The organism is Bacillus sp. AFS023182 (genome assembly GCF_002560575.1).
Taxonomy (GTDB): Bacteria; Bacillota; Bacilli; order Bacillales; family Bacillaceae_G; genus Bacillus_A; species Bacillus_A arachidis.
Genome location: NZ_NTRO01000023.1, coordinates 57,672 through 110,906, shown reverse-complemented (window position 1 = coordinate 110,906; position 53,235 = coordinate 57,672). Strand labels below are relative to the sequence as shown.

Sequence of the window (53,235 nt, the reverse complement as noted above, 5' to 3'; positions counted from 1 at the left end):
CTAGGATTGTTACTTTTTCACCATTTTTCAAGTTTCCAAGGATTGCACTGCTTGTATTCGCTTGGCTTCTTACTCGCAGACTTGTTGCGTTAATTGTTCCACTTTCTTGGGTACCATTTGTAATGTTTCCTGGCTTCTCTTCTTGTTTCTCTGATTCTAGCTTTACAAATTCTAACGAGATGTATCCTTCTCTTCCTTTATAACTAATCTTCGCCCATCCATTTGCTTTTCCTAGGATTGTTACTTTTTCATTTTTTGTAACATATCCAACAATCGAACTTCCCAAAACAGGATTATTTCTTACATTTAACCGTGTTGCTGTAACAACACCTGTTTCTTTTTTTTCACTATTAATTGTTGGTTGTTGTTTTGTTTCAACATTTGGCTCTGATACTTTCATCTTTAAAAATTGTAATGAAACATAGCCTTCTTTCCCATCATGAGAAATTTTAGCCCAATCTTTTTCTTTTCCTAAAACCTGTACTGTTGTCCCTTTCTTTAATTTTCCCACAACTTTACTTTGCGTTGTCGGCTGTTCACGTATATTCAAATTCGTTGCATTCACTATCGCTGAATTTTCCTCTTGTGCAAAAGCATTTGTGGAAATAAGAGATGCTGCAGTCGCTAAAAATGTAGTTGTTATGATTTGTTTCGTTGTTTTCCTCATTTATTTATAAGAATATAAATACTTTTATATTCTTCAACCCTCCCTTGCCAAACTCAAATTACTATTTAATCTTAACACATCCACTACCGTTCCTTTTCGGTATTGCTCTATTTGTTCGTAGAAAACGAGTGAAATAATGAAAATAACATCATTTCATCCCACAAAATATATACTGTAAATTGAAACAAACATATAAATAGACCTTTATCTCAAATTTTTCAAATTCGAAATAAAGGTCTATTTGAAAACTTATATAATTAATACGCCTTGCCCCAATACACCATATGCTCTGCTTTTTTACCACAGCATATACATTCTTGTGCTAATTCTTCTTGCTCAAATGGTATACAACGCGATGATACGCCTGCTTCTTCTTTTAATTTTTCTTCACACGCAAGCTCACCACACCACATCGCTTTGATAAATCCTTGTTTTTCATCAGCCGCTTGCTTCATTTCTTCAAAGGTTGTAACACTATACGTGTTTTCATCGCGAAATGCCTTGGCTTTCTTCAATAAAGAATCATGAATCTCACTCAGTAATAATGTGATACGCTCTTCCAATTGATCCATTGATACGAACTCTTTTTCCTTCGTATCTCGTCTAACAAGTACTACTTGATTCTTCTCTATATCTTTCGGACCAACTTCTAATCGAATTGGAACCCCCTTCATCTCATACTCATTAAATTTCCAGCCTGGTGTTTTATTGCTAGCATCTATTTTTATGCGGGCAACTTTTTGAATACGCTCTTGTAACTGGATTGCCTTTTCTAATACCCCTTCTTTATGCTGAGCAATTGGTACAATGACAACTTGTATTGGCGCTACTTTTGGTGGCATCACTAGTCCATTATTATCGCTATGAACCATAATAAGTCCACCGATCATTCTAGTTGATACTCCCCAAGATGTTTGATGTACATATTGCCATTTTCCATTACGATCTAAAAATTTAATGTCAAACGCTTCAGAGAAATTCGTACCGAAATTATGAGACGTTCCTGTTTGAAGTGCTTTTCCATCATGCATTAAACTTTCAATCGTATATGTTGCTTTTGCCCCTGCAAATTTTTCTTTTTCCGTTTTCTGCCCTTTAATTACCGGAATTGCTAAGTAGTCCTCACAGAAAGAAGCATATAGTTTCAAAATGTTTAAAGTTTCTTCTTGAGATTCTTCTGCCGTTTCATGAATTGTATGACCTTCTTGCCATAAAAACTCGGTTGTGCGAAGAAATGGTCTCGTCGTTTTCTCCCAACGAACAACTGAACACCACTGATTGTATAATTTCGGTAAGTCATTATAAGACTGAACAATTTTTGAGAAATGCTCGCAAAATAATGTTTCAGATGTTGGACGCACACAGAGCCTTTCTGCTAACTTCTCATCTCCTCCATGTGTAACCCACGCTACTTCAGGAGCAAACCCTTCCACATGATCCTTCTCTTTTTGAAGTAAACTCTCTGGAATAAACATTGGCATATACACATTTTCATGACCAGATTCTTTTAATTTCTCATCCATCACTCGCTGCATATTTTCCCATAATGCGTATCCGTATGGCCGTAAAATCATACAGCCTTTTACACTTGAATAATCAACAAGCTCTGCTTTCTTCACAATATCGGTATACCACTGAGCAAAGTCTTCTTCCATTTTCGTAATGGCTTGTACTTGTTCTTTTGCCATATTCATTCTTCCTCCTTTAGAAAATAAAAAAAGCCCGTGTCCCCAAAATAGGGACCGAGCTTTTGCCGGCGTTACCACCCTGATTCATGTACAAATAAATTTGTACATGCTCTCTTTTTGATAACGGGAACTTCCCGCTGCACATGCAGAACGCAAAGGTAGGTTCCATATCGCCTTTTTAAGAATCTCGCAGCCAAATGGATTCTCTCTCTGCAAAAAAGGTGGGACATGTACTAATCCTTTTTCATCGTTATAACAAGATAAATTTGTTGAATATCATAATATAAATTCCATTTTAAAACAATAGCTAATTTTCTTATTTTTATATATTCTTTTCACTTTTTTCTGTTTTATACTAAGTCTACACATAGGTTTTTCGAAAGAGTTTCATAATTTGATGAGTAATCATACCGATAAGTGTTCCCACTAAAACAAAGAAACATGCAATACCGTAACCCATTCCATCCCATCCGCCAATAGCGAAGATTGTAACTGGAAAGAAAGCTAAACAAATAAGAATTAAAATAAGTGCAAATATAATATCAAACGATTTCTGTGGAAATTGCTTCTTTAATAAAAATGAAACAGTAAATACAATAAAGATTGTCACAGCTCCAATTATAAAAAACACTTCAAATCCATTCATGCCATTCCCTCCTTCCATTCATTCCCTTATAATTTATTATATATTTTAAAATTCTAAAAATAAACAATAAACTTTCTTTAAGAATAAGTTTTTGTGACCAGGTATTAATAGTAATATATGATAATAGATTATATATAATTAGGAGGGATATATAATGGAAAAGCCATTAACAAACCATGTAATTGTTTTATCTTTTGACTGCTTATCAGCTTTAGATCTGCCTATATTACAAGAGCTCCCTCACTTTCGTTCTTTAATCAAACGAGGTGCAATTGCAAAAAAAGTAGAAGCCATTTATCCTTCTGTAACATATCCCAGTCATGCCACGATCGTAACTGGTAACTATCCTAACAAACATGGTGTTGTAAATAATACATTACTTCAGCCCGGCAAGGAATCACCAGATTGGCATTGGTATCGTCGTTCTATTAAAGGAACAACATTATATGACGAGGCACGAAAAGCAAATTTAACAACTGCTGCCCTTTTATGGCCTGTTACCGGAAGAGCAAAGATTGACTACAATTTACCTGAAATCTTTCCAAATAGACCGTGGCAAAATCAAATTCTGGTTTCATTATTTAGTGGCAGCCCATTGTATCAACTAGATTTAAATCATCGTTTTGGCCATATTAGAAACGGATTGTCACAACCTGAACTTGATGATTTCGTTCTCGCTTCCGCTGTGTACACCATTCAAACAAAAAAACCTAATGTTATGTTTGTTCATTTTACAGATTTAGATACACAAAGGCATTATTACGGATTTTCTTCTAAGGAAACAAGGGCTGCTATCCATAGGCACGATGAAAGACTAGGAAAAATTATTCATGCATTGAAAGATAGTAACATATACGAGGAATGTACCATTATCGCCCTTGGTGATCATAGCGCTCTAAGTGAAAACAAAGCAATTCAACTAAACGTTCTTTTTCATCAAAAGGGACTCATCTCTGTTAATAAAAAAGGAAAATTACTAGATTGGAAAGCTTATTGTCAAAGCTGTGATGGCTCCGCTTACGTGTATGTAAAGGATAAAAATGATATCCACACTATACAAACTGTCCGACGTCTTCTTGACGAACTCCTTCAAGATAAACAAAATGGAATTGAATTTATACTCCATGATGAAGATGCAAAAGACCGCGGTGCAGATGCAAATTGCCTTTTTATGCTTGAAGCACGTGAAGGCTATTACTTCACCCAAAACTATACAGGAGACTTTATAAAGGAAATCACGGAAAAAGATGTAACCCCTAGTAAAAAATACACGTTTGGTGCACATGGCTATTCTCCAATAAAACCAAACTATGAAACCATCTTCATGGCTGCTGGAAAAGGCATTCGTCAAGGTACGATTATTCCCTATATGCGTCTCATTGACGAAGGACCTACCATCGCACGGTTACTCGGATTACACCTTGGTGAAACCGATGGAACTGTAATAGAGGATTTACTTCAATTGTAAAGAAATGTGTATATATGTAAAAATTACGTAAAACTTATCTCTGTTTCTCTTTTTACAACTTTTATTTTTGTACACTATTGTTAGAACAAACTTAAGGAGGAACACTATATGAAGAAAATGTCCAGGCAAGAAAAAAGCTGGATATTGTATGACTGGGCAAACTCGGTATATTCTCTCGTCATTACAACTGCACTATTTCCTATTTATTTCAAAGCTGCAGCAAAAGAAGCAGGTCTGTCCGGAGCGACCTCAACAGCTTTTTGGGGATATGCAAATTCTTTCGCTACGCTTCTAATTTCTATCCTTGCCCCTATTCTCGGTACAATTGCCGATTATAAAGGATTTAAAAAGCGCTTTTTCACATTCTTTTTTGGACTCGGTATTATATTTACAAGTATGCTAGCTGTTGTGCCAACTTCACAGTGGTATTTACTACTAGGTTGCTATATGCTCGCCTTAGTTGGATTTGCTGGAGCAAACATTTTCTATGATGCATTTTTAATAGATATCACAACAGAAGATCGAATGACTCGGATTTCGACTCGGGGTTTTGCATTAGGCTATATCGGAAGTACAATTCCTTTTATTGGATGCATGACTCTAATTATCCTTGCTCAAAAAGGAACAATCCCATTATCAGTTGGTATTGCCAGTCAAATTTCCTTTGCAATTACAGCTCTTTGGTGGGGATTATTTACGATTCCGATGCTCAAGAATGTGGAACAAACGCATTATATTGAACGTCACCCAAAACCCATCACAATGAGCTTTAAGCGCTTAGCTAATACCTTTAAAAATATCCGTCAATATCGCACTGTATTTTTGTTCTTGCTTGCTTATTTCTTCTACATTGATGGCGTCGATACAATTATTACAATGTCCACAGCTTATGGCACAGACCTTGGTATCAGTGCGACAAACTTACTTATTATTTTATTTGTAACACAAATTGTCGCTTGTCCATTCGCCTTGTTGTATGGGAAACTATCTGAAACGTTCAAAGACAAGAAAATGATATATGTCGGTATTATTATTTATATCATTATTTGCATATATGCTTATTTCTTAAAAACAACTCTCGACTTTTGGATTTTAGCAATGTTAGTTGCAACTTCTCAGGGCGGGATTCAGGCACTCAGTCGCTCCTATTTTGCAAAGTTGGTACCAAAAGAATCTGCAAACGAATTCTTCGGATTCTATAATATTTTCGGTAAGTTCGCAGCTATTATGGGACCCCTATTAGTCGGTGTAACAACTCAGCTAACTGGAAGAACAAATGCTGGTGTACTAAGTATTATCATTTTATTTATACTGGGCGGATTCATACTAACACGCGTACCGGAAAATGTGGCTTCTGTTACACCACCTACTCCAAAATCAGAAACACTATAAGAGAAAATGTCCCTTTCTGCATGCAGAAAGGGACATTTTCTCTTATTCCATCGATACCTTTTCACCACTAAAATTTTCACTACTTATACAAAAATAATTGATCAACCGTCGTCCCTAATACTTCTGCTAAACGAAATGCCAAGGCTAAACTTGGATCATATTTATTATTTTCAATTGCATTTATTGTCTGCCTTGATACTTTACATTTATCAGCTAATGCACCTTGTGAAATATTATTTTCAGTGCGTAATGCGCAAATTTGATTTTTCACATCATTTCTCCTAACCTGTAAAATCCTTTTTACAACATCAGTATATATTCGGTACATATAGTTGTCAAAAAATTCCCATACAAAAAAGAGCCTAAGGCGTCTTTTCCAGTAAAATTCCTACATCAAAGAATCCGTAATCCCCTTTTGATTCGTATCCTCTTTTTTATTTCTGGCTTCTTCATTTATTCTCATACGTAAAATTGGCAAAATCGCGAGTAGAATAAGTGACATCGCTATACAAAATACAATAATAAGTGAGGTCGCTTCTTTTAATCCCCCAGCTAGTGAATTTCCAAGTAACATAGTTCCCATAAAAAGCGGTAAAATCGTACCATTTACACGCCCTACCATATTCTCTGGTACAAGCTGAATCATAAGCGTTCCAACAACAACGTTAACACAAGCTAAGCAAATTCCCGTTCCCAATCGCATCAAACTAGTAACCCAAAATGATGTAGACAGTCCTTCTACTAGAAGTGACGTAGCCAATACAATCATACCAAACACAAACATTTTTTTCGGATGTACCTTTGAAGCAAAAACTGGTGCAACGACGCCTCCAATTAGCATACCTATCCCGTCAGCTCCTGCTAAATATTGAACGGCCTCCTTTTCCATACCTAATCGTTCAATAACAAGAAATATTTCTAATGGATTTGTTAGCCCTACTGCTAAACCCATAATTGCAAAAGTAATTGTAATCATACATAAATTTTGGGTTTGAAGGACATATCTCCAGCCCTCTTTTATATCATTCCATAATGAAATACTCTCCGTTCTCTCTTTTTCAACCCATCTGGGTAAACATGAAAGAGTAATAGCAGATAACACGAATAAGCCGATTAAACTATATAGTGATGCGAACAATCCAAGTTGTGTATATACAATCGAACCTACAACCGGACCAAAAATTAGAAATAACGACTGTAGCGTTTGGTTAATAGCAATTGCGTTTGCAACATGTTTTTCTTCTACGTAACGTTTAAATATACGTGACGATGAAGGCTGAGAAAATTGCCCAACAATTGCTGAAACAAGAGTTGCAAAAAATATAGCCTGCCAATAATCCATTTTTAACAGTGAAATAATCCCTATAATGGATAACATACTTAGCATATCTCCAGCTACCATCGTTCTCTTAGGATTCCAACGATCTGCTAGCGCACCACCAATGAATGAAAAAATAAAAATAGGTGCATATTCCATAACCGATAATAATGAAACTGAAACAGGATCATTATTTGTTCGCTCCATAATGAAATACAACAATGCCATATTTCGAATCCAAATCGCAAACTGCTGTAAAATATCAGACGCCATAACAAGCATAAATGCCCGATTTTTAAATAACTCTTTCATGTTATTCCTCCCTTTATAAACCGACCGTTCAGTCTAAATTAATATGAAAGAAAAGCTGCTGATTTATGATTCAGCTGCCAGTCCTTGTAATAATACATCAATTGCTTTTTTGTAAATTCGCTTCATTTCTACAGAATCTAACTCGTAGTAAAGTACACCAAGCCCAGATAGTAAACCATTCACAATATACATAAGATCCCGGATATCTCCTTGACGGAATTCTCCAGATTTTATGCCTTCTTCAATTAATTTCTCAAAAACACCATATGATTCTCTTGCTAGAACAAGCATTTCATCTAAAATCTCTTTGCTTACAACTTGACTCATGGAAAACTCTTCAACTGCACTAAAAATAGGATGCTGTGTATCCTCTACATGGTACTCTGCAAGTCCATATAATTTCTCGGTACTCGTATGATACTGTTTTTCTTTTTCATTCCACTTTTCAAGCCAATCATACGTATGTTGTCTTACCACGAATAAAAATAATTCTTCCTTACTTTTAAAATGATAATAAATGCTACCTTTACTACGTTCTGTAATTTCGCAAATGTCTTCCATAGATGTTGCAGCGTATCCTTTTTGTGAAAATAACTCTTCCGCTTGGTACGCTATTTCCTTTTTTATCTCTTCTGCACTCTTTCTCATGTTCACACCTCACAAAACCGACCGTTCAGTCTAATAATAACAAATATAAAACCTCTATTACAAGAGGCTATATTCCTTATTTAGGAAAATGTATTTTCAAACCAGATTCGAGGTGTATGAATAACTCCAATCTTAAAACCAAGTTTGACAATACATACTCCACCGGCAACTAATCAAACGTTTGTTTAGCTGATTCTATACGAGTTCAAGTCCACTAATCAAACGTTTGTTTAAAAAGAAATACGCCCATAAAGAGCGCTTCTCCTTAATCTCCACCGCCGCCACAGCTACCGCCGTCACCGCCTGAAAAACCGCTATCGCCTCCAAAAGAACTTCCGCAATCATGTGAACTATCATTATCTGATCCTGCAAAGAATACTGGTGTAGAAGCAGTACTATCACCATTACCTGTTTTATAAAGATTTACTTTTCGTTTATTTTTCTTGATCGATTTGGCAATCATTCCAATTAATACTAAAAATAATAATGTTGCTATCACAAAACCCACATAATCCCCCCTTACATATTTTTACTATTATTTTACATGAAAATTTTAAATGGTACCACAATATGGTATACAAATGATACTCAGAATTAATATACTAAATAACAGTAAATACTTTATACATACAAACGAAAAGAGGTTACATTGTATGCACGAAAATCATGCTATACAAACTCTACTATTATCCCAGATAGAAAAGCTAGCCCAATCCTTTCATTACGATTTTTTATATGAGGTTGCACAACAAAAAACGCTCTGCCAAATTCTTTTAAGAGATGATAATGGATCAATTGTAGCAACACCACTTAGTTTTCATATGTTAATAAACGAAGTTGCTGGGAAAGGTGAACTGATTTTTTATCACGAACATGGTGAATTTCATCGACAAAAATTTGACATTTATACGGAAGATAGCATTGTTAAATTGCTACTATTCATCCAAGAACGATTACAAGTAAACCAGTAAATAATACGAAAGCAGCCACGTAACACGTAGCTGCTTTCATAATTTCTCACTAAAATAATCTATCCCTCACCCATTACACTTCCAAATAAATTTCCCTCTTATCTTTTAGTAACATCCATTTCCTCCAGATTCCAAACTCGAGTCACCCAAGACTCATAAAAAGAAGGTTCATGAGAAACAAGTAAAATCGTTCCCGTGTATTGCTCTAATGCTTCCTTTAATGCCTCTTTCGCATATATATCTAAATGATTCGTTGGTTCATCTAAAATTAAAAAATTGCTTTTCATTAGCATCAGCTCACATAAACGTACTTTTGTCTGTTCTCCGCCACTTAAAGAACATAGAGATTGCCGAATATGATCTGCCTTTAACCCACATCGTGCTAAAGATTGCCGAATTTCTTTTTGCGTCATATCCGGACGCCTTGACCATACTTGCCCAAGTGGTGTAATTTCAGCTGCAAAATCTTCTTGCGCAAAATATGCAGGCTGTACTCTCTCTCCAATATGAACTGCTCCGCTTAATGGTTCTAGTTGCCCTAGTAACGTTTTTAACATTGTTGTTTTTCCAATTCCATTATGACCAACAATTGCAATCTTTTCGCCTCTTTTCACTTGTAAATTAAAAGATGAAAATAATGGTTCCGCATAACCAATTTGAATCTGTTTTGCTTGTAATATACGGCTCACAGGCTCAGTGTGAATGCTGAAATGAAAATACGGCTTTGTTACATCGTTAGGCTTTTCAACCTTTTTTATTTTCTCCAATACCTTTTCACGACTTTTTGCTTGTTTCGCTTTTCGAATTTTATTTTTTTGGATAAAACTCTCTAAATTTGCAATGTCTTTTTGCTGTCTTGTATAAGCTACTTGTAATTGTTGCTTCTGAAGTTGGTAGCTTTCTAAAAACCTTTCATAATTTCCTGCGTATCGCTTTATTGTTTGCCCTTCTAAATGATAAATAACATTTGTAATGTGATTTAAAAATGATTCATCGTGTGAAACGACAATGTAAGCATGCTCATACGCTTGTAAATATGCCCTTAACCAATCAATATGAACTGTGTCTAAATAATTCGTTGGCTCATCCAGCAATAAGACATGTGGTTTCTCTAAAAGAAGCTTTCCAAGTAATAACTTTGTACGCTGGCCGCCACTTAGTTTTGAAACATCTTTTTTTATACCTAAGTCTAATAAACCTAAGCCAGCTGCTACTTCTTCTATTTTTGTATGAACTTGATAAAAATTTGAGCCTTCCAATATATTTTGTAATTCTCCATATTTCACTAATAACTTTTCTAACTCCGTTTCCTTTCCCATCTTTTCAGCAAGTGTTACCATTTCACGTTCAATTTCATAAAGATGAGAAAAAGCGCTTTGTAAATATTCTTCAATCGTTGTTCCCTCTTGTAAATCAATATGTTGCTGTAAGAAACCGATCTTCACATGTGGAAACCATTCAATCGTTCCAGCATCAGGCAAAATTTCTCCTGTTAACAGCCGAAGCAATGTTGACTTTCCTGCACCATTATTTCCAACAAGTCCAACATGCTCCCCTTGTAATAATCGAAAACAAGCATTATATAAAATGGTTTTATCTCCATACGTATGCATAAGATTTTCTACTGTTAATACGCTCATTTTTGTTCTCTCCTTTTCTTTATAACTAACAAGCCAAATAGAGAGAACAGCAAAATAAAGATCTTATTTAATTGTGTATACATGAAAAAATGGGTAAGGTGAATACACCTTACCCATTACAATTTCACTTTATTATCGTAAAAAAGGATTAAGGTTCTTTACCTGCTGTCTTCAATTTGGCCTAAACTTTAAAAATGGGCAGACTCCTCCCATATCAAGCTAAAACCATTTGAAGAACAGTTGATAAAGTCATTTTATCCTTTCACTCCTTTGTAAATCATTATTGTTCTATAACAAGCATATACCATGCTCTTATATTTTATTCGTTATAAATCTGTTTGTTCCTCTTTTTCACTAAAAATTTCTTCATACATTTTCTCCATTACATATGGACTTGTAAAATCAAAAGTTAATGATTTCCACATATGGATTCTTCTCTGCAATTCTACTCCATACTCTTTACTTGCTATCTTCTTTACTTCTGGAACGTGCTCTTCTTCCTCAAATTGTTTTACCGACTTCTGTTCACCTGTTGTATAATCTGTTAAACAGCTGATAACTCCTCGGCCATGTTCTTGTGATTGTTCTTCTAAATCAAACAGAATTGTATGTATACATCCAGTTACAAGAAACATTTCTCGATGAAGATTTCCTCTTGCTTGCTTATTCATCATTCGATAAAAAGTATTTTTCAATTCATAAAACGTATCTTTCGTATCAAATTCATCATATTTCTTACGAAGCAGCATAATTTTGGCTAACTCCGCTCTTGCGTCCATACATTTTAATAAATCTGTTACGAAAGACATCGCATGCTCTACGTATCCTTTTTGAATCATAGAATCTGTAAATTCATCGAATATCTGCTCGAATTTCCCTACTAAAAAATTCCCCGTCAATTCTGGTGTTTCTTCTAAAAATTCGTTACGTAATTTCATAAAGTCAACTAGCTTTTCCACTTCTTCTGCTGTTACATCGGAATCTTCCACCAAACCAAGCTGCATCATGCTAATCTTGTTCTTCAATTGCGGCTTTATCTCTTCTACACTATTTACGTTTAATTCATCTATCATTTGTTGAATTGTTTTATCCATCATATCTCCTCCATACAAAAAGCCTCTTAACAATCATTATACCAAAAATTGTTAAGAGGCTTTTTTTACTTCCGCATATAAGGAGCTAATATCCCTAAAATCTCTGCTTTATCTTCTTTTAACTCAAGGGATGTTAACATATCCATCGTTCGAGGACGAGGTAAATTAACCTTCACCTCACCTACAATTGTTGCTGGTCTTTGTGACATAATGAATACACGATCAGATAACAGAATCGCTTCATCTAAGTCATGCGTTACCATTACAATCGTTTGCTTCTCTTGATGCCATGAATCTAAAAGCCAATGATGCACTTCCATTTTTGTAAATGCATCTAACTTACCAAACGGTTCATCAAGTAACATAATCGGCTTTTCACATAAATAAGTACGAAGAAAACTAATCCGCTGACGCATACCACCAGACAATGCATCTGGATGATGATTTGCATATTCAGCTAAACCAAACTGCTGCAAGGCTTCCATTCCTTCTGCAAGTCGCTCTTTCTTTGGCTTCCCATCAATTTCTAATGGAAGAACAATGTTTTGTAGTGCTGAGCGCCACGGAAGCAATAGATCTTGCTGCGGCATATAGCTTACAATATCCTGTTTTTGAACAAGAGTATCGTTGTAAATTACCTGACCACTAGTCGCCTCTTCAACGCTCGCAATCAGATTTAATAACGTACTTTTCCCGCAACCACTTGGGCCTACAAATGAGACAAACTCACCTTCTTGTATAGAAGCGCTAATCTTTTCTAGTACATTTTTTCCATCAAATGCTTTCACAACATCTTTTATTTGTAATCCGCTCATTTTTCACTTGGAAGGAATTCATTTGTAAATGCATCTTTTACATCAATTTTCTTTTTAATCACTTTATTATCGTGTAAGAAATTCATGTAATTCGTCCAAACTTCTTCCTTCTGTACTCCCCATGCTTTCGCATCATCTTGATACTTCGTGCTTAACCACTTTTGACTCTCTTGTACTAACTCTTTATTAATGTCCGGTACATTTTTTATTAAAATATCAGCTGCTTCTTTTGGCTCTTTAATTGCAAAGTTATATCCCTCTGCCGTTGCGTTCATGAATTTTTTCACAAAATCCTTATTTTGTTTTGTGTTCTTTTCACTTGTGATAATGACAGGGCTATAGAAATCTAATGCTGGATCTAGATCTTTTACCATGATTGTATTTAATTCTTTTCCTTGTCGTTTTGCTTCAATACCGTCCCAGCCATAATAAATCCATTCAAAATCTGCATCTCTACCAATTGATTTAAAGAAATCTGTTTGTCCAAGAACGATCTTTTCTACTTTATTAAAATCAGCTTGATGTTTATTCATAATTGTTTTCAGTGTTGCTTCTTCTGCTGGCGCTCCCCAACCCCCATAACGCTTTCCTTCAAAATCTTTCGGAGAAGTAATATTATCTTTTTTCAACGATGCAAATGCAGATGTGTTATGTTGAATAATTGCTCCAATCGAAACAACTGGTATTCCTTCAACACGAGCTGATGTTACATTTTCTTGATAACTCACACCGAAATCCGCTTTTCCTGATGCAATCATTTGCTCTACCGATACGTTATCACCAGGCTGAATAATTTCTACATCTAAACCTTGCTTTTTATAGTAGTCTTTCGTCTTTGCTACATATAAACCAGTATGGTTTGTATTTGGAAACCAGTCCAAAACAACTTTTACTTTCTTTTCCTTATCTGTACTCTCTTCTTTCTTCGCTGCATTACAACCGACAACACCAACTGCAAGTATTGCGGCTAGCATAACTTTCAAACCTTTTTTCATTTTCTGCCGTCCTTTCTGTATATCCATGGTGCTGTTAGTCTTGCCATAAATTCTACAATAAAATACAAGAACAATGTGACCATGACAATAATTGCTGCGATACCAAATACACGAGCTGTTAAAAAGGATTTTGTTGCACGCGTAAGCATGACACCTAATCCTTCACTCGCACCAAGCCACTCCCCAATAATTGCTCCCATCACACTATATGTAACAGCTATTTTTAGTCCTGAGAAAAAATACGGGAGCACAGCTGGGAATTTTACCTTCTGATAGATTTGCCATTTCGACGCTCGCATTGTTTGTAGTAACTTGAGCATATTTTTATCTACTGTTTGAAAACCTTCTAAAATACTAAGAGCAATTGGAAAGAAACAAACAAGAATAACGACCATCACCTTTGGAAGCATGCCATATCCAAACCAAATAATAAATAAAGGTGCTAGCACGACAATCGGAATGGTTTGTGAAATAACGAGTAACGGATTAATTAACAAACGAAACAATGGAATAACGTCCATAATAATTGCAATACTCGTTCCAAGTAAAATCGCAAAGAATAATCCGATGATAACTTCTTGCAATGTTTGTATTATATTTGGTAGTAATAAATCCTTCATTCCAATCAGTTCCTGTACAATAGCAGAAGGTTTAGGCAAAATCCACTGTTCAATTTGAAATAATGAAACAGATCCTTCCCATATGGCAATGAGAAGGATTAGCCAAAGCGCTGTAATTGTTATATTAGATCGTTTCTGGTTTTTCATATTCATCACGGTACTTCCAAACTTTCTCATCAATCGTTACACCAGTGCTTGGACGATAATGAATTTTAATAGACGTAATCACTTCTTCTGCCCCAGCATCAACACAAGCTTGTTGTGCACGTTTGATCACGTCGAGAAGCACATCTAATTCTCCTTCTAGCGTTGTTTCCATCGCACCTACTTCATAACGAACACCAGATTGTTGTACGACTTCAATTGCTTTATCAACAACGGCATACACATCTTTCGTTTTTGCTTGTGGTACGACTGAAAATGAAATGGTAACTTGTTGTGACATACTAAAATCCCCCTTGCAAAATATGTTTTGTAAAAAGAAAAGGCTTTCCCACGAAATACGTAGGAAAGCCTTGCATGCAAGTTATTATACAATAACATCTGCTTACATCACTTTAAGTAACTCCCTACGCTGGCATTATCCAGATCAGGTTGAGGGTCGATGCTCACTTACATCCTCTCAGCCAATTGGCTCCCCGGTTTTAATTCGTTTTCATTGTAGCATGATTTATTTTTTCAAACAAACAAATCACATTTTTTCATCACTTTACACTTAATTTTCTTGAAATAATGTCACAAAATGTAGTGAATGTTACTTTTTACGTGTTATATAATAAAAAAGGTTTATATAACAACTTTCTCTTTGTTTAATTTAATAATTATCAGTTGAATTTAAATTATTCAAAAATATCTTACCATATGAATTTCGGAGGTAGTTTATCATGTTTTGGCTACAATTTCTTACCTTGCTTCTCTGTATTTTTATCGGTGCACGCCTTGGTGGAGTTGGACTAGGAGTAATGGGCGGAGTTGGTATGGCAATACTCGTATTTGTCTTCCACTTACAACCAACAGCTCCTCCTATTGACGTTATGCTGATGATTTTAGCAGTCATTACAGCTGCGGGTGCCCTGCAAGCTGCGGGTGGAATGGATTATCTTGTCCATCTTGCAGAAAAAGCACTACGTAAAAATCCAAAGCGCATTACATTCTTTGCTCCTATTGTAACTTATTTATTTACGTTATGTGCTGGAACTGGTCACGTTGCCTATTCTGTACTTCCTGTTATCGCAGAAGTATCACGAGAGTCAGGAATTAGACCGGAACGCCCAATGTCCATTGCCGTAATCGCTTCACAACAGGCAATCACAGCAAGCCCAATCTCAGCTGCAACTGTGGCCCTATTAGCGATGCTAGCTGATTATAAAATTACATTGTTAGATATTTTAAAAGTAAGTATTCCTTCTACTTTTATCGCTTGCATGCTAGCTGCTTTCGTTGCAAGCAAAATGGGTAAAGAGTTAAATGAAGACCCAGAATACTTAAAACGATTGAAAGAAGGCATGATTCCGAAACTTGAAGAAAAGAAAGAATTTATCGGTGCAAAAGGTGCCAAGTTATCTGTTATTCTTTTCTTATTCGCTACACTTTTTGTTGTCCTTCTTGGTTCATTCGAAGCACTTCGTCCAGGATGGATGGTAGATGGAAAATTAGTTCGTCTTTCAATGCCAAATACAATTGAAATGGTTATGCTTACAATTGCTGCTCTTATTATTATCTTCTGTAAACCAAATGTAGAAAGCATTGTATCTGGTAATGTCTTTAAAGCAGGCGCTACAGCTGTTGTTGCAATCTTCGGTATCGCTTGGATGGGAGACACATTCTTCAACGGAAACTTAAATACGATTCAAGGATCGATTCAACACTTAGTAACAAGTGCACCATGGTTATTCGCTATTGCATTATTTATTCTATCTATTTTACTGTATAGTCAGGCAGCAACAGTACGTGCGTTAGTGCCACTTGGATTATCACTTGGTATTTCACCAGCACTTCTTATTGCGATGTTTCCTGCAGTAAACGGATATTTCTTCATTCCGAACTACGGAACAATTGTTGCTGCGATTAACTTTGATCGCACAGGAACAACACGTATTGGTAAATATGTATTAAATCATAGTTTTATGATTCCTGGTTTGGTTGCAACATTTACCTCCATCGGAATTGGAATGCTACTCATTTCAATTATGTTTTAACATATAAAAGCACAAATTTTTTTCGAATAAAGTTTGTGCTTTTTCATTTAATCAAACGTTTGTTTAAATTTTTCATTCAATAATTTCTACGTTATACCCTTTCTTTTCTATCCCACTTAATACTTCTTCAATATGATTTTTATCCTTCGTCTCTAGCGATAAATGAAGCTGCGCATAACCTGGGAATACCTTTGTTCCAATCCGCTCTAAATGAATATGCAACACGTTTGCTTCAAAACTTGTTACAATTTCCAGTAAGTGTTGCAAATGTCCTGGTTTATCTTTAATCATCGTTGCAATATGAACGAATCGCCCTGCTTCAACCATTCCATGTTCAATAATACGAGTAATGAAGTTTACGTCGACATTACCTCCGCTTAATATTGACACAACTTTCTTCTCTTTCACAGGTACTTTTTGATAAAGTAAAGCCGCTAATGAACTAGCACCCGATCCCTCTACTAATAGCTTATTGCGTTCAAGTAGCATTAGCATCGTTCGCGCTATTTCCATTTCATCCACACAAAAAATACCATCTACGTAACGCTCTACAAGCTGAAAAGTATGCTCTCCTGGCCTTTTCACCGCGATTCCATCTGCCATAGTTGGTGAAGATTCTACTGTAATTACTTTCTTTTCTTCGATAGATTGCTTCATACCTGGACAGGCAAGTGCTTGTACACCATATATTTTCACCGATGGCTTTTGCTCTTTAATCGCCATCGCAACACCTGCGATTAAGCCCCCGCCTCCAATAGGACAAATAACAGCTTCTACATCATCAAGCTGCTGCAAGATTTCTAAGCCTACGGTACCCTGACCCGCAATCACCGCTTCATCATCAAACGGATGAACAAATTTCGCTCCCGTTTGTTCTTTCAAGTCTAGCGCATAAGCTAAAGCATCATCAAATACATCCCCTTGTAATTCCACATGTGCACCATATCGCTTCGTCGCCAACACTTTACTAAGCGGTGCACCTTTTGGCATCACAATCGTGCAAGGAATGCCAAGCATATTACTAGAATAGGCGACTCCTTGAGCATGATTTCCAGCTGACGCAGCAATGACTCCATTCTCCATTTCACCTTTATCAAGAGAAACCATCTTATTATAAGAACCACGCACCTTAAAAGAACCCGTCTTTTGCAAATTTTCCAGTTTTAAATACACTTCATTCTTTGATAATTCACTAAATGTACTTGAATAATCTAGTGGTGTCATATGTACAATGCCTTTCATTTTCTCATGAGCAGCTATAATGTCTTGTAAAGAAATCATGTTGTCGCCTCCGAAACAATATATGTTCATACACGTTAGTTTGAGCGGCACCAATGTTTTTATGCTGAAAAGTAAAACTTTAATCCGTGGAATTGCTTCCCCTGACTATTTCTATCTCATGAATTAAAATTTTGTTGAACATCAATCTCTCACTTCACCGCCTTGTTTTCCAAAAAAAATGTAAGATAAGAATATTAATGCACCAAAATTCCTGCTAAAACCCTTACTTCTGTAAAAACTACATACATCAAATATGAAATGTATAGTACCTTTGTAATTGAAAAACCTTTACCGCAATATAACCACATAATAAAGCTGTATCTTCAATGACTCCTTGAATTGCCATTGAGATTTTCAATATAAATTCTTCATAGCTGCCTCTTTTAAAAGATATAGAACTAAGAGCGTCTTTAATTAGACCTCTTCTTTGGTCTAAGGCAACTTGTAAAACCGCTTGAACCCAAACAGCAAAAGCAGGTGCCTCTTGAATAATTGGTTGTGCAATATAATACCCCATACCTGGCTGAATATCTTCATCTACTGCCATTACAAGCTGTTTTTCTCTTTCTCTCACATACCCTGAATAACTACCTTCAAAAGTTCGAATAATATGTAATAATTCATCTATTTCTCCGTCTCTTGTCACCAAATCTGCTTCTAGCATGCAGAGCGTTCCCATAAAGTCAAATACTACTTGTTCTCCCCATGACTGTAATATATATATCGCATTTGTTGCCGCTTCTTCTAATGATTCAGCCTCTTGAACTTTTTCATTTAATTCTTCTACTAACGGTTCTGCTTGAATCCATTCCCCTGTGTATCGGTGTAAATACCAAAATAAACCCATCCATACATTTTCATATAGATAATTAACTTCTCGCACAACCTCTGGTCTTAAAGACTGATTCTCCACTGAATCCCCTTCGAATAATTGCTGTACAATTTCTTCTATATTATCTGGATTACTTTTTAATGCATCATCTATTTTTATAATGTCATGCTTAATCAAATTTCTCCCCCCCTAAATTAAAACCCATTAAATTTTGGATTGCCCTTTCCAAAAGCATCAAAATTCGGATGATCAATTTTATAATGTGTAGCTTGAAAAAACATTGAGAGTAATAAAAGTCCCACCGATAATATTCCTAATACAATTCCACCGCCTACATGTTCTCCATATCTTCCCTGCAGCTCTGTATTTAAAAAATGTCCCGCAAACCCTGCAGTTCCCCCCCCTAAAAAACCTAATCCATAAATAATTTTTCCAATTACTGTTTTAGGATTTATTGCTTCTTTTAAAATAATTCCCCGGAATTTATAACCTATTATTTTACATATCAGAAAACACCCTACCATTCCAACACCAATTTCCCACATACTTCCCCATCTATACCACGTTGCCATCAAAGTAAATATGCAAGATAAATCAAACTGAATAATACCAAAATAAATTCGCCAGCCTAAATACTTCTCCCACTTAAATACATAAGAAAGTACAGCTAACAAAAAGTTTAAAAGCAAGCCAGAAATAACATATAACATACTATCCGGCCATGTCACTAAACATGCACACCCAAAAACGAACGGAAAAAAAACACTATAATAAATCCCTTTATATAGCCTTATATCTTTTTTTGTGTTCAAATTTTCACTTCCCTATATACGTTATATAAATCTTTCAAGAGAAGATTGAGATTACGGATTTTCCAATTGAATTTCCAATTCCTTTTACTTTATCTGAAATCGAATTTCCAACATTTTTTATAACTGCTGATGAACCTTTTAGAAAATCATTTACTCCTTTTTTAACAGTATTATCTATAAAGTTTCCTACCCCTCCAGAAGATAGGATGTAACTGGCACCTAAACCAACCAAGAAACCAACTGCTGTTCCAACCCCTGGAATTACAGAGCCAATTGTTGCCCCCATCAAGGCCCCTGATGCTGCAGTTGCAGCTGCCCCAGCAGCTACAGATACGGCTGCCCTGCCTAAATCCACAGTAAGTGCAGATGCATATTCAGTACTTAGTAAGCCTTTTCCATTAGACAAATATTCTTTTGTTGTACCACCTACAGTTAATAAGGTCCCAAATAAACCTTTCCCTTTCATAATATTTTTTATCGCTTCTACACTTTTACCTTTTTTAAACAGACTCGTTACATCAAAGCTTTCTTTTAACGCACCTTTCACACCATTTCCCAAACTATAATATTTTCCTACTTTTGTATTATCATAGTTATATCTTGTCCCATTTAAACCAGATGTTTTCTTCCACCCTAAATACTGCCTATCTACTATTTTTAGAAAAAAACCTGCACTTTTCTTTAATTTTCCTCCATCTGAAAATCCAGTAAATGGTCTTTTTTGCCCATATAAGTATGTTTTTCCCTTCACAGCATCCGGCTTTATCTTTAAGCCTTTCGCAATTGAACCATATCCAGGTATAATCACTTTATAGTAGGCACCACTTAATGTTTTATATAATTTCCCTAAACCTAACGCATTATCTGCATTTAAATTAGAAATGCCCTTACTTTTCTGCTGTGAAAGTGCCCCTTCTCTATCTGCTTTCTCAAACTCTTCAGCCTTCTGTCTTAGTTTATCTCCGAGCTCATAATATTGCTTACTAATATTTTTAGCCACAGTAGAAGCTTGTTGCATTTCATGTTCAATCCGACTCCTTACCTTTACTTCCCATTGTATTTGGGCATACGAACTTCGAAGTTGTCCATCTGTTTGTTCGATAAAGTAAGCAAACTCCTGTATCTTCTTTGCTAACTGATATAATTTCTCTGGTGTTACTATAATTTTTGTCATCTTGGCAATCACCTTTTTTCAAAAAAGATAGAATAATCAGTTTTAATAAACCGATTATATCATACCATTTTTTGCATTTCCATAAAAAGGAATAATATAATGATATACAATTTCATATATGTATTAAAATGACACTCGCGCTCTCAAAATAGCTCATTATTATATAAGAAAAGCAGCTTATTTCTTTTTAAGCTGCTTTCTCTTTCTTATTTATTTACTTGTTCCATAAGTTTCTTCGTACTTTCATAAGGTGAATCTGCTAAACTTATCGCTGAAATAATGGACACTCCATCTGCCCCTGCCTCTATAACAGAAGCGGCGTTTTCAGTTGTAATTCCACCAATCCCAACAATTGGGATCGTAATTCCTGACTCTCTAAAATGACGCAACCCCTTCGTTCCTTGTACTGCTTTTGTATCCTTTTTCGTGCTTGTTGGAAAGATAGGCCCTACTCCTAAATAATCCGCTCCGTTTGCAATCGCAAAACGCGCTTCTTCTATCGTATGGGCAGATACCCCAACAATTTTATCTCCCATTTTTTCACGAACGGATGTAATTCCTTCATCATCTTGGCCGACATGAACACCATCTGCATCTAATTCAATTGCTAATTCCACATCATCATTCACGATAAAAGGTACATCATATTCTTTACAAAGCATTTGTAGCTGCTTAGCAAAATGCACTCGTTCTTCTCCAGCTAAAGCTCCTTCACCTTTTTCACGAAATTGAAAAAGGGTCACTCCACCATCTAGCGCTTCTTTCGTAACTTGCAGTGGATCCTTTTGGCAGTTATTACTTCCCATAATAAAATAGACTTGTAATAACTTAGATATTTGTTGTCTATCTATGCGTGGCATTTCTCTCATCCCCCCTTAGCGAACCCCTTCCACTTCTCCATATTGTTCAACGTCATTTGCAGTAACATTAGCTAGCTGATTCAAAAATTCAATTTGGAAACTCCCTGGGCCTTGCTCTACCGTTTTACTTGCAGCGATTTCTGCTGCTACACCATAAAATGTTAATGCAGCAACTGCCGCTTTCACATAATCTTTTTCAACTGCTGCGAATGCTCCCATTACAGAAGTTAATAAACAGCCTGTTCCTGTAACTTTCGTTAAAATCGGATGGCCGTTACGAATGATAACTGTTCGCTCACCATCTGTTACAACGTCTTCTTTTCCAGTAATCACCACCACTGTATCTAGTTCATCCGCTGCTTGTTTCGCAATTCCTACAACATCACCGTTTCCAGTTCCAGCATCGACGCCTTTAATTTCCCATTTCTCATTAATTACATTGGCAATTTCCGCTGCATTTCCGCGAAGCATTGCTAATTTCACTTCACTCGGAATATATCTTGCTACTTCTGTTCGATAAGAAGTAGCCCCTGCGCCAACTGGATCAAATAATACTGGTACATGATGTGTATTTGCAGATTTTCCAGCAATGAGCATCGCTTCCACTTCTTCAGGACGAAGCGTACCCATATTTAGAACGAGCGCTCCTGCAATGCTAGCCATTTCTGCCACTTCTTCTTTTGCATACGCCATCACAGGTGATGCTCCTAATGCAAGTAAGCCATTGGCTGTAAAGTTTGTCACAACGACATTTGTAATATTATGCACAAGAGGATTAGCCCCTCTTACTGTTTCCACTACTTTTGCGATTTCTTGTATATTCATTCTCTTCATCTCCTAACTTAATAGTGGGAGATACACAAAAAGACACTTTGCGTATGCAAAGTGCCTGAACATGTGCTGTTACACTCTCCCTACGCTGGCATTATCCAACAGGTTCTAATGGTCAACGACAGATTAGTCGTACTCTCAGTCTGCATCCGCAAACTCCCATGTGTTCTTATTCATCTAATTCAGAGTCTACTCTTATTCTAATAAAATAACAAGTTTGTATATTTTTTATCTTTATATTTAGAAAGATATTTTGGCACATCATCTTTTATCACTTCCACCACTTCGCCACAACACGCTTTGATACTTTTCCATAAAAACGAAAAACATCCCCCTACTATTCAAAGATGTAGAGTATTTAATGACTAACAAAAGGTTAGAATCTTCAACATAACTGAATCAAAAAAGGATGTATGCTATATTTAACTTATGGAAATTTGAAAGGATGTTTTAAATATGGCAAAAAGTGTTGTAATTGCTGAGAAACCTTCTGTCGCACGTGATATTGCACGTGTACTACAGTGTGATAAAAAAGGTAACGGTTATCTTGAAGGTAATAAATATATCGTTACTTGGGCTTTAGGGCATCTCGTTACATTAGCAGACCCAGAAAGCTATGATATAAAATACAAAAAGTGGAATCTAGAAGATTTACCAATGCTACCTGAACGTTTGAAATTAACAGTGATTAAGCAAACTGGCAAACAGTTTAATGCCGTTAAAAGCCAACTAATTAGAAAAGATGTAAATGAAATTATTGTAGCTACAGACGCAGGTCGCGAGGGGGAATTAGTCGCCCGGTGGATTATTGATAAAGTTAAAATTAATAAACCTATCAAACGTCTATGGATTTCATCTGTTACCGATAAAGCAATCAAAGACGGATTCGCAAACTTAAAACCAGGTAAAGCATATGACAATTTATACGCTTCAGCTGTCGCTCGTTCAGAAGCTGACTGGTACATCGGCCTAAATGCAACACGTGCATTAACTACAAGGTTTAATGCTCAACTAAACTGTGGTCGTGTACAAACACCTACTGTGGCTATCATTGCAGGTCGTGAAGATGAAATAAAAAACTTCAAAGCACAAACATACTATGGTATTGAAGCTCAAACAGCTAGCAAATTAAAGCTAACTTGGCAAGATGCGAAAGGCAATAGTCGTAGCTTTAATAAAGAGAAAGTCGATGCCGTTGTGAAAAAACTCGACAAGCACAATGCTACTGTCGTTGACATTGAGAAAAAGCAGAAAAAATCATTTGCTCCTGGTCTTTATGATTTAACAGAGCTACAACGTGATGCGAATAAAATTTTTGGTTACTCTGCAAAAGAAACGCTAAATATTATGCAAAAATTGTATGAGCAGCACAAAGTATTAACGTATCCTCGTACAGATTCACGTTATATCTCATCCGATATTGTCGGAACACTTCCAGAACGTCTAAAAGCGTGTGGAGTAGGAGAATATCGTCCTTTAGCTCATAAGGTTTTAAATAAATCTATAAAAGTTTCTAAGGCATTTGTTGATGATAGTAAGGTAAGCGATCATCACGCAATTATCCCAACGGAAAGCTATGTGAATTTCTCAGCTTTCACAGATAAGGAACGCAAAATTTACGATTTAGTGGTAAAGCGCTTCTTAGCAGTTTTATTCCCAGCCTTCGAATATGAACAACTAACATTACGCACAAAAATTGGTGATGAAACATTCGTCGCACGCGGTAAAACAATTCTACATTCTGGTTGGAAAGAAGTATATGAAAACAGATTTGAGGATGATGATGCAGGTGAAGATTTAAAAGAGCAAATTTTACCTCGTATTGAAAAAGGCGATACATTAAACGTCAAACTAATTGCACAAACATCGGGTCAAACAAAACCACCTGCACGCTTTAATGAAGCAACATTACTTTCAGCGATGGAAAACCCAACAAAATACATGGATACACAAAATAAACAACTTGCTGACACATTAAAGTCAACTGGTGGATTAGGTACTGTAGCCACACGAGCTGATATTATCGACAAGCTATTCAATTCATTCTTAATTGAAAAACGTGGTAAAGATATTCACATTACATCAAAAGGCCGTCAGCTACTTGATTTAGTACCGGAAGAACTAAAATCTCCTACACTAACTGGTGAATGGGAGCAAAAACTTGAAGCGATCGCAAAAGGTAAATTAAAAAAAGAAGTATTCATTGCTGAAATGAAAAGCTATACGAAAGAAATTGTTACTGAAATTAAAGCGAGCAATAAAAAGTATAAACATGACAACATTTCAACGAAGTCTTGTCCAGACTGCGGTAAACCAATGCTTGAAGTAAACGGTAAAAAAGGCAAAATGCTCGTATGCCAAGACCGCGAATGTGGACATCGTAAAAATGTATCTCGTACGACAAATGCCCGTTGCCCACAATGTAAGAAAAAATTAGAACTACGTGGTGAAGGTGCTGGCCAAATTTTCGCGTGTAAGTGCGGATATCGTGAAAAGTTATCCACTTTCCAAGAACGTCGTAAGAAAGAATCAGGTAATAAAGCAGATAAACGCGACGTTCAAAAATATATGAAACAGCAACAAAAAGAAGAAGAGCCATTAAATAATGCACTTGCAGAAGCGTTAAAGAAATTAAAATTTGATTAAACAAAAAGGTTCCTACCGTTTTCAGTAGGAACCTCTTATTTTTAATGAATGATTTTACTTCCTTTTGCATTCTCAACGAATTTTTCACTCGATTTATTAATCGGTGTTTTCAGTACGAGTGCAAGTACAAGCATAATTACCACAAAGGCACTCAATACGAGAAGATCTCTTATCACAATATCCCAAAGCATTCCGCCCACTGTTTCACGAATCGCACTAATTGCATATGTGAACGGTAAGAATGGATAAATTGTTTGGAAGAATTTTGGAAGCATTTGAATTGGGAATGTTCCACCCGATCCAGCCACCTGTAGTACGAGTAGAATGATTGCCATCGATTTCCCAACGTTTCCAAAAACAGAAACAAGTGAATACACGATACAAACAAAGACCCCACCAATAAATAAGCTGAATAAAACAAACCAAAACTTATCAACTACATACGTACCAAGTAAGAAAATATCTCCCATCGCTACAATAAATGCCTGTGCAAGACCTATCGTTAAGAACGTTAAGAAACGTCCAAAGTAAATCTCATGACTCTTATAATTTGCGCCTGGCTCATGTACTTCTACTGTTAATAATGAAACCATTAAAAGTGCCCCTACCCATAATGCAAGCACTGTATAGAATGGTGACATCCCCGAACCGTAGTTTGGCATCGCAAATAATTTATTTTCTTTTAAATTTACTGGTTTTGCAAAGTAATCACTTTGCTGTTCAACATCATTTTTCAATAAACGGATGATGTCTTTTACATCCTCTTCCGACTCAAATTGGCGAATCTTATCTGCTAATTCTTTAATTTTCTTCTCAGCAGCTGGCATTTCTGCCTTAATATCTTCCACTTTCTTTGTACCTTCTACTAAGCCTTTCGATGAATCTTCTAGCAGTTTTTTAACATCTGGAAGCTTTTTATCTGCGTCGTTTAAGATTTTAGATGTATTTTTTGACATCTCTTTCGTACGAGCGATTGCTGCGTTAAAGCTTGGAACGATTTCTGAATCGTAACGAGCTAAGAAGTCTCCTAATTGTGCTGAACCATTTTTCGATGCTTCATTAATGCTTTCGATTACATCTTTTGTAGGCTTTTGACCATTGTTAATAAGTGTAATTGCTTTATTCGTAGCATCGACGCCTTTTTGAAGAGCATCTTTTGTTGTGTTTAATTTCGCAATCGCATTATTAAGGTTTTTATCATTATTAACATCGGCTAAAACCTTATTGGTGCTCTCTAGAACTGGAATCATATCATTAATCATATTGATGCCTGCTTGGAATTGACCATTTAGGCTGTTTAGAGCTACTTTTGTAGAATCTAATCCATTGATCCCTTTATTTTGTAAATCTTCTTTTGCTTTATTATATTGAGCTTTTGCTTTCTCATAATCTTCATTTATCTTGCTTGCTGTTTGTTCTTTAAACTGAACTGCCTTTTTGTAATCTGCTACAAACGTTTCATTATAATCTTTTTCAGCTTGATTAATTAAATCATTGGTTGCATTTAATTTTTGATTAACCGCATCTCTTACATCTTGTTTTACTTCTTGACCTGTACCAATAATATTTACAAGGTCTTTAATACCATTGTTTGCATTCTCCATACCATTTTTTAAATTAGTTAAATGATCTATTCTCTTTTGGAAAAACGCTTCTGCCTTATTTGGTGCCGCTTCTTTAAGTTTAGTCAACACATCAATAAGATAAGAAACACCGTCAGTATGACCTTGCAGATTATCGGAAGCCTGATTGAGTTCTTGCTTCGCTCTCTCTGGATCAAACTTTCCATTTTGCAATCCATTCATAACACCTTGCGCATATGCAGTTCCTGTACGTGCTGAGTTCAATACATTATTCACAGTTTGATTAATGCTTTTCGCAATATTGTTATATCCCTCATCATTAAACTGTGGAAGTCCAGAGAGTGATGGGAATTCAGGAAGATTCAAATCAACACCTGGATGCATTAAGAACTCTGAAAAAGCTTCTGCCTTATCCATGCCATCCTTCAACACGGTTAAGTTATTCCGCATAACCCCAGGAGCATCTTTTAATGTTTGATCATTTCTTGCAAAGAATGTATCTAAGTTTTTCAGTGCGTCCTGCCCATCATTAATCACACTTTCCACGACCGGTAAATCCTCTTGCGCAACTTTCACAAGGTCTTGCGCTCTACCAGCATCATCTAAGGCCGTATTCACAAGTGTATACATTTCCGGGAATTGTGCTTCTAGCTTAAACACAAGATCTTTTACTTTTTCAATACTTGGTAAGTTTGTTTCTAAATCGATTCCAAGGTCATTGAAGATTTTAAAAATCTCACCATTTGCTGTTTTAACAAAGTTTTTACTGATTTCTTCTGCTATACCTGATGCACCTTTTGCCGTAATTTTTGGTGCAATGGCATTAACCTTTTCATTTACAAAATAGTTCAGCTCTGGTTTTTGTGGATTATCGCTAATGACTGTTGTAATTTTTTCAGAGAAGTCTTTTGGAATCGTAATGCTTGCATAATAGTCTCCACGCTCTACTCCATAAATCGCTTGCTTTTCATCAACAAATTTCCAACCAAAATTCTTGTCTTTCTTAAGTGAATCTATAATTTCTTTCCCGATGTTAATATCTTTTCCTCGTAGGTTCGATCCAACATCTTGGTTAGAAACTGCAATCGGGATCTCTTTCGTGTTCCCATATGGGTCCCATGAAGCTTTAATGTTAAACCATGCATATAAAGATGGTAAAATCATAAGCCCTATTACAATTACAATCGCAGCCCAATGTTTGGCTACATTCCGTAAGTCCGTCGTATAAATACGCCATATCTGTTTCATATAAGCTATCACCTAATTATATATTTTTCCTTCTTTAGAAAATGATGCATGCATTTTGCAATTATATCATTTTCCTCTTTGTCGCTTAAAAGAAAATGTACTATTTTCCAAAAATCTTTTACTTACTTCATTATATAACGAAACCGATAAAGTATTCATACAAAATGACCAAATCGGTTTTACATTCAGTAATAACAAATATATAGGAAATGTCATAAGAAATACAAGTATTTTATCTTGGAAATACTTGTATTTGCAGAAAAAAAATCCTCATAGCGCTTACATGGCCATGAGGATTCCTTCTATATTATATATCCAACTGAACTTCTACTCCAAAATGGTCTGAAATAACATTTCGATTTACACCATTGAAAATAACTTTTGAAGAAAGAACTGTTGTTGGTTTGTTGCTTAAAATAAGATCAATTCGTAAGTTCTGCTTATTTTCATCCCAACCAGCAATTTTCCCTTGTACAGTTGTTCCTTCATCTTTTTTCAAAGCTAACTCATATGTGTCATAAAACCCTTTTTGCATAAGATAATCATATCCTTCACCTTGCAAACGAGCATTATTATTAAAATCACCCATTAAGAATGAAGGTTCATTTCCATTCACATTCTTGATTAAACAATCTACTTGGTCCTGAAACGGCTCTTCTTCATCATTCCACCAGCCGAGGTGACAAGAATACAAGGTGATATTCTTCCCTTTATAAGAGATTGTTACACTAACAATTTTCCGTGCTTTCCAATAAGAGATATCCTTACTTTCTGATATAAAGAAAGAATTTTGCTTCACAATCGGATGTTTCGTGATGATAGCTAAACCTTCTTCATATATGTCATAACCAATATGCGAGAAATCCCAAACGATATTGTAATTTCTTAAGCCTAACTTCTCAAGCTCTGCAAGTAATACAAGGCCGTAGTTATCCTTTTTCTTATTACCGCATACATTTTGAGCTTTTATAGACTGGCTGACCTCTTGCAAGGCAATAACATCGTAATCTTCTTCTTGAATCGTTTTAGCGAGATGTCTTATTTTCTCTATTTGATTCTCTTCTTGCCAAGAATGACAGTTTAAAGTAAGTAATTTCATTTATTATGCACCTAACATATCTTGAATGTCTGATTTCAACACATCAGCTTTCGGACCGTATACTGCTTGAACACCTTTGTCTTTTACAATAAGTCCCAAAGCTCCGTTTTGCTTCCACTGTGCCTCTGGTGCAACTACATCTAGATTTTTTACTGTTACACGCAGACGTGTCATACAAGCATCTACATCAGCGATATTATCTTTCCCACCTAACAAATCAATAACCTTTGTTGCTAATGAGCCTTCTTTTACATTCGTTGTGCTTTCTTCTGATTCATCCTCGTTATCAATATAGTTACCTGCACGACCCGGTGTTGGTAAATTGAATTTCTTGATTAAGAAATTGAATAATGTAAAGTTTAAACCGAAGAATACTGCTGAGACAACTACAAAGTTAATTAAGTCTCTTGTTAATCCTGCGTTAACCATCATTGGTGTACGTGTAATCAATTCAATAAATCCAAACGCATGAACACGTAGGTTAATAAGATCTGCTAATGCAAATGCAAGTCCTGTTGTAATTGCATATACAATATATAATACCGGTGCAATAAACATGAACATAAATTCAATAGGTTCCGTTACACCCGTTAAAAATACTGCTAATGCAGCTGATAAAAACATTGGTTTATATTTTGCACGTTTATCTTTATCAACATTACGGAACATTGCAAACGCAATACCGATTAATGATGCAGTTGAACCAATCACTTGCCCAACTTTGAAGCGAGCTGGAACAACATTATTTAGTAAATCGTTATACGCTTTTGTGTCACCATTTGCTAATAAATTATTCAAATCAGTAATCCATGCAAGCCATAACGGATCTTGTCCTGCTACAACCTGACCAACTTTTGCTCCAGTTAACATCGTATACGTTCCGCCAAGCTCTGTATAGTTCATCGGAATCGTTAACATATGATGTAATCCAAATGGTAATAACAAACGCTCTAATGTACCATATACGAACGGTGCAACAACTGGTGCACTGTCTTTTGATGCCGCAATCCAACGACCAAATTCGTTTAATCCACTTTGGATGAATGGCCATAAAAGTGATAAAACAATAGCAGTAATTGTAGACCAAACAATTACAACGAATGGTACAAATCGTTTTCCATTAAAGAATGCTAACGCTTGTGGTAATTTATTATAGTTATAATATTTATTGTATAAGGTAGCCCCTAAGAACCCTGTAATAATCCCTACGAATACTCCCATATTTAATGCTGGTGCACCAAGTACAGAAGTGAAATAATCTTTTACAATTAAATCCCCTGCTAATAATGAAGAAACTTTCGCTTTTGAATCCGCTAACATTTCAGCGTTCACACCGAATATAGCTCCTGTAATTCGGTTTGTTAAGACGAATGCTAATAGCGCTGCAAATGCACCACCTGCCCGATCTTTCGCCCAGGATCCCCCAATTGCTACTGCGAATAAAATATGCAAGTTTGTAATAATTGCCCAACCGATGTCTTCCATTACTCTAGCAATTGTATGTACTGCATTTACATCCCCAGCAGACATGCCAATTAGCTTACCGATGGAAATCATTAGACCAGCAGCTGGCATAACAGCTACAACAACTAGCAATGCTTTCCCGAACTTTTGCCAAAAATCAAAAGACGTAATTTTCATCTGTTTCTTCCTCCCTCTTATTTATAAAATCCCTAATGATATAGATAATAATTTCTTTTTTTATGAAAACGATACCTCTTTTTTAACGCAAACGTTTTCATAAACCTATTTTAATAAAAGCGTTTTCACATTGCAATATAAATTTATTATTTTTCATAAAAAAAGATGCTACGAGAGCATCTTTTTTTATCAAGAAATACGATAAACCCTTGTTTCATAAGGTTTTAAAGTAATTGTAGTACATTTGTTATGTTCTGTTACTTCATAGTTATTTAAGAGCAAACGTTTGCGTTCTAGTGCGAATGAATCCTCATTATACACCGCGTTCTCTTTAGATATATTACTAATTACAATAACTTTCTCATCATTTAACGTACGCGTATACGCATAAATTTGCGAATCGTCCTCTAAGATTAAATCATATGTTCCATAATTAAATACATCATGCTCTTTTTTAAGTGCAATCATCTTTTTATAGAAATTAAAAATAGAATTAGCCTCTACTTGCTGTTTTTGAACATTAATTTCTTTATAATTTGGATTCATTCCAAACCACGGTGTACCAGTTGTAAAACCAGCGTTTTCTTCATTATTCCATTGCATTGGTGTACGTGAATTATCACGACAAGACGCCCAAATGATTTCCATCATCTCTTGATGAGGTACACCTTCAGCAATTTTCTCGCGGTATAAATTCTTAATTGCTACATCATCATAATCTTCAATATTCGGGAACTGAACGTTTGTCATACCAATTTCTTGACCTTGATAAATGAATGGTGTTCCATGCATAAAGAAGTACATTGCTCCTAAAGCCGTTGCACTTTCACGCCAATACTGTTTATCATTTCCCCATGTGGAGACTATACGCGGCTTATCATGGTTCTCAATATAAAGTGCATTCCACCCTTTATTCTCTAATCCTTTTTGCCACTTTGTTAACACCTTTTTCAGTTCCACAACATCAAGTTCTTTTTTCTTTTCTGCATCCCATAAACTTAAATGCTCAAACTGAAATACCATATTGAATTTACCATTCTCTTCTCCAACCCAAAGGTCTGCATCTTCGATTTTGACACCATTGGCTTCCCCAACAGTCATAATATCGTATTTTGAAAATGTATTTTCCTTAAGTTCTTCTAAAAGTGGCTGAATTCCATTTACATTCATATGTTTATCAAAAGAAGGAACATACTTTAAGCCTTTTGGATTTGGCATGTCTTTTAGACCTTCTTCTTTTTTGATATGACTGATTGCATCTACACGGAAACCATCAATTCCTTTATCTAACCACCAGTTTACAGTATCATATAAGGTTTCACGGACTTCTGCATTCTCCCAGTTTAAATCTGGTTGTTTACGTGAGAATATGTGTAAGAAATATTGATCCGTTACTTCATCATATTCCCAAGCAGAACCACTAAAAATACTTTCCCAGTTATTCGGCTCTTCTCCATCCTTACCATCACGCCAGATATACCAATCACGTTTTGGATTATCTTTAGAAGAACGTGATTCAACAAACCACGGATGTTCATCACTCGTATGGTTAATCACTAAATCAATAATAAGCTTCATATCACGCTTATGCACTTCATCTAGTAATTCATCAAAATCAGCCATTGTACCAAACTCATCCATAATGTCTTGATAATCGCTAATATCATAACCATTGTCATCATTCGGTGATTTATACATTGGACAAATCCAAATTACATCTATTCCTAAATCCTTTAAATAATCAAGCTTTGCAATAATGCCTTGTAAATCTCCAATACCGTCACCGTTAGAATCCATAAAGCTACGTGGATAAATTTGATAAGCAACAGCTTCTTTCCACCATGTTTTATTCATAATAGTTCTCTCCTTTTGCATCCCTTCGGAAATTTATGCAAACGTTTTCGTAACACTATCATAACAAAATATGAGGAGTTTGCAACGAGAATTTTTATCTTATTATTAAATATCTACTTTTCATTAAGAAACAATACTCTCTTCTGATTGACCTTACACATTTTTTATACTGCTCCAAATTTTTAACTCTCCTTTCTCATGAATATAAGCACAAATAAAAAATCATCCCATTTATGTCCGATTTCCCGTAACATTTTGGATGATTAAAGTTTTCTTATCTCTTTCATTTTTAATTATTTCTCCCAAAAATTCCCTTGTTATACTACGCTAATTATATATCTTATGATTTTCATTCAATAACTGCAATTCGATATTTGGTACTTTATTTTCTAATACAGTCTCCCCATTGCCAACTGGAATTTGAAATTCAACTTTCTTTGTTTCATGGCGCTGTAAATAAACAGGTGTTGGTACTTGATAACTTTTCACTTTCTTGTTTTCATCTTGATATAGAACTAGCTGTAACGATTGTGAATGATTACGATAATTTTTTAAAGTGACGACGCAATTTTGCTTAAAATGCTCTCCCTTTTTTTCCATCTTACATTGACTATCTTCTTTTTTATATTCAATTGCCTCTAGTCCTTTTTTTCCTGTATAGTGCCATGTTTTATCAAGGGTTTGAAGTACTTTATTTAAAGTAAATGGCATCATTATAATCAAACTACTTATGCACACTACTTTTATTTTATTAAGCTTCTTTAACCAATTCGAATCATTCTTTTCTAACCATTTTATAAGAAATAGAAAAGAAATTACTTGTAGTACTAAAGAACAAATCCAGACATTCGAAATCTTATACCCCATATAAATATATGTATCTACTGGAATTCCATATGTATGAAATAGTTTTTCCCCGATTAATTCATTGTCGTTTGGTATTTTTATTAATAGTAATACTCCAATACTATAAAAAATAGCTACTAATCGATCATATTCAATCCGAATCATTCTTTCTCCCTTCCCCTTGTTTTTTATTATCGATTTTAGCTAAAATTATCGGAATATACAATCTTTTTATAGGGAATAACATAAAAAAGTTCCTTATAAATATATAAAGAACTTTATTAATATATAATACGAATAAGAGAATTAATATGTAATTTTACTATTTTAATAATACTTCTCTTATCTACTATTTATTATGCAGTTTTCACATCGAAATTTCCTCAAAATAAGTTGGATCATGTATTGTAATTTTTTTACCTAAAACCGTAACAATACTATCATTCTTTAACTGTTTTAATACACTACTCACAGTCTCTCGAGAAGTTCCAGATATTTTGGAAATTTCAATTGTCGTGAGCGGGCATGAAATTACAATCTCTTGACCATTCTGCTCACCTAAATCGTTCATTAAATAATTTAATGTCTGAATGACGCGATCTTGTGCATTGGGGATTGTAATATTTTGCACACGATTTTCGTTAATTGTTAATATAGAAGATAACTGCTGAACAACATACATGAGCTGTGTTCTGCTTGACTTCATCATATCTTCAAAAATCACTGTAGGAATATAATATACTTCTACATCTGTCATTGCTTCAGCTGTATAATTATATCTCTCATCAGTAAACATACCACCATAAGGAAAAATAGAAAGTCGTTTTACATAGTCTTCATATAATAAATTTCCGCTTTGATTCACTCGCTCTAACTTTACAAAACCATCTAGCATGAAATAAATTCTTTCTCTTGAATCACCTTCTAAAAATAAAAATTGACCTTTCTTATAAGTTCGCCAATAAACAAACTCTGTTAGGCCTTTCAATTTTTTTTCTGTTACATGCGAAAATAATTCAAACTGCTTTAGATCTTTAACTACATTCCGTCTATTCATAGAACTCCCTCTCTCTTGCTATATGTTGGAGTGAAACGTCAGGAAAGCGCATTCAAGTTTATTTTATCATAGTTAACCTATATATCTTGATTTTATCATGAATACTTTATGAACATTAGTTATCAAAAAATTACTCATAAGTAAAAAAGAATGAAGTTATTAACTCCATTCTTTTTTACTTACTAGTAATGAAAGAGCTATATTTATACACACACACATGCATCCTGATTAGAAATAATAGTACCTGCCTTTTCTTCTAATGCTTCATATACCTTTTCTAAAGAAGTAATAATTGTTTTTCGTTTTGGATCTGTATTAGCAAAGTTTATAGCAGCTTCAATTTTTGGGAGCATACTACCTGCTGCAAATTGATGATCCTGTATATATCCTTCTAATTCATCAACTGTAACAGCCTCTAATCTCTTTTGATCAGGTTGATTAAAATTCACATAAACATAATCAACTGCAGTTAAAATGACTAGCGTATCAGCATCTACTAATTCTGCTAACTTTTGAGCTGCAAAGTCTTTATCAATAACAGCCTCAGTACCTGTTAAACCTTCCTCAGAGTCAATAACTGGGATTCCGCCACCTCCAACAGCAATGACTATATTTCTATCTTCTACTAATGAATTGATTATTTTATGCTCATGAATACTCACAGGCTTTGGTGATGGAACAACTCGTCTCCAGCCCCTTCCTGCATCCTCTTTAAATACCGCTTTTGTTTCTTCCATTAACTTTCTCGCTTCTTCTTCTGTATAGAAAGGCCCAATTGGCTTTGTAGGATTTTGAAAAGCTTCATCCTTTTCATCCACGACAACACGTGTTATAACCGTTGCTACCTCTTTCTTTATTTTACGCTTTTTCAAAGCCTTCTCAATTGCATTTTCCATCCAATATCCAATCATTCCTTGGCTCATAGCACCACAAGTATCTAACGGCATTGCCGGTGTTTTTTCTGTATCGGCAGCTTTTTGTTGCAATAAAATGTTACCTACTTGCGGACCATTGCCATGTGCAATAACAACATCCACATCGTTTTCCATAATTTTAACGAGTTGCTCTGCCGTTCTTTCTAACGCTTCTTGCTGCGCCTCAGCAGTAGCCTTTCCAGATTGTATAGCATTTCCCCCTAGTGCAACTACGATTTTTCTTCGTGTCATATTTCAACCCTCCAATTGATTTCATTTTTACAAAAGTTTATAAAGTAATACTTCCTGTAATCAATCCGTAAATCGCAAAAAATGCTAAGGCACCAATAGCTACAGAAGATGCCAGTTCCACACGAGTAAATATTTGTTTTGGATTCGTTTGCTTTTGAACATTGTAAAAGATGAAAATACCTGGCGCATATAATGTCATTGTTAGTAATAAATAATCTAAACCCGCTGCATACACTAACCAAACTCCATAAATACTTGCCACCAAACCAATGATTATATTTTTTGTTCGATCTTTTTCTTCAGATTGTAAACTATACTTAAATTGATAGAATGCTGACAAAGCATAAGGAATTAAAATAGCAGAGGAAGCAAGAGAAAATGCAAAGTTATATGCTTGATCTGAAACAACAAATGTTAATAAGAAAATTTGAATTAAGCCATTTGTTATCCATAATGAATTTACAGGAGCTTTGTTTTTATTTTCTTTCGCAAACCACTTTGGAAACACTCCGTCTTTAGCAGCTAAATACGGAATTTCAGATGCAAGTAAAGTCCATCCTAGCCAAGCACCTAATACAGAAATAACTAAACCTAAGTTAATAAAGATAGCGCCCCATTTTCCGACAACACTTTCAAATAAATACGCCATAGCTGGGTTTTTTAGATTCGCAACATCTGCTTGTTGCATAAGTCCAAGAGATAATAATGTAAGTAAAATATAAATGATAAGTGTGCCAATTAATCCGATAACAGTTGCTTTCCCAACATCACTTCGGCTTTTAGCACGACTGGATAAGACAACAGCCCCTTCTACACCGATAAATACCCAAAGAGTTACAAGCATTGTACTCTTAACTTGGCTTCCTACCGCTCCCCAAGAAAAAGAACCTGCTTGGCCCCAAAATCCATCCAAGAAAATATCAAAGTGAAAAGCGAAAATACCCACCACAATAAATACAAATACAGGCACTAATTTTGCAATTGTTGTGACTAAATTTACTAGTGCTGCTGATTGTACGCCGCGTAAAATTAGCATGTGAACACACCATAGCAATACGCTCGCTCCGATAATCGATGCTACATTTTGTCCACCTTCAAAAACCGGAAAAAAGTATCCAAGTGAAGAAAATAGCAATGTACCGTAAGCTACATTACCAAGCCAAGCAGACAGCCAATACCCCCACGCACTATTGAATCCCATAAAATTACCAAATCCTGCTTTTGCATAACTAAAGATACCGCCATCTAAATCTGGTCTTTTTACCGTTAAATTTTGAAATGATAATCCAAGAGCAATCATCCCGATTCCCGTTATCACCCAACCGATAATAATAGCCCCGGAGCCAGCACCTTTTGCCATATCGCTTGCTAAGTTAAATGCCCCACCACCTATCATGGAACCAACAACAAGAGCTGTTAAAGTAAATAATCCTAATTTCTTTTCTTCACCCATTACACTCACCTCTCTTTAATTGCAATAAGAATAAACTCAATAGTGAATGATAGTGTCTAAAGGAGTAAAGAAGGAAGGAAGATCTCCTTCCTTCTTTACTCCATATTTCCTAGAGTAGCAGCCATAACCGCTTTAATTGTATGCATTCTATTTTCTGCTTGATCAAATACTTTTGAATGCTTACTGCGGAATACTTCGTCACTTACCTCCATTTCTTTTAATCCATATTTTTCATATATATCTTCCCCATACGCTGTTTCTACATCATGGAATGCGGGTAAACAATGTAAGAACATCACATTATCATTTCCAGTCTTTCTAATCATCTCCATATTTACTTGATAAGGTGCCAATAGTTCAATACGTTCAGCAAATTTGTCTTCTTCTCCCATTGATACCCATACATCTGTATAAATTACGTCTGCACCGGCAACGGCTTCATCTACATTACTTGTTACCATAACTTGATCATTATATTTTTTAGCTGTATCGATTATTTCTTGTGCTGGGAATAATGATTCTGGCGTACAAATACATACGTTCATCCCTACAATCGCTCCGCCGACTAACAAGCTATTTGCTACGTTGTTCCGTCCGTCTCCAACGTATACAAGCTTAACATCTTTTAAACGTCCGACATGCTCTTTAATTGTTAACAAATCTGCAAGTGTTTGGGTTGGATGCCACATATCTGTTAAACCGTTCCATACAGGTACACCGGAGTTTTCAGCTAAAGATTCCACTGTTGCATGAGCGAAACCACGGAACTCAATTCCGTCAAACATACGTCCTAAAACTTTTGCTGTATCTTCAACTGATTCTTTCTTCCCAAGCTGAATATCATTTTTACCTAGGTATTCAGGATTTGCCCCTAAATCCGTACATGCCACCGTAAATGCACACCGTGTACGAGTGGAAGTTTTTTCAAATAAAAGGGCTATATTTTTACCTTCTAAATAACGATGCGGAATACCATTTTTCTTTTTCTCTTTTAATTCTGCTGCTAAATCTAGAAAATATAACATTTCTTCCTCTGTAAAATCTTTTTCCGCAAGAAAACTTCTTCCTTTTAAGTTTGGTTTAGTCATCAACATGATTCATCCCTACTTTCCTCGTTATTTATACTAAATGTCTTTTCGAACAATCGGCATACTCATGCAACGTGGACCCCCACGACCGCGTGATAATTCCGAACTTAATACTTCAATAACTTCTATACCATGTTCACGTAATAAAGCATTTGATACATAGTTGCGATCATATGTAACAACTACTCCCGGCGCAATCGCCAATGTATTAGATCCATCGTTCCATTGTTCACGAGCAGAAGCAATCACATCTCCTCCTCCGCAAGGGATAAGTACTAATTCACTTAAACCTAACACTTCTTTTAACGCTTCAGTTAAAGATGTACGATGTGTAATTTTAAGAGTTTCTTCATCCTGTCCTTTTTCTAAAATATAAATGTTCATATTTCCTTTTGGTCCTTGGATAGCTGGGTGAATTGTAAATTTATCATAATCGACCATTGTAAATACTGTATCTAAATGCATAAATGCACGACATTTTGGGATTTCTATTGCTAGCACTTTCTTAATTTTATTTTGACGGCTAAATAAATTCTTAGCTAAACGCTCAATCGCTTTAGCTGAAGTACGAGCAGATACTCCAATTGCAATTGTTTCCTCATTTAAGATGAGCTCGTCGCCGCCTTCAATTGGGAACTTATGATCACGATCTAACCAAACTGGCACATCATGACTTGCAAATCGTGGATGATGTTTAATGATATATTCCATAAATAATGATTCACGTCTCCGTGCTGGTTCTCTCATTTTGTTAATTGTTAAACCATCACCTATACTAGCTGCTGGGTCACGAGTAAAATATAAATTTGGCATTGGATCTAAATAAAATGGATAATGATCTTCCATTAATTCATACAGGTGCGTTTTTTTACTAGTTTCAATTTCGTTTTTACGTACGCCCCCCATAATTTTCTGAATCAATTCTTCATTTGAAAAGGAAAGTAAATATTCTTTTAAAGTTTGATGTGCAACATTTACGTCAGCCTGTCCTTCTTTTAAAATACGATCAACAAATTCTTCACGAAGTTTTTTATCAACTAACGCCTCAGCTGCTAGTTTTTCTAAATAAAGAACTTCAACACCCCGATTGCGTAATGTTTGTGCAAAATAATCATGTTCTTTTTGAATAATTGGTAAATATGGGATATCGTCAAATAATAATTGTTGCAAATAATCTGGCGTTAAGTTTTCCACTTCTTTACCTGGACGTTTTAATAAAACCGTTTGTAATTCCCCAATTTCTGAAGTAACATGTATCGGATGTTTCATTTGTTGTACCTCCTTTTAAATTTGTTTGATGTCTACAAGTACATAATAAACGGTACGTGCTTCCCCCTTTGTGAAAACGCTAACACTATCAAGTTAAATATTTCACAAGTTATTTTTTAAAATAATATATATTTGTATTTTTATAAGGTTTTTCGCTCCCTATTTTGTAAAACAGCTATATATTACGCATATATAGTGAATATCGATTTCCCTAATTTATATTAAAATCCTAAAAAAAGTCCTGTTTCTAGTAACAATTAGAAACAGGACTTTCACCTACATAATTAATTTCAACCTTTCTTCTAAAACTTTCCTATCCGATTCTGATTGAGAAACTACAAGGCATGTATCATTTCCACATATACATCCTACTTTTTCTTTCCAATCTAAAGCATCTAATAAGACACCGATAACGTGAGCATTACCAGGTAACGTTTTAATAACCGTTAATTGATCTACATAATCAATCTTTACGACAACTTCTCTTAACTTTTTCTTTAACTTCGTATCAGTTTGTAAATTATCCTCTGAGAGAACCTTATATATAGTTAAACCGTTTGAAGAGGTTGCCTTTATTAAATTTAATTCACGAATATCTCGCGAAATAGTGGCCTGTGTAACTAACACACCATGCTCTTCTAATAATTCTACTAATCTCTCTTGTGTATCTATTTCATACTCTCTTACCAATTGTTTTATTAGCCGTTGTCTTTTTTCCTTTTTCATAAAAGACACCCTTTCGAATATTATAACTTCATTATATCTTGCTATAATTTCCATTCGAAAGAGACAGGGATAAATGTTGCGGAAACGTTCATAGTTTTTAATCTTTATCCAAAGTATTATTTTCTAGAATATAAAGATACAAAACCCAGTATGTACACCTTTTCGTTGTGCTTCCTCTACAATAGCAAATATATCTGCATACGAATGACCAGCACCAATGATTGTATTGCCTTCATAATATTTATTTTCTATCTATAGTGTAAACACTCCTAAACAAGCTTTCTCATACAATAGTAAAAACCAATCTTATATGGAAAGGAACAATATAATGACAAAAACAAAATTAACAGGGCGCATTGTAACTCCAGAAGATCCTGAGTATGATGTAGCCCGCATAAACTTAAATTTAAGTATTCCAAAACTCCCCTGCATAATTGTCTTCTGTCAAAATACTCAAGATGTATGCAATGCCTTGAAATGGGCCCGTGAACGTCATATACCATTTCGTATACGAAGTGGTCGCCATAGCTATGAAAATTTTTCTCTTTTGAATCGTGGACTTATTATTGATGTAAGTGAAATGAATCGAATTATAGTCCAGCAAGACAGCTTGACAGCAACCATTGGAGCTGGAGCGAATCTTGGTGCTGTTTATAAAGAGCTGTGGAAATATGGCGTCACATTACCAGTCGGCACCAGTGCTAGCGTTGGAATTGTTGGATTAACACTTGGCGGTGGCATTGGTATGTTATCACGTTTATTTGGATTAACTTGTGATCAACTACTAGAAATAGAAATGGTGCAAGCAGTCGGTAAATCTGGAGCGAAATCTATTCGTGCCAGCGAAAGAGAAAACGCTGATTTATTTTGGGCATGCCGCGGTGGTGGCGGTGGGAACTTCGGAATTGTTACATCTTTAACATTTCGTGTTCATCCTATTCAAAACGTCTCTATTTTTTCACTCACCTGGGAATGGAAAGACTTTATTACCGCATTTCAAGCTTGGCAAAACTGGGCACCTTATATAGACGAGCGTCTTACTTCATCTATTGAATTATTTTCTAAACAGAGAAATAAAATTAAAGTGCAAGGGGAATATGTTGGTCATCCTTCTGAACTCCTCGATTTATTGGCACCTTTATTACAAGCTGGAACCCCTTCTCTGTTCATAGAAGAAGTCCCTTATATACAAGCAGTTGAATTCTTTAATAGTGGTAACATCCCAGAAAAATTCAAACGTTCTGGTTCTTATGTATATAAGACGATTCCACTTAAAGGTATTCAAGTTCTAAAACATTTTCTTAGTCATGCCCCAAACCCTTCAGCCAGCGTTTGGCATCAATCACTGATAGGAACTGTAGAAGACATTGCTCCTAGTGAAACAGCTTATTTCCATCGAAAGGCAATTATTGCTCAAGAATACCTTACTTCTTGGAAATGCGACAATGAGGAACAACAAAATATACGTTGGATTAAAAATTTACGAAATGCTATGGCACCTTATACATTAGGTGATTATGTCAATTGGCCTGATATTGATATTATAGATTGGCAAAACTCTTACTATGGCACCAACTTTACAAGATTACGTAAAGTAAAAACAGTATATGACCCTTGTAATGTTTTTCGATTCCCACAAAGTATCCCTCCCTTCCACAAATAAAACACACATTTTTATTTTCTTCTAAACCTCTTTTTATCACCTTACTAGGAGAATTCTCTTCCTAATTCCACGTCCCTCAGACAATGTTTTTCGCAAAAAATAAAGGGTTTTGGCACTTTATGACTAATAAAAAAAATAAGAGACAACATTTGTAAAATACAAATTTGACTGGGGGGTTGGTATGATTCAAGTTCAAAATCTAGTAAAATCATTTGGCTCATTAGACGTTTTAAAAGGAATTGATTTAGAAGTAAAAGAAAAAGAAGTTGTTGTTTTAATCGGCGCAAGCGGTTCAGGAAAAAGTACTTTACTTCGTTGCCTCAACTTTTTAGAAATGTACGATGAAGGATCGATTCATTTACAAGGTGAACGAATCGATCCCAAAAGTACAAATTTAAACAAAGTCCGCGAAAATGTTGGAATGGTATTTCAACATTTTAACCTCTTTCCACATATGACCTCATTAGAAAACATCATAGAAGCACCTATTCATGTGAAAAAAATGGACAAAACAAAAGCAAAAGAGATTGGTAATGACCTTTTAAAAAAGGTTGGATTACAAGACAAAGCAAACGTAACACCTCACCTTCTATCTGGTGGACAAAAGCAACGTATTGCAATCGCACGCGCACTTGCAATGAATCCAAAAATCATGCTATTTGATGAGCCTACATCAGCTCTTGATCCTGAACTTGTTGGAGAAGTACTCCAAGTTATGAAAGAGCTGGCTGGTGAAGGAATGACAATGGTAATCGTCACCCATGAAATGAACTTTGCACGAGATGTAGCAGATCGCGTCATTTTCATGGATGATGGACAAATTGTAGAGGATGCACTACCAGAACAATTTTTTTCAGCACCGTCAAACGAGAGAGCAAAACAGTTTTTACGAAACATTTTATAGAGATGGACTTCGCTCCCAACGAATACTTAAAGCATTAAAACTCATACGGGTAGCCTAAATTACCCCACCCTTAGAAACTTTCTATATAAAATACGAATACGACGATACAACCCGTATGTGCAGGATAAATATATAGGAGGGGTTTTGATGAAAAAGAAAATACTTACTGTTTTTGCAACAATTACACTATGTGTCTCTTTCATACTTGGAGCCTGTAGTAAGGAAACTTCAACAAATGAAGGGAACGAATTTCGTTATGCAATGAGCGGTTTATATAAACCTTTTAATTTCAAAGAAAATGACGGAAAACTAGTTGGCTTTGATGTCGAAATTGGTGAGGCACTCGCAAAGAAGATGGGAATGAAGCCTGTTCCAGTGACAAATCCTTGGGAAACATTAATTCAAGGTCTAAAAGCAAAAAAATATGACGTCATATTAGGAAGTATGGCAATTACAGAAGACCGCCTAAAAGCCGTTAATTTTACGAATCCATACTATCGCTCTGGTGCACAAATTTTCGTAGCTAAAAAGAACAATTCCATTTCTTCAGTAGAAGACTTAAAAGGAAAAAAAATCGGTGTTGTAAAAGCTAGTACATTTAAAACACTTGTGGAAAAACATACAGATCAAATCACTGAATACGACAGTGACATTACAGCTCTTATGGATTTAGAACCAGGCCGAGTAGATGCTGTTATTACGGATCAAATGGTTGGTCTTCGTATGATAAAAGAGGGAAAATCAAATATAAAAGAAGCTGGCAAACCATTAAATCTTGAGGAAATGGGAATTGCAATTCGTAAAGACGATAAAGAAATGGTGAAGAAAGTAAACAAAGCGTTGGAGGAAATTATTAAAGATGGCACATATGAAAAAATCAGTAAAAAATGGTTTGGAAAAAATATTCTTGGAGAAGAGGAAAAAACAAAATAAAAGGATGTACCCTTCTAAAAAACAAATCATTTTTCATTCATAAGCGATGCCCCACCTCAGCCGTGGGGCATTCACATCTATTTCTTAAAATAAATTCTATATTGAGGTGACTCTAATGTTTGAAATTTTCATATCTACGTATCCAACACTTTTAAAGGCTGTTGGTATAACATTACAATTAACGTTAACTTCCTTACTACTCGGTTCATTAATCGGACTACTATTTGCCTTCTTTCGTATCTCTAATAATAAAATATTAAATAGTATTGCACATGTTTATATTGCTATTATCCGTGGTACACCTTTAATCGTACAAATTGCTATTCTTTACTTCGGGATTACATCTATCATTGTCTTCACCCCTTTTTGGGCGGGGGCAATCGCTTTAGCTATTCATAATGGAGCATATATTACAGAAATTTTTCGTGGATCTATTCAATCCGTCGATCGTGGACAATTAGAAGCTGCCCGTTCCCTTGGAATGTCTTATCCACTTGCTATGCGGCGCATTATCTTACCACAAGCATTCCGGCTCTCTATTCCGCCCCTAGGAAACCAATTTATTATTGGGTTAAAGGATTCTTCACTTGTTGCCTATGTAGGTATGTCAGAATTATGGGGCTCTGGTCTCTCTATAGCGGCTGGTAATTTTCAACAATTAGAAACATATATTGTTGTTGGTATCTATTATCTTGCACTCGTACTTTTATTTACCTATCTCGTAAACCGCTTAGAGAAAAGGCTTCAACGTAAACAAAGTAATTCTTTGCACGTAAATAAAAAGAAAGAAAAAGCACTCTCTTTATAGGAAAAACCGCAAAAAATATTTCATCTATTAGATTGAAAAAAATGCATGAAAAGTTACTATTACATACAAAAAAACATGTCAAAATACAAAATAAAAAGCAAACTACTTTTTAGGTAGTTTGCTTTTTTATAGTTAAAGGGTTCTAAATAATCTACTTCACACAATCATGGATTCACTTTTTTAATAGTTTCCTGCTCGTCTATATGCTCCTCACGATATGAAATATTATCAGGATCTAACCCATTCCCTAAAGAACCATAGAAATGTTCTTTATGAGGGTCAACTAATTCACTGCCTTGATAATATACACGAGGTGTGTTCCAAAGCGCTGCTAATGCTTTCGTCATCGGCATTTCATGATAACGCTCCGGCCACATTTCTTTAATTTTTTCTTTTACTAATGGGTAATACTTTGAACTCATAGCAGGGAACAAATGATGTTCCGTATGATATGAGAAATTAAAATGCAAAACATCAACCCAGCGCGGCACTGTTACAGATAAACAGTTAGCTAATGGATCATTTACAGGAACAATTGGATTTAAGCGGTGATTTGTTGCAATATATGCCATTACAATAAAGTTTGCAATTAATAATGGAATCACGTATGCAAATAACCACTTCGCAGGCCCCATAATAAATAATAAGCTAATCCAAACCGTCCACGGCAAGACAAGTTGAAGCCATACAGACTTCTGATTCGATGACTTAAACTCTTTTATAAAATGAAAGAACATACGAGTTGAATGTATTGTAAATTGAATTGTTAGTGACAGAAAACTGAAGAAAGAACGTACATGAAGTGGCATACGATACACCCATCTTAAAAATTTACTCTTCTTCATCTTTTCAAGTGTTGGCCACGCATCCGGGTCATGTTCCTCATGTTGTGTATGCACATGGTGCGTCGCATTATGCCACTTTCTCCATAGTTTCGGCCCTGTAGACAATGGCATAAATGCAATTGCCCCTAAAAAATCACGAAGCCATGCTTTTCTTACAACCGTTCCGTGCAAAATTTCATGTCCTAAAAATCCAAGTGAGGCAAAACATAATCCGAGAACAATTGCAATCCCAAGATTTGCCCACACATTCAAGTCAAATAAACCAATCGTTATTAACCCAGCTACCGCCACAAGTAAATAAGCCAGTCCACCAAATAAACGAGTTGGAACTGGTTTAAATGCTTTTTTTGGCAAATGCGGCGATACACGCGCTGCATACCATCCAAACGTATGAAGCTCCTTCATCCTTTTGCCCCTTTCTTATGCCGCGCTTACGCAACTTGCATAAATCAATTCTTGTTTCCAGATTGATAACACTAGGTAATTACAAAAAGCATTTATAATAAGCAAATCATACTCACTCATTTTCGCTTTTATTATCAATGAAAAACATTTCTCTTTTTACTCTTTATCAACCTTTCCACATGATGAATCATATCAATAGACTTTCTGTATTGTCAATAACTTTTATGACCTAGTAATAAAATGTGGTTGTATTTTCATAATAATATTTTATTTTACCAAAGGAAAAACATAGATTTCATAAGCTTTTATCCATTATATATATAAATACTTTCACATATACGAAAATCAGCTTCATACAAGAGTAGCTTATATGTGAGCATAAATAATCCTTTATAAAATTGGCTATCATTTAAAATATCTTTATGACAAAACACACATTTTAAATTATACCAAAATAATATTTTTGTTTTACAAATATTTAAAACTTATTCTTAACTGTACAGTATCCCTTCTTCTGAAGTAAAAGTAATCTACATGAATTTGATAAAGGTTGGAAAAATTAAGTAGTACATTATTTTAAAACAGGAGGATCATACGATGGCAAACCATTCATTTCCCAAATTTCCAGAACCATATTGGCGTGACTCTACTTCACTCCCTATTTTCCCCAAGTTATCCGAAAATATAAAAACAGAAGTCGCGATTATCGGCGCTGGAATTACAGGTATCACAACTGCTTATTTACTTGCAAAAGAGGGCTTGAAAGTTGTTTTAATCGATTCTGGAAATATTTTAAATGGAACGACAGGCCATACGACCGCAAAGATTACAGCACAACACGATCTCATTTATGATGAGCTAATTCATCATTTGGGGGCTGATCAAGCTCGCCTATACTATGAGGCAAATGAAAAAGCATTACAATTTATAAAAGAAACAGTTAAAACAAATAACATTGACTGTGATTTTACTGAAGAAAATGCCTACTTATATACAAACTGCAATGACGGATTACGGAAATTAACAAAAGAATACGAAGCTTATAAAAAGCTAAATATTCCTTGTGACTATGTAGAGTCCATTCCACTTCCGATCTCAGTTCAGGCGGCACTTGTTATGAAAAACCAAGCACAATTCCATCCTCTTCATTATTTAAAAAATCTAGTAGAACAGTTTATTGAAGCAGGTGGAACAATCTATGAACAAACCACTGCAATTGATATCGAAAAAGGTTTCTATCCACAAGTCATTACAAAAGATGGTCATCGCATTACATGTGGATATGTCGTTTCCTGTTCCCATTTTCCTTTCTATGATGCGAACAGCTTTTTCTTCGCAAGAATGTATGCAGAGCGTTCCTATGTTCTAGCAATCAAAGCGAAAAAAGATTATCCCGGAGGCATGTATTTAAGCATAGACAACCCTACACGCTCCTTACGCTACACAACAATGAATGGAGAAAAACTTATTCTTGTTGGTGGTGAAAGCCATAAAACAGGACAAGGAATCAATACAATGCTTCATTATGAAGCACTGTACTCTTTCGCAGAAGAAACATTTGGAATAGATGAAATTCCTTATAGATGGTCCACACAAGACTTAATTACTCTAGATAAACTTCCTTACATTGGGCATATCAATGAAAGGAATCCAAACATATTTGTTGCAACAGGCTATCGGAAATGGGGGATGACAACGGGAACTGCTGCAGCGCAGCTATTAAAAGCCTCGATTACAAAAACAGATAGTCCCTACAAAGAACTCTTTGCTCCATCACGATTCCATGCAGATTCAGATATAAAAACATTTGTTTCTCAAAATCTTGATGTGGCAAAACATTTAATTGAAGGAAAGCTAGAGTTTGCTTTGCGTAAACCAGAAGATCTTGAAAATGGCGAGGGTGCCGTTGTAAGAGTAAACGGAAAACGTGCAGGTGCTTATAAAGATGATGAAGGAAAACTACATATTGTTGATACGACATGTACACACCTTGGCTGTGAAGTAGAATGGAACGGCGGTGATTGTACGTGGGATTGTCCTTGTCACGGATCACGTTTTTCAATTGAAGGAGATGTGATTGAAGGGCCTGCGGATAAGCCATTAAAACGGGTTGATGGAGAATAAATTCCTGTAAGCTAAAATTGACTCATACAGAAAAACGTTTCTTTTTGTATGAGTCAATTTATTATGTAAGTACACTTATTTAGGCGAAACGTACATCAGTGGGGATTTACAGAGAGTTTATCTCCTACCTAATTCTCTAGCTCTCACTTTGTTTTGACGTATCATCTAAAAAAGCAGCACACCAAATTATCGGTGCTCTGTTCCTCTCTTAAATAATATATCCCTAAATAAATCATTCAACTTCTCAACTTCAATGCCCTTTCCCTTTTCAATTTCTTTTACATATTCTTGATAATAAGAAATCTGCTCCTCCAAGAATTCATTTAATAATGTAATTTTCGGGCCAGCATCCAGCTCGACACCACTTTTTTTCTTTATTAGTAAATCATTAATCTCAGCTAGAAGATTTTGTTTTAACGCCAGTTCATTCATTAACTCCTCAAACTCTACAGGCGGCAATGTCCCTTTCTCTTCTAACCATTTGCAAGCTAAAATAGGACGTAATACATAGAAGTATTTTTTTAACTTCACACTCTCTTCTTGTAGAAATTCACGATAGTTTTTTGAAGCCATATGTAAGTAATGATACATTGTTGCCTTTGGATCAAAATCATCTTCGCTTATTTTTTGTAAACGTTCTGGAAGATCCGAGTTCTTAGAGTAAAAGATTGGCGAACGGATCCACTCTAATAATGCAGGATTTGATTTTGCAAATAGCTGCAAGGCTTTTCGAATATCCCAGCCACTTATATCCAATGCATCACTAATTGGATATTCAATGACATCACGCTTCTCATTAATAGATAAATACCAATCTACTTGATGAATATATACAAATCTAACATCATAGTCACTATCTTTCGACGGAAATCCCCATGCCCGGCTTCCAGATTCTACTGCAAATAAAATGTTCACATCGTTCTCTTTCTCGATTTTCTCTAATTCCAATTGAATTTTATCTCTCATATGTATCACCCTCATATTCTGATCATTTCCCTGGAAATTCGACAACTATAATACTAATTCTACTACATTTCAAAACAGCTGTCAGGAATTACCTGACAGCCCGAAACTTTCCTACTTTTGTTTCTGAGTATCAACCTCTGCAAGTCGCTCAAATTCTCTTTGTATTTCTTTTTTATATTCCTCTACCTTTGAAAAGTCCATAGCAGCAATATAAATCCGCTCTAACTTATCTCGTACTGCTTTTGCTTTTGCCAAGAAGGACATCGCCTCATTCATTTTTGTTTTATATTGAATCGAAACATTGCGAATTTCTGTAGCATATTTTTCATCTGTTCCGGGATTAACAATGAGATCATACATATCAATAACCTTGTCACCTTCTCGCTCTGGAAAATACTCATGTGGTGCTGTGCTGTCAAAGATTGCAAATCCCAACTCTCTTACAATAATCATATCTAGACTATTTGGATCAAATCCACAATGATATACTTCAACTTCAAAACCTTTTTCTTCTGCTGCCGCTGCTATTTTTTTTAACATCGTAGATTTCCCTGACCCAGGGCGCCCTTTTATAAAGTAACGATGAGGAATCCCTTCAGTTAAATTCGGAACAAAATCAACCGCACCTTTTGGTGTCGCTGCTCCTAAGAAACGGTGCTTTACAACCGCCTGCATTCCTTTGTTAGTTGCAAATAACTTTTGTATAAGCTGATTTGTTACTTCATTTGCTTTTTCAAAATCAATATTATCAATATAAATTTTCTCCCAATCATCGTGTATAGCTAATGCCTCTTTGAAACAAGCATACGCTGATTGAAAGGCACCGCTGGCTTCCGATATATAACGTGTAATCGCATCTTTATGCTTTCGTAACTTTTCTGAATCCCAAGCAACGCCTAAGTTTACATATTCTTCTACAACTCCAGGTGTTTTTGGCTCAATGACATGTGGTGCTGTTCCATCTACAATTCCTACTTTTAATTTGGGGATAATAACACCATCGATGGATTTGTTATCAGAAGAACAATGCAAAAATTCAATATCATATCCTCTTCCAGTCCACTCATGCCCAATCGCTTTCATCAGTGAGGATTTCCCTGTCCCTGGACCACCTTTCAAAATGAACAGCCTTTCCAATCCACTTAAGTTTTCCTCGTATAGACTATAAAAACCTCTAGCTGTATTACCACCAGCATAATAATTTAAAATCTTCCCTGTCACTGCACTCACTCCTTTGCAGCAGTTTACTTACATAAACCACCATATGCTGGAATCCTTAGTTGGGTGAATACCTATTTTTATTCTTGTAACAAAACGCTTTTTCTTTTCAGCAGCACCATTAAAAATTAAAAATAGTGACGGCGCTTTTGCTAGAGCATTCGCGGTTATTTTCTAATTCAACAAAAAAGCAGAGATCATCATTGATCTCTGCTTCGATATTTTCGATTCAAATTAAGAAAAAACTGTTCAACCCGAGGACGAATCCAGGCAAAATAGTCTTTATCTTTCTTTTTCGTACAAATAATTTCTTCTCCATCAACCATTCCGACAAGCTCTAGTTCTAACAATTGCCTCGCAAATTCCAAAATATTTACTTCTTCTTTTGGATACTCTTCCTTTAGCTTTTCTTCAATTTCTCCCAATAAAAAGCCGTCACGCATCATTGCAAGTGCATCAATGCAAAGTGGCGGCATTTCATATTTTTCTCCTGTAATTGTATCTTTTACAATATAATTCTTTTGATCTTTTTGAAATTGAATCGTGTGTAAACATACGGTCGAATTTAATGTTAGTTCCATCGTACCACCTCTGTCATAATATCAACATAGAAAAAAGGATGCATGTGCACCCCTCTTTTTTAATTCACATAAACCCAACTTGTTATAACCATTCGTACAAGTAAAAACTACAAACCGGTACATGAGTAATAAAACTTCATGTCGATATTTTCCTCCATTATAAACTAAGTATTTTATAAAAAAAAGCATTCTTGTAACTTTTCATAAAATGTTTATATTTACACAACAAGAGCACTTTTCTGAAAAGTACTCTTGTTTTTAAATTCTATATATTTGGCAAGGTTCCTTGGCTTTTTCCCTGTACCAATATAATAAAGGGAGTGCCCCTTCTTTAACAAATAGTTAATTAGATCCACTTCACTCGCTCATGAAGCAATCCATCTGTAAATGAATTATCACCTATCACAAAATCGTTCATATAAACACGTAAATATTCACCATATTTGCTTTTTGTATTAAGTAATAATTCCTCAACATAATATGCACCTGGTGAAAATATATCTAACAGCAGGCTGGACAATCCAGCATAAATGCCACAACCAACCTGAAAATAAGTTGCATTCGTCTTATATTTCTGAAAAACCTCACTACTATTCATTACATTATACATATATTTTTCATTGTCTTCATAAACAAGTAACACACCAACTAAATCCTCTCCAGCTATTTCGTCCTCTGCCGGATTAAAAACCTTTCGATTCCAATTCCATAATTTATCCACATCATCTAGATTTTTTCGAATTAAATCTGTTGTATATTCATTAATACGGTAAAGGAAACCTACTTCCATATCAAATGTTTTTCCAAGAATAAGAACTTCTTCATGTGGCATTAGACAACCATGAAACTCTTTCTCTCCTAATCTCACCTTATACTCCGAAGCATATACATCCTCATAAAAATAGATTGGTCGATGATGACTTACATACATTGGATAACTTAATATCGCTTCATCAAGAAAACGTTCTACAGCCCATGAAGCATAAAGAGTATTTGGTTTTATAAGATTTTGGTCTGCAAAGAAAGAATAATCATGCTCTATAATATAACATGCTCGTGGCTTTTTCTCTGGTTGTTCTTTCATAAGCTGTACAACCATCCATTGAACAACACCAGGATTCATTCCTGATCCTATAATAGCTCTTGTGTTTGTAAATTTATTTTTTTCCTTTTCAAATCTCGTATAGCGTTCCGTAAGCTGAAAACCCATTAAACTATCATCTTGATCAACCTGTTCATTCTCTAAAGCTGAATTTATATAAGCAATTCCTAATTCATTACAACAACTCAGTATACTAATCGTATCTGCTCCAGAAACGTCGATAACTACACCAGTATCCGTTTGCTGTAAATGCTGTTTAAACAGTACCGAATTTTGAAGATTTATTTCATGAAGAAAGAATTTGTCCTTCAAGTTTGGAAATAATTCATCATAATAATTTTTTTCCTTTTGCTTTATATCAACAAGATGAAACTTTAAATCTTTTATCACGGAATAAATAGGATCATTGATATTTACCACAGATTGGTTTAACACTGCCAATACTGCTTTAGCTGCTCCACCGCCACTACCAAGTAATGTAATTGAAAATGAATGTTTAAGCTGACTCACTTTGAAAACTCCTTTAATATTTAATTAGATAATACATAATTTATTCAATTTTGAAAGGGTAGCTTGGACATAATAAACATGCTCGTACACATTTTTTATTATGAAAATATGCCTTATTAACTCATAACTCTATAAATACAAATTGAAAAAACGACATGTAACCTTTCTTTTTAGGTTGAAGTACTACTCCCCATCCGAATGGGAAGACAAAAATAGGCTTGCTTTTTCTTTTACATGCATAAAAGAAAAAGCAAGCCATCATAACAAACTTACGGAAAATGAACCGATTTTACATGTTGAATATTTAAATATACTTTTTCATCACGCGCCTTAATCAATTCAATATGACCGTCTTCAATTTTTGTCATCTTCCCTATTTTATTTGAGAGCTCTCCTAAATCGAACACTATAATTTTCCCTGCTACTTTGATTAGCTGTTCTTCAAATGTTCTAGCTAGTGTAATATTTAATGGATTAACTGGAAGTTCATTTTTATTGAGGGCATACGGAATTTGATTTTCTTGATAGGGGATTAACCATTTTAAATGTTTTAAAGAAACATATACTGTTTTGTACACGGGGCTATAGAATACTAAATAGTCATTCATAATACTTGTAACATAACCATGAATAGCGTAATCACCAGCTACATAAATCTCCGTAAAGATCCCTTTCGATGTACTCAAGACTTTCCTTAGCGAAATTGATGGTGACTCTCTTTTAATAACAGAATCTGTTTCTGGCTTTTGTATTTCGGCCATAGGACTCTCCAAAAATTTATAATATTGAATATGATATGAAGAAATATAGATATAATCTTTCCCATCATAAATAACGACAATATCATTGCCTACATCAATTAATAATCCTTTAAACCTTTTCTCACCGATTAATTTAACATAGATATATTCTCCAATATTTTTGCTTAGGTCATTCATCTGTGTCCTCCTTTCTACAAATACTAATTTTGACAATATCGCTAAAAATAAGATTGATTATGACCTATTTACAGCACACATTGCTTTTTCATATTTCTAATGACGGAATACAAACATGATCCATTTCTCACAAAAAATGTGCGGGACATGTAACCAATATTATAAGAAAAAACAAGACCTATTGAGCAGTCTCCATTCTCGACCCTTGTTTCCATATGCCCCTTCTTATTTTTAATAATTAATTTTCTTCTTCATTTTTCTTATTTTTAGTAATTTGATTTACATTTTTAATGTGAAATG

At 35.2% G+C, this 53,235-nt stretch carries 47 protein-coding genes, 2 pseudogenes, 2 riboswitches and 1 other annotated feature (1 of these 52 cut by a window edge); of the genes and pseudogenes, 11 read left to right on the top strand and 38 right to left on the bottom strand.

What is annotated here, in order from left to right:
• The 3 genes from CN288_RS13120 to CN288_RS13110 all read right to left on the bottom strand — a co-directional run.
• Window positions 1–667, bottom strand: a 667-nt coding sequence (locus CN288_RS13120; RefSeq protein WP_176527670.1) for an SH3 domain-containing protein, incomplete at its 3' end; no start/stop codon positions are given.
• A 257-nt stretch (window positions 668–924) separates the two neighbouring features.
• Window positions 925–2,355, bottom strand: a complete 1,431-nt coding sequence (gene proS / locus CN288_RS13115; RefSeq protein ID WP_098302395.1) for a proline--tRNA ligase — start codon at window positions 2,353–2,355, stop codon at window positions 925–927.
• A gap of 46 nt (window positions 2,356–2,401) precedes the next feature.
• Window positions 2,402–2,612: a binding site (T-box leader), on the bottom strand.
• Between the two features lie 104 nt (window positions 2,613–2,716).
• Window positions 2,717–3,001: a YesK-like family protein gene (locus CN288_RS13110; RefSeq protein ID WP_098302394.1), complete on the bottom strand. Its 285-nt coding sequence runs from the start codon at window positions 2,999–3,001 to the stop codon at window positions 2,717–2,719.
• 154 nt (window positions 3,002–3,155) lie between these two features.
• Here CN288_RS13110 and CN288_RS13105 point away from each other — a divergent pair, with 154 nt between their 5' ends.
• Both CN288_RS13105 and CN288_RS13100 read left to right on the top strand, forming a co-directional pair.
• The gene (locus CN288_RS13105) at window positions 3,156–4,469 is read left to right on the top strand and encodes an alkaline phosphatase family protein (RefSeq protein WP_026592544.1); all 1,314 of its coding nucleotides are present in this window, start codon (window positions 3,156–3,158) and stop codon (window positions 4,467–4,469) included.
• Window positions 4,470–4,577: 108 nt separating this feature from the next.
• Window positions 4,578–5,861: an MFS transporter gene (locus CN288_RS13100; RefSeq protein WP_026592545.1), complete on the top strand. Its 1,284-nt coding sequence runs from the start codon at window positions 4,578–4,580 to the stop codon at window positions 5,859–5,861.
• 79 nt (window positions 5,862–5,940) lie between these two features.
• Here the strand turns inward: CN288_RS13100 and CN288_RS13095 are convergent, their stop codons facing one another.
• From CN288_RS13095 to CN288_RS13075, 5 genes and pseudogenes are all read right to left on the bottom strand, one after another.
• On the bottom strand, window positions 5,941–6,189 hold the full coding sequence (locus tag CN288_RS13095; protein WP_081811054.1) for a helix-turn-helix transcriptional regulator: 249 nt from the start codon (window positions 6,187–6,189) through the stop codon (window positions 5,941–5,943).
• A 60-nt stretch (window positions 6,190–6,249) separates the two neighbouring features.
• Window positions 6,250–7,491 carry an MFS transporter gene (locus tag CN288_RS13090; protein ID WP_098302393.1) on the bottom strand — a complete coding sequence of 414 codons (1,242 nt, stop codon included), beginning with the start codon at window positions 7,489–7,491 and terminating at the stop codon, window positions 6,250–6,252.
• A 63-nt stretch (window positions 7,492–7,554) separates the two neighbouring features.
• Window positions 7,555–8,139 carry a TetR/AcrR family transcriptional regulator gene (locus tag CN288_RS13085; protein ID WP_026592548.1) on the bottom strand — a complete coding sequence of 195 codons (585 nt, stop codon included), beginning with the start codon at window positions 8,137–8,139 and terminating at the stop codon, window positions 7,555–7,557.
• Window positions 8,140–8,219: 80 nt separating this feature from the next.
• Window positions 8,220–8,312, bottom strand: a pseudogene (locus CN288_RS13080) (histidine kinase); the annotation flags it as partial.
• A gap of 92 nt (window positions 8,313–8,404) precedes the next feature.
• Complete coding sequence (locus CN288_RS13075; protein WP_026592549.1) at window positions 8,405–8,647, bottom strand: hypothetical protein; 243 nt, start codon at window positions 8,645–8,647, stop codon at window positions 8,405–8,407.
• Window positions 8,648–8,792: 145 nt separating this feature from the next.
• Between CN288_RS13075 and CN288_RS13070 the strand changes: the two genes are divergently transcribed.
• Window positions 8,793–9,110, top strand: a complete 318-nt coding sequence (locus CN288_RS13070) for a hypothetical protein (protein ID WP_026592550.1) — start codon at window positions 8,793–8,795, stop codon at window positions 9,108–9,110.
• Between the two features lie 98 nt (window positions 9,111–9,208).
• Here CN288_RS13070 and CN288_RS13065 read toward each other — a convergent pair whose 3' ends face one another.
• The 6 genes from CN288_RS13065 to CN288_RS13040 all read right to left on the bottom strand — a co-directional run bounded on the left by CN288_RS13065 (window position 9,209) and on the right by CN288_RS13040 (window position 14,719).
• Window positions 9,209–10,750, bottom strand: a complete 1,542-nt coding sequence (locus CN288_RS13065) for an ABC-F family ATP-binding cassette domain-containing protein (RefSeq protein ID WP_098302392.1) — start codon at window positions 10,748–10,750, stop codon at window positions 9,209–9,211.
• A gap of 326 nt (window positions 10,751–11,076) precedes the next feature.
• The gene (locus CN288_RS13060; protein WP_141527963.1) at window positions 11,077–11,847 is read right to left on the bottom strand and encodes a hypothetical protein; all 771 of its coding nucleotides are present in this window, start codon (window positions 11,845–11,847) and stop codon (window positions 11,077–11,079) included.
• Between the two features lie 62 nt (window positions 11,848–11,909).
• Complete coding sequence (locus CN288_RS13055) at window positions 11,910–12,659, bottom strand: ABC transporter ATP-binding protein (protein ID WP_026592553.1); 750 nt, start codon at window positions 12,657–12,659, stop codon at window positions 11,910–11,912.
• Window positions 12,656–13,654: an ABC transporter substrate-binding protein gene (locus tag CN288_RS13050; protein WP_098302391.1), complete on the bottom strand. Its 999-nt coding sequence runs from the start codon at window positions 13,652–13,654 to the stop codon at window positions 12,656–12,658. The genes CN288_RS13055 and CN288_RS13050 overlap by 4 nt, the downstream gene beginning before the upstream one ends.
• Window positions 13,651–14,427, bottom strand: a complete 777-nt coding sequence (locus tag CN288_RS13045) for an ABC transporter permease (RefSeq protein ID WP_026592555.1) — start codon at window positions 14,425–14,427, stop codon at window positions 13,651–13,653. The genes CN288_RS13050 and CN288_RS13045 overlap by 4 nt, the downstream gene beginning before the upstream one ends.
• Window positions 14,399–14,719 (bottom strand): MTH1187 family thiamine-binding protein, encoded by a 321-nt coding sequence (locus CN288_RS13040; protein ID WP_006093425.1) that lies wholly within the window; start codon window positions 14,717–14,719, stop codon window positions 14,399–14,401. Before CN288_RS13040 ends, CN288_RS13045 begins: the two co-directional genes overlap by 29 nt.
• Before the next feature lie 104 nt (window positions 14,720–14,823).
• Window positions 14,824–14,925, bottom strand: a riboswitch (TPP riboswitch).
• Between the two features lie 233 nt (window positions 14,926–15,158).
• Between CN288_RS13040 and CN288_RS13035 the strand changes: the two genes are divergently transcribed.
• The gene (locus CN288_RS13035; RefSeq protein WP_026592556.1) at window positions 15,159–16,472 is read left to right on the top strand and encodes an anaerobic C4-dicarboxylate transporter family protein; all 1,314 of its coding nucleotides are present in this window, start codon (window positions 15,159–15,161) and stop codon (window positions 16,470–16,472) included.
• 72 nt (window positions 16,473–16,544) lie between these two features.
• Here the strand turns inward: CN288_RS13035 and ilvA are convergent, their stop codons facing one another.
• The 6 genes from ilvA to thiM all read right to left on the bottom strand — a co-directional run bounded on the left by ilvA (window position 16,545) and on the right by thiM (window position 22,256).
• Window positions 16,545–17,753: a threonine ammonia-lyase gene (gene ilvA, locus CN288_RS13030; RefSeq protein WP_026592557.1), complete on the bottom strand. Its 1,209-nt coding sequence runs from the start codon at window positions 17,751–17,753 to the stop codon at window positions 16,545–16,547.
• 247 nt (window positions 17,754–18,000) lie between these two features.
• Window positions 18,001–18,762, bottom strand: a complete 762-nt coding sequence (locus CN288_RS13025; RefSeq protein ID WP_026592558.1) for a hypothetical protein — start codon at window positions 18,760–18,762, stop codon at window positions 18,001–18,003.
• A 17-nt stretch (window positions 18,763–18,779) separates the two neighbouring features.
• Window positions 18,780–19,295: a hypothetical protein gene (locus CN288_RS28305; RefSeq protein WP_155924337.1), complete on the bottom strand. Its 516-nt coding sequence runs from the start codon at window positions 19,293–19,295 to the stop codon at window positions 18,780–18,782.
• A gap of 136 nt (window positions 19,296–19,431) precedes the next feature.
• Window positions 19,432–20,571 carry a WXG100 family type VII secretion target gene (locus CN288_RS13015; RefSeq protein WP_026592560.1) on the bottom strand — a complete coding sequence of 380 codons (1,140 nt, stop codon included), beginning with the start codon at window positions 20,569–20,571 and terminating at the stop codon, window positions 19,432–19,434.
• A 206-nt stretch (window positions 20,572–20,777) separates the two neighbouring features.
• On the bottom strand, window positions 20,778–21,440 hold the full coding sequence (gene thiE / locus CN288_RS13010) for a thiamine phosphate synthase (protein ID WP_303745779.1): 663 nt from the start codon (window positions 21,438–21,440) through the stop codon (window positions 20,778–20,780).
• Between the two features lie 6 nt (window positions 21,441–21,446).
• Window positions 21,447–22,256 carry a hydroxyethylthiazole kinase gene (gene thiM, locus CN288_RS13005; RefSeq protein WP_026592562.1) on the bottom strand — a complete coding sequence of 270 codons (810 nt, stop codon included), beginning with the start codon at window positions 22,254–22,256 and terminating at the stop codon, window positions 21,447–21,449.
• Window positions 22,257–22,325: 69 nt separating this feature from the next.
• Window positions 22,326–22,435: riboswitch (TPP riboswitch) on the bottom strand.
• A gap of 283 nt (window positions 22,436–22,718) precedes the next feature.
• Between thiM and CN288_RS13000 the strand changes: the two genes are divergently transcribed.
• Window positions 22,719–24,908: a DNA topoisomerase III gene (locus CN288_RS13000; protein ID WP_098302389.1), complete on the top strand. Its 2,190-nt coding sequence runs from the start codon at window positions 22,719–22,721 to the stop codon at window positions 24,906–24,908.
• Between the two features lie 41 nt (window positions 24,909–24,949).
• Here CN288_RS13000 and CN288_RS12995 read toward each other — a convergent pair whose 3' ends face one another.
• The 11 genes from CN288_RS12995 to argR all read right to left on the bottom strand — a co-directional run bounded on the left by CN288_RS12995 (window position 24,950) and on the right by argR (window position 39,938).
• A complete protein-coding gene (locus CN288_RS12995) occupies window positions 24,950–27,739 on the bottom strand; it encodes a YhgE/Pip domain-containing protein (protein WP_098302388.1) in 2,790 nt (929 codons plus the stop codon).
• A 307-nt stretch (window positions 27,740–28,046) separates the two neighbouring features.
• Window positions 28,047–28,838: an endonuclease/exonuclease/phosphatase family protein gene (locus tag CN288_RS12990; protein WP_098302387.1), complete on the bottom strand. Its 792-nt coding sequence runs from the start codon at window positions 28,836–28,838 to the stop codon at window positions 28,047–28,049.
• A 3-nt stretch (window positions 28,839–28,841) separates the two neighbouring features.
• Entirely contained in the window at window positions 28,842–30,479 is a 1,638-nt protein-coding gene (locus tag CN288_RS12985; protein WP_026592566.1) for a PTS transporter subunit IIBC, read from the bottom strand.
• Between the two features lie 189 nt (window positions 30,480–30,668).
• Complete coding sequence (locus CN288_RS12980) at window positions 30,669–32,333, bottom strand: glycoside hydrolase family 13 protein (RefSeq protein ID WP_026592567.1); 1,665 nt, start codon at window positions 32,331–32,333, stop codon at window positions 30,669–30,671.
• A 327-nt stretch (window positions 32,334–32,660) separates the two neighbouring features.
• Window positions 32,661–33,344 (bottom strand): hypothetical protein, encoded by a 684-nt coding sequence (locus CN288_RS12975; RefSeq protein ID WP_026592568.1) that lies wholly within the window; start codon window positions 33,342–33,344, stop codon window positions 32,661–32,663.
• A 202-nt stretch (window positions 33,345–33,546) separates the two neighbouring features.
• Window positions 33,547–34,236: a Crp/Fnr family transcriptional regulator gene (locus CN288_RS12970; RefSeq protein ID WP_026592569.1), complete on the bottom strand. Its 690-nt coding sequence runs from the start codon at window positions 34,234–34,236 to the stop codon at window positions 33,547–33,549.
• Between the two features lie 203 nt (window positions 34,237–34,439).
• Window positions 34,440–35,402, bottom strand: coding sequence for a carbamate kinase (arcC, locus tag CN288_RS12965; RefSeq protein ID WP_026592570.1), 963 nt, complete (start codon window positions 35,400–35,402; stop codon window positions 34,440–34,442).
• 37 nt (window positions 35,403–35,439) lie between these two features.
• Entirely contained in the window at window positions 35,440–36,855 is a 1,416-nt protein-coding gene (arcD, locus tag CN288_RS12960) for an arginine-ornithine antiporter (RefSeq protein WP_026592571.1), read from the bottom strand.
• Window positions 36,856–36,950: 95 nt separating this feature from the next.
• The gene (gene argF / locus CN288_RS12955) at window positions 36,951–37,949 is read right to left on the bottom strand and encodes an ornithine carbamoyltransferase (RefSeq protein ID WP_026592572.1); all 999 of its coding nucleotides are present in this window, start codon (window positions 37,947–37,949) and stop codon (window positions 36,951–36,953) included.
• Window positions 37,950–37,979: 30 nt separating this feature from the next.
• Window positions 37,980–39,212: an arginine deiminase gene (arcA, locus tag CN288_RS12950; protein ID WP_026592573.1), complete on the bottom strand. Its 1,233-nt coding sequence runs from the start codon at window positions 39,210–39,212 to the stop codon at window positions 37,980–37,982.
• A 276-nt stretch (window positions 39,213–39,488) separates the two neighbouring features.
• On the bottom strand, window positions 39,489–39,938 hold the full coding sequence (gene argR / locus CN288_RS12945) for an arginine repressor (protein ID WP_026592574.1): 450 nt from the start codon (window positions 39,936–39,938) through the stop codon (window positions 39,489–39,491).
• Between the two features lie 328 nt (window positions 39,939–40,266).
• Here argR and CN288_RS12940 point away from each other — a divergent pair, with 328 nt between their 5' ends.
• From CN288_RS12940 to CN288_RS12925, 4 genes are all read left to right on the top strand, one after another.
• Window positions 40,267–41,601, top strand: a complete 1,335-nt coding sequence (locus CN288_RS12940) for an FAD-dependent oxidoreductase (protein WP_026592575.1) — start codon at window positions 40,267–40,269, stop codon at window positions 41,599–41,601.
• Window positions 41,602–41,782: 181 nt separating this feature from the next.
• A complete protein-coding gene (locus CN288_RS12935) occupies window positions 41,783–42,505 on the top strand; it encodes an amino acid ABC transporter ATP-binding protein (RefSeq protein ID WP_026592576.1) in 723 nt (240 codons plus the stop codon).
• 147 nt (window positions 42,506–42,652) lie between these two features.
• On the top strand, window positions 42,653–43,438 hold the full coding sequence (locus tag CN288_RS12930; RefSeq protein WP_026592577.1) for an ABC transporter substrate-binding protein: 786 nt from the start codon (window positions 42,653–42,655) through the stop codon (window positions 43,436–43,438).
• Window positions 43,439–43,553: 115 nt separating this feature from the next.
• Window positions 43,554–44,246, top strand: a complete 693-nt coding sequence (locus tag CN288_RS12925) for an amino acid ABC transporter permease (RefSeq protein WP_026592578.1) — start codon at window positions 43,554–43,556, stop codon at window positions 44,244–44,246.
• Window positions 44,247–44,410: 164 nt separating this feature from the next.
• Here the strand turns inward: CN288_RS12925 and CN288_RS12920 are convergent, their stop codons facing one another.
• Window positions 44,411–45,496, bottom strand: coding sequence for a fatty acid desaturase family protein (locus tag CN288_RS12920; protein WP_026592579.1), 1,086 nt, complete (start codon window positions 45,494–45,496; stop codon window positions 44,411–44,413).
• Between the two features lie 597 nt (window positions 45,497–46,093).
• On the opposite strand from CN288_RS12920, the gene CN288_RS12915 reads away from it, so the two are divergent.
• Window positions 46,094–47,620 carry an FAD-dependent oxidoreductase gene (locus CN288_RS12915; RefSeq protein WP_026592580.1) on the top strand — a complete coding sequence of 509 codons (1,527 nt, stop codon included), beginning with the start codon at window positions 46,094–46,096 and terminating at the stop codon, window positions 47,618–47,620.
• 186 nt (window positions 47,621–47,806) lie between these two features.
• On the opposite strand, the gene CN288_RS12910 is transcribed toward CN288_RS12915, so the two are convergent.
• Together CN288_RS12910 and CN288_RS12905 are read right to left on the bottom strand one after the other, a co-directional pair.
• Window positions 47,807–48,586, bottom strand: coding sequence for a nucleotidyltransferase domain-containing protein (locus tag CN288_RS12910; RefSeq protein ID WP_026592581.1), 780 nt, complete (start codon window positions 48,584–48,586; stop codon window positions 47,807–47,809).
• A gap of 111 nt (window positions 48,587–48,697) precedes the next feature.
• A complete protein-coding gene (locus CN288_RS12905) occupies window positions 48,698–49,816 on the bottom strand; it encodes a PRK06851 family protein (RefSeq protein WP_170833677.1) in 1,119 nt (372 codons plus the stop codon).
• An 82-nt stretch (window positions 49,817–49,898) separates the two neighbouring features.
• Here CN288_RS12905 and CN288_RS28300 point away from each other — a divergent pair.
• Window positions 49,899–49,982: pseudogene (locus CN288_RS28300) on the top strand (cyclase family protein); the annotation flags it as partial.
• Window positions 49,983–50,004: 22 nt separating this feature from the next.
• Here the strand turns inward: CN288_RS28300 and CN288_RS12895 are convergent.
• The 4 genes from CN288_RS12895 to CN288_RS12880 all read right to left on the bottom strand — a co-directional run.
• Window positions 50,005–50,385: a hypothetical protein gene (locus tag CN288_RS12895; protein ID WP_026592583.1), complete on the bottom strand. Its 381-nt coding sequence runs from the start codon at window positions 50,383–50,385 to the stop codon at window positions 50,005–50,007.
• A 346-nt stretch (window positions 50,386–50,731) separates the two neighbouring features.
• The gene (locus CN288_RS12890) at window positions 50,732–51,997 is read right to left on the bottom strand and encodes a hypothetical protein (RefSeq protein WP_026592584.1); all 1,266 of its coding nucleotides are present in this window, start codon (window positions 51,995–51,997) and stop codon (window positions 50,732–50,734) included.
• A gap of 269 nt (window positions 51,998–52,266) precedes the next feature.
• A complete protein-coding gene (locus tag CN288_RS12885) occupies window positions 52,267–52,935 on the bottom strand; it encodes a hypothetical protein (RefSeq protein WP_026592585.1) in 669 nt (222 codons plus the stop codon).
• A 238-nt stretch (window positions 52,936–53,173) separates the two neighbouring features.
• A protein-coding gene (locus CN288_RS12880) for a spore coat protein (protein WP_090692528.1) crosses the window boundary here: on the bottom strand, window positions 53,174–53,235 show its 3' portion. It continues 391 nt past the right edge of the window; the window shows 62 of its 453 coding nt (coding positions 392–453); the start codon falls outside the window, past its right edge; its stop codon occupies window positions 53,174–53,176.

What these genes read in the sequence shown, in the direction of transcription:
- CN288_RS12935 (WP_026592576.1), top strand. Translation starts at nt 41,783, where the DNA reads ATGATTCAAGTTCAAAATCTAGTAAAATCATTTGGCTCATTAGACGTT.
- CN288_RS13095 (WP_081811054.1), bottom strand. Translation starts at nt 6,189, where the DNA reads ATGTACCGAATATATACTGATGTTGTAAAAAGGATTTTACAGGTTAGG.
- argF (WP_026592572.1), bottom strand. Translation starts at nt 37,949, where the DNA reads ATGTTGATGACTAAACCAAACTTAAAAGGAAGAAGTTTTCTTGCGGAA.
- CN288_RS12990 (WP_098302387.1), bottom strand. Translation starts at nt 28,838, where the DNA reads ATGAAATTACTTACTTTAAACTGTCATTCTTGGCAAGAAGAGAATCAA.
- thiM (WP_026592562.1), bottom strand. Translation starts at nt 22,256, where the DNA reads ATGAATATACAAGAAATCGCAAAAGTAGTGGAAACAGTAAGAGGGGCT.
- CN288_RS12885 (WP_026592585.1), bottom strand. Translation starts at nt 52,935, where the DNA reads ATGAATGACCTAAGCAAAAATATTGGAGAATATATCTATGTTAAATTA.
- CN288_RS12970 (WP_026592569.1), bottom strand. Translation starts at nt 34,236, where the DNA reads ATGAATAGACGGAATGTAGTTAAAGATCTAAAGCAGTTTGAATTATTT.
- CN288_RS12925 (WP_026592578.1), top strand. Translation starts at nt 43,554, where the DNA reads ATGTTTGAAATTTTCATATCTACGTATCCAACACTTTTAAAGGCTGTT.
- CN288_RS12930 (WP_026592577.1), top strand. Translation starts at nt 42,653, where the DNA reads ATGAAAAAGAAAATACTTACTGTTTTTGCAACAATTACACTATGTGTC.
- CN288_RS13065 (WP_098302392.1), bottom strand. Translation starts at nt 10,750, where the DNA reads ATGAGCGTATTAACAGTAGAAAATCTTATGCATACGTATGGAGATAAA.
- argR (WP_026592574.1), bottom strand. Translation starts at nt 39,938, where the DNA reads ATGAAAAAGGAAAAAAGACAACGGCTAATAAAACAATTGGTAAGAGAG.
- CN288_RS13040 (WP_006093425.1), bottom strand. Translation starts at nt 14,719, where the DNA reads ATGTCACAACAAGTTACCATTTCATTTTCAGTCGTACCACAAGCAAAA.
- CN288_RS13100 (WP_026592545.1), top strand. Translation starts at nt 4,578, where the DNA reads ATGAAGAAAATGTCCAGGCAAGAAAAAAGCTGGATATTGTATGACTGG.
- CN288_RS12980 (WP_026592567.1), bottom strand. Translation starts at nt 32,333, where the DNA reads ATGAATAAAACATGGTGGAAAGAAGCTGTTGCTTATCAAATTTATCCA.
- CN288_RS13070 (WP_026592550.1), top strand. Translation starts at nt 8,793, where the DNA reads ATGCACGAAAATCATGCTATACAAACTCTACTATTATCCCAGATAGAA.
- proS (WP_098302395.1), bottom strand. Translation starts at nt 2,355, where the DNA reads ATGGCAAAAGAACAAGTACAAGCCATTACGAAAATGGAAGAAGACTTT.
- CN288_RS13110 (WP_098302394.1), bottom strand. Translation starts at nt 3,001, where the DNA reads ATGAATGGATTTGAAGTGTTTTTTATAATTGGAGCTGTGACAATCTTT.
- CN288_RS12920 (WP_026592579.1), bottom strand. Translation starts at nt 45,496, where the DNA reads ATGAAGGAGCTTCATACGTTTGGATGGTATGCAGCGCGTGTATCGCCG.
- arcC (WP_026592570.1), bottom strand. Translation starts at nt 35,402, where the DNA reads ATGACACGAAGAAAAATCGTAGTTGCACTAGGGGGAAATGCTATACAA.
- thiE (WP_303745779.1), bottom strand. Translation starts at nt 21,440, where the DNA reads ATGAGAGAAATGCCACGCATAGATAGACAACAAATATCTAAGTTATTA.
- CN288_RS12915 (WP_026592580.1), top strand. Translation starts at nt 46,094, where the DNA reads ATGGCAAACCATTCATTTCCCAAATTTCCAGAACCATATTGGCGTGAC.
- CN288_RS13000 (WP_098302389.1), top strand. Translation starts at nt 22,719, where the DNA reads ATGGCAAAAAGTGTTGTAATTGCTGAGAAACCTTCTGTCGCACGTGAT.
- CN288_RS13015 (WP_026592560.1), bottom strand. Translation starts at nt 20,571, where the DNA reads ATGACAAAAATTATAGTAACACCAGAGAAATTATATCAGTTAGCAAAG.
- CN288_RS13050 (WP_098302391.1), bottom strand. Translation starts at nt 13,654, where the DNA reads ATGAAAAAAGGTTTGAAAGTTATGCTAGCCGCAATACTTGCAGTTGGT.
- CN288_RS13090 (WP_098302393.1), bottom strand. Translation starts at nt 7,491, where the DNA reads ATGAAAGAGTTATTTAAAAATCGGGCATTTATGCTTGTTATGGCGTCT.
- CN288_RS13035 (WP_026592556.1), top strand. Translation starts at nt 15,159, where the DNA reads ATGTTTTGGCTACAATTTCTTACCTTGCTTCTCTGTATTTTTATCGGT.
- ilvA (WP_026592557.1), bottom strand. Translation starts at nt 17,753, where the DNA reads ATGATTTCTTTACAAGACATTATAGCTGCTCATGAGAAAATGAAAGGC.
- CN288_RS28305 (WP_155924337.1), bottom strand. Translation starts at nt 19,295, where the DNA reads ATGTTATATGTTATTTCTGGCTTGCTTTTAAACTTTTTGTTAGCTGTA.
- CN288_RS12985 (WP_026592566.1), bottom strand. Translation starts at nt 30,479, where the DNA reads ATGAAAATTACGTCTTTTGATTTTTGGCAAAAGTTCGGGAAAGCATTG.
- CN288_RS13105 (WP_026592544.1), top strand. Translation starts at nt 3,156, where the DNA reads ATGGAAAAGCCATTAACAAACCATGTAATTGTTTTATCTTTTGACTGC.
- CN288_RS12995 (WP_098302388.1), bottom strand. Translation starts at nt 27,739, where the DNA reads ATGAAACAGATATGGCGTATTTATACGACGGACTTACGGAATGTAGCC.
- CN288_RS13045 (WP_026592555.1), bottom strand. Translation starts at nt 14,427, where the DNA reads ATGAATATGAAAAACCAGAAACGATCTAATATAACAATTACAGCGCTT.
- CN288_RS13085 (WP_026592548.1), bottom strand. Translation starts at nt 8,139, where the DNA reads ATGAGAAAGAGTGCAGAAGAGATAAAAAAGGAAATAGCGTACCAAGCG.
- CN288_RS13060 (WP_141527963.1), bottom strand. Translation starts at nt 11,847, where the DNA reads ATGATGGATAAAACAATTCAACAAATGATAGATGAATTAAACGTAAAT.
- CN288_RS12895 (WP_026592583.1), bottom strand. Translation starts at nt 50,385, where the DNA reads ATGGAACTAACATTAAATTCGACCGTATGTTTACACACGATTCAATTT.
- CN288_RS12975 (WP_026592568.1), bottom strand. Translation starts at nt 33,344, where the DNA reads ATGATTCGGATTGAATATGATCGATTAGTAGCTATTTTTTATAGTATT.
- arcD (WP_026592571.1), bottom strand. Translation starts at nt 36,855, where the DNA reads ATGGGTGAAGAAAAGAAATTAGGATTATTTACTTTAACAGCTCTTGTT.
- CN288_RS12910 (WP_026592581.1), bottom strand. Translation starts at nt 48,586, where the DNA reads ATGAGAGATAAAATTCAATTGGAATTAGAGAAAATCGAGAAAGAGAAC.
- arcA (WP_026592573.1), bottom strand. Translation starts at nt 39,212, where the DNA reads ATGAAACATCCGATACATGTTACTTCAGAAATTGGGGAATTACAAACG.
- CN288_RS12940 (WP_026592575.1), top strand. Translation starts at nt 40,267, where the DNA reads ATGACAAAAACAAAATTAACAGGGCGCATTGTAACTCCAGAAGATCCT.
- CN288_RS13055 (WP_026592553.1), bottom strand. Translation starts at nt 12,659, where the DNA reads ATGAGCGGATTACAAATAAAAGATGTTGTGAAAGCATTTGATGGAAAA.